The sequence below is a fragment of the Modicisalibacter ilicicola DSM 19980 genome (assembly GCF_900128925.1).
Lineage (GTDB): Bacteria > Pseudomonadota > Gammaproteobacteria > Pseudomonadales > Halomonadaceae > Modicisalibacter > Modicisalibacter ilicicola.
This window is the reverse complement of record NZ_FQUJ01000003.1, coordinates 1-57,671: the sequence shown is the minus strand read 5'-3', so window position 1 is coordinate 57,671 and position 57,671 is coordinate 1. Positions and strand designations below refer to the sequence as shown.

Below are 57,671 nucleotides of genomic sequence, written 5' to 3'. Positions count from 1 at the left end.
GCACAAGGCGGATATTCCGCTGGATTTCGATACCCTGCAGCCCCACGATAGCTTCATCGGCTCGGCGGCGGTGATCGTGCTTTCCGATCAGGACGACTTGCGCGCCGTGGCCACCAACCTGCTGGCCTTCTTCGCCGACGAATCCTGTGGCCAGTGCACCCCCTGCCGGGTGGGCACCGAGAAGATGCTGGCATTGCTCGAGCGCGACACGTGGAACCTGGCCGAGCTTGACCGGCTCTCCCGGGTGATGATGGACGCCTCCATCTGCGGGCTCGGCCAGGCCGCGCCCAATCCGGTGCTGGGGCTGCTCAAGGATTTTCGTGACGTGCTGGCCGATCAGAACGTCATTGTCCGAGGTTAGGGAGAATGATCATGAATACCGCTGTTTCTCCGGAAAACGCCTTGGAGTCCTTCACGCTGACCCTGGACGGTGCCGAGGTGTCGGCCTACCCCGGCGAATCCCTGTGGCAGGTCGCCCAGCGGGACGGCGAGACCATACCTCACCTGTGTTTCAAGGAGGCCCACGGCTATCGCGCCGATGGCAACTGCCGCGTCTGCATGGTCGAGATCGAGGGCGAAAGGGCCCTGGCCGCCAGCTGCCTGCGCGAGGCCAAGCCCGGCATGGTGGTCAAGAGCGCCACCTCCGAGCGCTCGCGAGTCGCCCGGGAAGGGGTCATGGAGCTGCTGATCGCCGATCAACCGACGCGCGAGGAGAGCCCGGATCGCTCGAGTCACTTCTGGGCCATGGCCGAGCAGTTGGCGATCGATGCCACCGCGGTCAAGGCCTGGCTGCCCGCGCATAACCCAGTAGAAGAGGCGCTCGAAAGCGAGGGCGTCGGGCCACGCCGCTCGAATCACGACAGCTCCCACAGCGCCATGAACGTCAATCTGGATGCCTGCATCGAGTGCAACCTCTGCGTGCGCGCCTGTCGCGAGGTGCAGGTCAACGACGTGATCGGCCTGGCCCATCGGGGCGCGTCCTCCAAGATCGTCTTCGACTTCGACGACCCCATGGGCGAGAGCACCTGCGTGGCCTGCGGCGAATGCGTGCAGGCCTGCCCGACCGGCGCATTGATGCCGGCGACGCTGATCGATGCCCAGGGCCGCGGCGACTCCAGGGCCGCCGACCGCACGGTGGATTCCGTCTGCCCCTATTGCGGGGTGGGTTGCCAGTTGACCTATCACATCAAGGACGATGCCATCCTGCATGTCTCGGGTCGCGATGGGCCCTCGAACCACAACCGGCTGTGCGTGAAGGGGCGCTTCGGCTTCGATTACCCGCGCCATGCCTCGCGCTTGAGCGTGCCGCTGATTCGCCGCGACGGCGTGCCCAAGGGGCTCGACCCCGACTTCGATCCGGCCGATCCCACCACGCATTTTCGCGAAGCGAGCTGGGAAGAAGCCCTGGAGCTGGCTGCCGGGGGGCTGGTGGGCCTGAAAGAGGCCCATGGCCCGGATGCCCTGGCCGGCTTCGGCAGCGCCAAATGCTCCAACGAGGAGGCCTGGCTGTTCCAGAAGCTGGTGCGCACCGGCTTCGGCTCCAATCACGTCGATCACTGCACGCGGCTGTGCCATGCCAGCTCGGTGGCGGCGTTGATGGAGTGCATCGGTTCCGGCGCGGTCACGGCGTCGTTCATGCAGGCGCTTGACGCCGACGTGGTCATTCTCACCGGCTGCAATCCCACGGTGAATCACCCGGTGGCGGCGACCTTCTTCAAGCAGGCCGCCAAGCGCGGCACCCGGTTGATCGTCATCGACCCGCGGGGCCAGGCGCTGTGCGCCTATGCCCACAGGACGCTGCGCTTCACGCCGGGCTCGGACGTGGCGCTGTTCAATGCCATGCTCAATGTCATCGTCAGCGAAGGTTTGTACGACGAGACTTACATCAATGAGCATACCGAGGGCTTCGAGGCACTCAAGACCCATGTCGTCGACATGACCCCGGAGGCGATGAGCGGGCTGTGCGGCATCCCCGCCGAGGAGATCCGCGAGGTGGCGCGGCTCTACGCCAATGCGGACAAGGCGATGATCTTCTGGGGCATGGGCATCTCCCAGCACACTCACGGCACCGACAACGCGCGCTGCCTGATTTCCCTGGCCCTGGCCTGCGGCCAGACCGGGCGCCCCGGCACCGGGCTGCATCCGCTGCGCGGCCAGAACAACGTCCAGGGCGCCTCGGACGCCGGGCTGATCCCCATGGTGCTGCCGGATTATCAGCCGGTCGGCGACGCCCAACTGCGCGCCGCCTTCGAGGAGCTATGGAACACGCCGCTCGACGCCAACCCCGGCCTCACAGTTGTCGAGATCATGGATGCCATTGCCGCCGGCCAGATCAAGGGCATGTACATCCTCGGCGAGAACCCGGCGATGTCCGACCCGGACCTGGATCATGCCCGGGCGGCGCTGGCCCGGCTCGAGCATCTGGTGGTGCAGGACCTGTTCGTCACCGAGACCGCGCAGTTCGCCGACGTGATCCTGCCGGCCTCCGCCTGGCCGGAGAAGGACGGTACCGTGACCAACACCAACCGCCAGGTACAGCTGGGCCGTGCGGCGACGCCATTGCCCGGTGAAGCGAAACCCGACTGGTGGATCATCCAGCAGATCGCCCAGCGCTTCGGCCTGCCCTGGGACTACCGGCATCCCCGCGAAGTGTTCGCCGAGATGACCCGAGGCATGGCGTCGCTGGGTCACATCAGCTGGGAGCGTCTGGAACGCGAGGACTCGGTCACCTATCCGTGCCCCGCCGACGATGCCCCGGGAGCCGACGTGGTCTTCTCGGACGCCTTTCCCACGCCGAGCGGTCGGGCCAGGTTCTCGCCGACCCGGCCGTTGCCGCCGGACGAACCGCTCGACGACGTCTACCCGACGGTGCTCACCACCGGGCGCCAGCTCGAGCACTGGCATACCGGCTCGATGACCCGGCGCGCCAAGGTGCTCGACGAACTCGAACCGGAAGCGGTGGCAAGCCTCGCCCCCGGCGAGCTGGCGCGTCTGGGGTTGGCACCGGGCGAGCAGGTCGTCATCACCACCCGGCGCGGGCAGATCACTCTGGCCGCCCGGGTCGATCCGCTGATGCCCGAAGGCATGGTGTTCGTGCCGTTCTGCTACGCCGAGGCGGCGGCGAACCTGTTGACCAACCCGGCACTCGACCCCTACGGCAAGATTCCCGAGTTCAAGTACGCCGCCTGCCGACTGTCGTCGAGTGAACATGCCTGATGTGCAGTGAACCCAGGCCGGAAGAGCAGTGTCTATGCCCGTGTCGATCACTGCGAAAAGGATTCGTCACGATGGCAACGATGCGGCTCAAGGAACTGGGAATATTGGGGATCGTACTTGGACTGACGCTGGAGGCCCCGGTGTTCGCCCAGGAGACCCAGGAGGCTGAGGGTGGCAGCACCCAACAGTCGACACCTGCTAACCCAAACGAGGCCGCGGGCTCCGCCGCCCAGGAGGGCAGGGACGGCGCGGCTCAGGACGATGCGGAGACCGACACCGAGGGCGGCATGGTCAGGGAAGAAAGCGCCGGCTTCGGCTCCGGGGGCGAAGCCATGCCGGGCACCGAGCTGCCTGATCCTCCCCAGGAAACAGAGCAAGACCCCGGGAAGGAATAGTCGCTCTCTCATTACCGATATTACCGACCGGCTCCCGGCTCAGCGAATGCCCAGCGCCAGCCGCAGGCCGTCGTAGATGCCGGCGTGCACGTTGCGGCTGGCCACCGCGTCGCCGATGCGGAAGAGCTGGAAGCGCCCTTGCGGATTGGTCGTCTTGCGCTGCGGCTTGATCGCGATGAACGCCTCGATGTCCAGTTCGCCGAGGTTGCTCGACTGCGACTTGAGTTCGAAGTAGAGCTCGTCCAGGGGGGCGGTGCCGTGTTCGACGATGACCCGGTCGACGCTCAGGGTTTCCCGGGTGTCGCTGCAGTAGGGGCTGGTCAGGGTCGCCTCGAGCCCCTCTGGCGTGCGCTCCACGCCCACCAGGGTGCGGTTGAGCCGTACCTCCACGCCATGGCGGTCCAGCGCGGTGAGAAAGGCGGGGAAGTTGGTGCTGCCGACTTCGATGCCGATCATGCGCTCCGGGGTCGCGAAATGCACGTTCGCGCCGTGGCTGGCCAGATGCTCCGCGGCGGAAAGCCCCGGGTGGCCGCCATGATCGTCGAAGACCAGCACGCGCTCGCCGGGACGTACCGGGTCCGCCAGGGCATCCCAGCTCGAGTTCACCAGCGCTTCGCCGCTTTCCAGTTGCGGATGCACCTGGGGCAGGCCGCCGGTGGCGATGATGACCACGTCCGGGCCGAGGGCCAGCACGTCCTCGGCCTCGGCATAGCAGTTGAAGCGCAGCTCGACCCCGAGACGCTGGCACTCGCTGAGACGCCATTCGGTGATACCCAGCATCTCGCGGCGTCGCTCGAGCAGGCTGGCGATGCGTACCTGGCCGCCGGCCTCGTCGTTGGCCTCGAGCAGGGTGACCCGATGACCGCGCTCGGCGCTGGCCCGAGCCGCCTCGAGGCCGGCCGGACCGCCACCCACCACCACCACATGTCGCGGCGCGTCCACGTCTCGGGCGATGACATGGGGTAGCGTCTCTTCGCGCCCCGTCGCCGGGTTGTGGATGCAGTAGGCGGCACCGTTCTCGTAGATGCCGTCGATGCAGTAGCCGGCGCCGACGCAGGGGCGAATGCGCTCTTCTTCCCCGGCTTCGATCAGCGCGGTGATGTTGGGCTCGGCCATGTGGGCGCGTACCATGCCGACCATGTCGAGCAGGCCTTCGCGCAGGGCATAGCGGGCGGTGGCCACGTCGTTGATGCGCGAGGCGTGCAGGATCGGCAGGTGGGTGGCACGTCGCACCTCGCCGGCGAAGGCGAGATGGGGCGCGGAAGGGGCGCCCATGTTGGGGATCACCTCGGCGAGGCCGGCATCGGAGTCGATGTGGCCGCGAATCACGCTGAAGAAGTCGATGGTGCCGCTCTGTTCGAGCAGCTTGCAGATCTCGAGCCCTTCCTCGCGCTCGATGCCGTGGGGCAGCAGTTCATCCACCACCAGGCGCACGCCGATGATGAAGTCCGGGCCGACCGTGGCGCGGATGGTATCGAGGATCTTCAGCGGAAAGCGCAGGCGCCCCTGGAGGTCGCCGCCCCATTCGTCGTCGCGGCGGTTGGTCCAGGGCGAGAGGAAGCCATCGAACAGATGGCCGTAGCCATTGATCTCGATGCCGTCGAGGCCGGCGGCCTGGCAGCGCGCCGCACCGTCGGCATAGGCCTTGGCGATGCGTTCCAGATCGTGATCCTCCATCGCCTTGGGGAAGGAGCGGTGGGCCGGCTCGCGTACCCCGGAAGGCGCCACCACCGGCAGCCAGTCGCCGGTGTTGTAGCGGGTGCGACGCCCCAGGTGGGTGATCTGGCACATCACCTTGCAATCGTGCTGGTGCACGCCATCCGCCAGTTCGGCGAGCCAGGGGACGATCTCGTCCTTGTAGAGCAGCAGGTTGCCGAAGGCCGGCGGGCTGTCCGGTGCCACCACGGCACTGCCGCCGATCATGGTCATGGCCATGCCACCCCGCGCCTTGGCTTCGTGGTAGAGCCGGTAGCGGGCCTTGGGCATGCCGTCCTCGGAATAGGAGGGCTCGTGGGAGGCGCTGACGATACGGTTCTTGAGGGTCAGGTTGCCAAGAGAAAAAGGCTGCAGCAAAGGATCGCGGGTGTTCATGGAGGACCTCCAGGCAGAAGCAGAATGCCACTCGGGGCTAACCCGGCGACAGGCCGCATCGGAGGCGCTGTAAACCCTTCCTTTGCTGCCTGCCCCCGGCGCCCCCTGTCGTGGCCAGCCGCGCTTGTCCGGTTGTTGAACAAGTGATTGAGCTAGCCTTGCGCCAATTGCAGTGACGGTGTTTCGTCGCTGAGATTCGACAGCATGCGCTCGCTGTACCAGTCGACGAAGTCGATGACGCCGAACTCGAAGGTCTCGGAGTAGGGGCCGGGCTGATAGGCCATGGAGTTGATGCCGCGCTGGTTGTCCTCGGTGATGCGACGATCCTGCAGGTTGGTGGCATCCCACACCTTGCGCAGCTGCTCGGGATCGTAGTCGACGCCTTCCACCGCATCCTTGTGCACCAGCCACTTGGTGGTCACCATCGTCTGCTGCGGGCCCAGCGGCAGGATGCGGAACGTCACGCCGTGATCGGCCATGAAGTGGTTCCAGGAGTTGGGCAGGTGCAGGATACGCAGCGCACCCATCTCGGCGTCCGTCAAATCGCCCATCAGCCGCTTGCAGCCCGGCTGGCCATCCAGGGTCATCGAGCTGGCGCCTTCCTTGAGTGGGGTACGGGTCAGACGGTTCTGCTTGCCGAAAAACTGCAGCTGCCAGGCGGCGTTCAAGCCATCCCACTTGTCGCGCATGCGCGCGACCTGCGCCTTGTAGGCCGGCGTGGCGCGCACGTCTTCCGTGTCGTCGAACTCGAGCAGCGAGTTCATCAGTTCCGGGTGGGAGCCGTTGCAGTGATAGCACTCGCGATTGTTCTCGACCACCAGTTTCCAGTTGGCCTCTTCGATGATGTGCGACTCCGCCGCTACCTTGACGTTGTCCATGCCGTGCGGGGCCAGGTAGTGCTCTAGCTGCGCCAGGAACTCGCTGTTGTCGGCGGGCTGCTCGGCCAGGCTGATGAAGATGTAGCCGCCGGCGGTCGCCACATGGATGGGCTTGAGGCCGTAGTCGCTCGCATTGAAGTCCGGGCCCATGTCGCCGGCGAACAGCAGCCGTCCATCCAGCTCGTAGGTCCACTGGTGGTAAGGGCACACCAGCTTGGCGACCTTGCCTTTCTCCGCGGCGCAAAGACGCGACCCGCGGTGACGGCAGACGTTGTGGAAGCCGTGCACCGTCCCGTCGTTGCCGCGCACGATGAGGATCGGGTTGTCGCCGATCTGCAGGGTCATGAAGTTGCCCTTGGCGGGAATCTCGCAGGTCAGGCCGGCGAACAGCCACTCCTTCTCGAAGATTTCCTGCAGGTCCAGGGCGTATAGCCGTTCATCCGTGTAGAGCGGCTGGGGCAGGGAGAATTTCGGGGTGCGCGTGCTGAGCAGCTCGGCGGCCGCTTCGCGGGTGGCGGCCAGGGAGTCATCCGGGCGGGAACGGGCAATCAGGTTCATGTCAGCGGTCCTCATCCATCACCAGGAGTCGATAAGTTCGGTGACGGGGTCGATATTGTTCTTGGTGTCGTCGAGGGTAGTGAATGCTCCCGTCGAACGCGGTCACATCGTCGCGTTCGAAGTTGCTCGGAGTGTGGAGCAAGTACGGCCAAGGTCATTATCTGCCGACGACATCTGGCGGTCCGGAGACGACCTGGGTCATAAAAATACGCTGTTCGACTGGCTGTTTGAGGCATGCCGATGTCGTTGGGAGACAAGTCGGTTCTTCACGACATACCGCAGAATGCGAGCATGATCATGGCGGGAGGACGTGGCGAGGCGAACGCTACCTCCGGCATTGTCGGGCAGGAACAACAATGACAATGAACTTCTTCAATCCGGTCACCACCCAGACCTGGACCAACGGCCGTCACCAGGTGCGGTGCGTCAAGACGATCCAGGAGACCGCGGATGTTCGCACCTTCTGCTTCATGGCCGAGCAGCCGGTGCTGTTCTTCTTCAAGCCGGGGCAGTTCGTCACCCTGGAGCTGACCATCGGCAGCGAGCCGGTCATGCGCTCCTACACCATCTCCAGCTCGCCCTCGATCCCCTACAGCTTCTCGATCACCGTCAAGCGCATGCCCGGCGGCAAGGTCTCCAACTGGCTGCACGACAACCTCAAGGTCGGGGACGAGCTGGCGGTGCATGGCCCGGTGGGCAACTTCAACATCATGGATTTTCCCGCCGACAGGGTGCTGTTCCTCTCCGGCGGGGTGGGCATCACGCCGCTGATGTCGATGACCCGCTGGCTCTTCGACACCAACGCCAATATCGATGTGGAGTTCGTGCACAGCGCCCGCGCCCCGCGCGACGTCATTTTTCATCGTGAGCTGGTGCACATGTTCTCGCGGCTCCCGGAGTTCAAGCTGCATGTGGTGTGCGAGAACAAGGACGATATCGGCGAAGCCTGGGCCGGCTATCGCGGTTACCTCACCCAGCCGATGCTGGAATTGATGGCGCCGGACTATCTCGAGCGCGAGATCTTCTGCTGTGGCCCCACGCCCTACATGAACGCGATCAAGCGCATCCTCCGGGACAACGGCTTCGACATGGACCACTACCATGAGGAGGTCTTCGGCGCCACGCCGCTGGACGTGCGCGAGGAGGTGCTGGAACTGGCCGAACAGGCCGAGGCCGCCGCCGAGGAGATCGATTACGCCGAGATGCTCAGCATCGAGTTCGCGGGCTCCGGCAAGAGCGTGCGCATCCTGCCCGACGAGACGATCCACGCCGCCGCCGCGAAGCTTGGCCTGCACATCCCCAAGGCTTGCGGCATGGGCATTTGTGGCACCTGTCGGGTGGGCATCAAGTCCGGCGAGGTCGAGATGGAGCACAACGGCGGCATCACCGACGAGGACATCGAGGCGGGTTACATTCTCTCCTGCTGCAGCAAGCCCAAGAGCAACGTGGTGGTGGACTTCTGAGGGTGATCAAACCGCCGGCGGCGCCTCCTGCATTAATGCCCACAGCCGTTCCGCAGCCTCGAAGCTTTGGGTGGTATGTCGGTAGCCGGCCACCGCCAGCATGGGGCCGCCGAGCACGTCGAGCAACGAGACGAGCTTGCCGGACTCCAGCTCGCCTTCGATCAAGCCATGGGGCAACCATCCTATGCCGAGCCCCGATAATGCCAATTCCTTGATGCCAATGGTGAAGGCCGTCTCGCAGACAAGCTCGATATCGAAGCGGCGTTGAATGTCGAACATGAAGGGTGTCGCCAAGGCGCTCCCCAGGAAGCTGTCGCGGTCGTAGCCGATGAGGGGCAGGGGATCGTAAGGGTGCGGCTCGTGCAGGGGCCGCCCGGCATGATCCGTGGCGCTGACGGGAATCAACTGCTCCTGGCCCAGCTCGAGTCGCTCGATGTCGCGCCGCTCCGTCAGCAAGGGCATTCCCTGCAGTTCGCTGCATACCATCAGGTCCGCCTCACCACGTTCGAAGTCATTGATGCAGTCGGCGCGGTTAGACGAGCGAACCTGCAAGCGAGCGTCCGGTGCATGATGACGGAAATAACGCAACAGCCGGGGTAGGTAGCTGACCGTCAAGGTATGTTGCGTGGTCAATACCGCGCGACGGCCGTGGATGGCCTCGGCCCGCATGCGGCTGCGCAATGCATAGAGCCGGGCGAGCCAGTCGCGCAGCTGCGGTTCGTGGAGTCTTCCCTGAGGCGTCAGTCTCAGATGGGTTGCCTGCCTGTCGATCAGTTCGACGCCCAGCCACTCTTCCAATTGACGAATGCGCCGCGAGAAGGCCGGCTGGGTCACATGACGACGCTCGGCGGCATGGGAAAATGTGCCGGCTTCGATCAATGCAAGAAAATCCTCTATCCATTCGATTTTCATTTTGTTCTCGTCCTGCCGTTTCTTGTTCTACAGGGATGATCGAACTGGCTATGCAAAAAAGTAACCGTGAACGAGATTCTTGGCATTGGTCGCGGCTACCGCAAGGCGCCTAGTCTTGGTCGAGATCAGCTATCAAAGGGGCTGAGTTGCTGTTCGCGCCCCGGCTGTCATCAACGAAAGAGTACACCCATGCCAAAAATGTCACGTCTGGAGGCCCGCATGCATCTGTCCCGTTTTCCCCGTGTCCGTCTCGGCCACTTGCCGACCCCGCTGGAACCGATGGACAACCTCAGCCGTCTGCTGGGGGGGCCGCGCCTGTGGGTCAAGCGCGACGACTGTACCGGACTCTCCACCGGCGGGAACAAGACACGCAAGCTGGAATTCCTGATGGCCGATGCCCTGGAAAAGAAGGCCGATACCATCGTCACCCAGGGAGCGACCCAGTCGAACCATGCGCGCCAGACGGTTGCCGCGGCCTGCAAGCTGGGGCTCGAGTGCCACATCCTGCTCGAGGATCGTACCGGAAGCGACGACCCCGACTACAACTACAACGGCAACGTCTTCCTCGACCAGCTGCATGGCGCCACGGTGAGCAAGCGTCCGGGCGGCACCGACATGGCCAACGAAATGGAGGTCCTTGCCGAGCAGCTGCGCGGCGAGGGCAAGACCCCCTACATCATTCCGGGGGGCGGTTCGAATGCCATCGGCGCCCTGGGCTACGTCAATGCCGGGCTCGAGTTGCTGACCCAGGCCAACGACATGGGGTTGCGCATCGATCATCTGGTCCATGCGACCGGCAGCGCCGGCACCCAGGCGGGGCTGGTGGCGGGGCTTGCTGCCTGCAATACCGGCATCCCGGTGCTGGGGATCGGCGTGCGTGCTCCCAGGGACAAGCAGGAAGAGAACGTCTTCGCCCTGGCGCAGAAAACCGAAGCCAAGCTGGGACTCAGCAACGTGGTCCGCCGTGATCACGTGGTCGCCAATTGCGACTATGTGGGCGAGGGCTATGGCATTCCCACACCGGGCATGATCGAGGCGGTCACCCTGCTGGCACGCCATGAAGGCATCCTGCTCGACCCCGTGTACTCCGGAAAAGGCATGGCGGGGTTGATCGATCTGATTCGCAAGGGGCATTTCGGCGCCGACGAGAATGTCGTCTTCCTGCATACCGGTGGCAGCGTGGCGCTGTTCGGCTACCCTCGGACGTTCGATTTTCCCGACTATCAGGCTTGATCCTGGGACGAGGACAAAGGCAATGCAATATCTCAAGAAAGCGGCGGCTTCGGCAGGTGCCGAGGCCGAGGATCAGCGTGTTACGCAAGCGGTGCGTGGCATGCTCGACGACATCCGTCAGCGTGGCGAGCACGCGGTACGCGAATACGCGCAAAAGTTCGACAACTGGACAGGCGACTTCGTGCTCAGCGACGAGAAGCGCCAGGCATTGATCGCGCAGGTGCCGCAGCGGGTCAAGGACGATATCGACTTCGCCCACCGCCAGGTGCGCCGTTTCGCCGAGGCCCAGCGCGACAGCTTGCAGGAGTTCGAGATCGAGACCGAGCCGGGGGTTGTCCTGGGCCAGCGGGTCATACCGGTACAATGCGCCGGTTGCTACATCCCCGGCGGGCGCTATGCCCACGCCGCCTCGGCGCTGATGAGCGTGGCCACCGCGAAGGCCGCCGGGGTACCGTTCGTGGTGGCGTGCTCGCCGCCGCGCGGTGACAGCATCGATCCCGCGGTGACCTATGCGCTCGACGTGGCCGGTGCCGACGTGATTCTCGAGATGGGTGGCGTGCATGCCATGGCCAGCATGGCCTTCGGGCTCTTCACCGGCCGCGAGGCGGACATCCTGGTGGGGCCGGGCAATGCCTATGTCGCCGAGGCCAAGCGATTGCTGTTCGGTCAGGTGGGCATCGATGTGTTCGCGGGGCCCACGGAGTCGGCCATCATCGCCGACGAGAGTGCCGACCCCATGACCATCGCCGTCGATCTGGTGTCCCAGGCCGAGCATGGCCCCAACTCCCCGGTCTGGCTGTTCACGACTTCCGAGCAGGTGGGGCGCGCGGTGCTCGAGCTGCTGCCCAAGGTCGCCGACGACATGCCCAGCGCCGAGGTGATTCACGCCGCCTGGCGGGACTTCGGCGAAGTCATCCTCTGCGACAGCCGCGAAGAGGTCGTCGAGGTCAGCGATCGCTACGCCTGCGAGCACCTGCAGGTGCTCTGCGAGGACCTGGACTGGTGGAAGCAGCACCTGGGCAACTACGGCTCGCTGTTCCTTGGCGAAGGCAGCACCGTGACCCACGGGGACAAGTGCTCCGGCACCAATCATATCCTGCCGACCAAGCGCGCCGGGCGTTACAGCGGTGGCCTCAACGTCCACAAGTTCATGAAGGTGCTGACCACTCAGCAATTGAGCGCCGAGGCCAACCGGGTCTTCAGCGCCACCGGCTCGCGTATCTCGCGCACCGAGGGGATGGAAGGGCACGCCCGGGCCTGCGACTGGCGGCTGCGCAAGTACTTTCCCGAGCAAGCCTGGGACTTCCCCGTTCACGACCAGCAGCGTTACTAGCCGGGAGTCGCCATGCAGACCTTCTCGAAATCCTTCACCCAGCAGGAGCCGCTGCCCGAGGCAGCCATCGAGGCAGCGGTGGCGATCATGCGCAGCGGGCGTCTGCATCGCTACAACCTGGCCGAGGGTGAACGTGGGGAAGCGGCCCTGCTGGAGCAGGAGTTCGCCGACAGTCTCGGCGTGGCCTATTGCCTGGCCTGCGCGTCGGGGGGATACGCCATGCAGATCGCGTTGCGCGCCAGCGGGCTGGCGCCCGGCGACAAGGTGTTGTGCAACGCCTTCACCCTGTCGCCGGTGCCGGGCAGCATCCATGGCGCCGGCGGGGTGCCGGTGCTGGTGGATATACAGGACGACACCACGGTCGATCTCGACGACCTGCGTCGGGCCGCCGAGGAAAGTGGCGCCCGCTTCTTCCTGCTGTCTCACATGCGGGGTCATATCGGTGACATGGAGGCCATCGTCGAACTCTGCGACGAGCTCGGCATCCTGCTGATCGAAGATTGCGCCCACACCATGGGCGCCACCTGGCGGGGACGACCGAGCGGCAGCTTCGGCCAGGTCGGCTGTTTCAGCACCCAGACCTACAAGCACCTCAACTCCGGGGAAGGCGGGCTGCTGACAACCGACGACCCGGAGGTCATGCGCCGCGCGGTCATCCTCTCCGGCTCCTACATGCTGTTCGATCGCCATCTGGCAGCCCCGGAGGCCGAGAGCTTTGGTGACGTGCGCCTGCAGACCCCCAATTGCAGCGGGCGCATGGACAATCTGCGCGCGGCCGTGCTGCGCCCACAATTGGCGCAACTCGACGATCGGCGCGAGCGCTGGAATCGGCTCTACCGCGTATTGGAGGAGGGGCTCGGCCGGCAGGCGCCGGTTACCCTGATCCCAAGACCGCCGGAGGAAGGCTTCGTCGGCAGCTCCATTCAGTTTCGGCTGCCCGGGTTGTCGCGTGAACGCATCGCCGCCTTCGTTGCCGGTTGCGAGCGGCGCGGCATACCGCTCAAGTGGTACGGCCGTGAAGAGCCCGAGGATTACACCAGCCGTTACGACAGCTGGCGCTACCTGGACGGTATGCGCCCGGTGCCGAATACGGAGAAGGTGCTGGCCACGCTCTGTGACCTGCGCATTCCCCTGACCTTCGATGCACAGGATTGTGCGGAGATCGTCCAGCTCGTCGGCGAGGCGTTGCAAGAAAGCGAATGAGCCGATCACCATCCAGGATGGACGTCGTCAATTCACCAATCCGAAGGGCAATGTAATGACCGATTCTCGTGTTTCGAGCCCAGAGGGCGATGCCTGCCCGATGGTCGGTGTCATCGGCGGGATGGGGCCCGATGCCACCGTCGAGTTCATGCAGCGCGTGATCGATGCCACACCCGCCGACGATGATTCGGACCATATCCATCTGCTGGTCGACAACAATCCCAAGGTGCCTTCGCGGATCAAGGCCTTGATCGAAGGCGATGGAGAGAACCCGGGACCCACGATTGCCGCCATGGCACAGCGGCTCGAAAAGGCCGGCGCCCGCTTCCTGGTCATGCCTTGCAATACGGCCCATTACTATTGGGAGTACGCCCAGGAGTCGGTCGGCATACCCGTCTTCAACATGATTCGGTTGACGCTAGAGGCGGTACACCAGGCGGCTCCAGGCGCCAGGGTTGGCATGCTGGCCTCGCCGGCACTGCGCAAGATCGGCCTCTATGAACGCTACGCGGACGATCTCGGACTGAAGCTCGTGTACCCGCACAACGAGAATGCGCTTCTCGAGGTCATTCGTGCCGTCAAGCGCGGCGAGAGACGCCATGGGACTACCCTGGAGGCCTTCAACCGTGCTGCCGAGGACCTGGGCAGACAAGGTGCCGATGTGCTTGTCCTGGCCTGCACCGAGTTGTCGGTCATACAGGAAAGCCTGACCACCGCAGTCCCTGTCTACGACTCCCTGCAGATCCTTGCCGATGAAGTGGTGAGGTCTGTCGAGGGCTGAGGGCTTAGTGGATATCTTGACACGAGCCACATCGGCCGGCACGTACTAAGATGGACAAGAATGGCAGAAAACCCAACAAGAACCGACTGCATGCTCAACCGAGCAAAGGGGCTGAAAATGAAAATAAAACGTCTCGGAACATTGCTGACCGCCGCGGTGATCGGCCTTTCCTCCATCGGCACCGTCGGTGCCCAGGAATTGGGCCCCACGCTCGGCAAGATCAAGGAAAGCGGTGTCATCACGATCGGCCACCGCGAGACCTCGGTTCCGTTCTCCTATATCGGCGATGACCAGCAACCGATCGGCTACACAATAGATATCTGCATGCAGATCGTGGACGAGATCAAGAGCGAAATCGGTGTCGAGGAGTTGAACATCAGGTGGGTGCCGGTGACGCCCCAGACCCGCATACCGCTGATGGCCAACGGCACGCTCAATCTGGAGTGCGGCTCGACCACCAACAACCTGACCCGCCAGCAGCAGGTAGATTATGCCGCTATCACCTATATCACCGGCACAAAGCTGCTGACCAAGAAGGGTAGCGGCATCGCCACGGTGGAGGACCTGGCCGGCAAGCCCATCGCGCTGGCCCAGGGCACCACCAACGAGCGTGCGGTCAAGACCGCCATCGAGGAACGCGACATCCAGGACGTGAACGTCGTGTCCGTGAGGGATCACGCGGAAGGATTCCTGGCGTTGCAGACCGACCGCGTGGATGCCTATTCGACCGACGACATCCTGCTCTACGGCCTGATCGCGAAGGCCAGGAATCCTGACACCTACGAGGTGGTGGGCGATTTCCTGTCCTACGACCCCTACGCCATCATGCTCCCCCAGAACGACAGCAAGTTCCGGCTGGTGGTGAACCGTCGGCTGGCCGAGCTGTTCCGCACCGGTGAGATCGAGGAGATCTACAGCAAGTGGTTCGAGCCGCTGGGCGTGCCCATGTCCGACCTCCTGCGCGCCAACTTCAAGATCCACGCCCTGCCGAAGTAAGAAATCCTTTCAGCACTCTCTTCGGGTTGCTCGAAGCAAGGCCCGTGAGCAACCCAAAAAGGTGAGGGCACAGCGAATGCAGTCATGGCTTTCGGGGTCGCTGGCGTGACCCCGATCATGACTGGCCGCTAACCAAGGAATACTCATGGACTACAACTGGAATTGGGCGGTCCTGTTCCAGGAACCCTACCTGGGCTGGCTTTTATCCGGCTTGCAGTGGACCCTGCTGGTAGCGATCGCCGCCTGGGTCATCGCCTTCGTGGTGGGCTCCGCGGTCGGCATCCTGCGCACGGTCCCCAACCGCCTGGTACGCACCCTGGCGGCAGCTTATGTCGAGTTGTTCCGCAACATCCCGCTGCTGGTGCAGCTGTTCGTGTGGTACTTCGTCGTGCCCGAGCTGCTGCCCGAGGACCTGGGCCTCTGGGTCAAGCGCGACATGCCCAATCCCGAGTACGTGACGGCCGTCGTGGCGCTGGGCGCCTACACGGCGGCCCGCGTGGCCGAGCAGGTCCGCTCCGGTATCCAGACCATCGGCAAGGATCTGGTGAACGCAGGTCTTGCGATCGGCCTCACCCCCCTGCAGAACTATCTGTACATCAGGCTTCCGATCTCCTATCGGATCATCGTGCCGCCGCTGACCTCCGAATTCCTGACGATCTTCAAGAATTCATCACTGGCGTTGACCATCGGTGTGCTGGAACTGACCGCCCAGGCGCGGCAGATCGAGAACTACACCTTCCAGGGCTTCGAGGCGTTCACCGCCGCGACGGTGCTTTATCTGGTCATCACGCTGCTGGTGGTGCTGCTGATGCGCCTGATCGACCAGAAGACGCGCATCCCGGGCTCGGTGGGGGCAAACTAGATGGGTGATTTCGATTTCCAGGTCATTATTGAATCGCTTCCGTTCCTGTTTGACGGGTTGCTCATCAGCTTCCAGTTGACCTTCCTGGCGCTGATTGCGGGACTCGCCTGGGGTACGATCCTGGCGGTGATGCGCATCTGGGGGCCGGCGCCGCTACGCTGGTTCAGCGCAGTCTACGTCAACATCTTCCGCTCGATCCCGCTCATCCTGGTCATCTTCTGGTTCTACTTCCTGGTGCCGCTGCTGATCGGTCGCCCGGTGGGCAACTTCACCAGCGCGCTGATCGCCTTCTCGCTGTTCGAGGCGGCCTACTATGCCGAGATCATGCGTGCCGGGCTCAATTCGGTCTCGCGTGGCCAGGTCTATGCCGGCCTGGCCATCGGGCTGTCGCCGCGCCAGAACCTCCAGTACGTGATCCTTCCCCAGGCATTCCGCAACATGATCCCGGTCCTGCTGACCCAGGCGATCATCCTGTTCCAGGACACCTCCCTGGTCTACGTCGTGGCCCTGAGCGATTTCATGACCTCGGCCAGCGTGGTGGCCAAGGTGGAAGGGCGGCTGGCAGAGATGTACCTCTTCGCGGCGCTGGTTTATTTCGTCATCTGCTTCTCCGGCTCTTTGCTGGTGAAGCACCTGCAGAAAAAGAAGGTCGCATGATAAAAATCGACAACATCGACAAGTGGTACGATGACTTCCACGTCCTGAAAGGCTGCTCGCTCGAGGTCGAGCGTGGCGAGGTGATCGTCATCTGCGGACCGTCCGGCTCGGGCAAGAGCACGCTGATCAAGTGCGTCAACGCGCTGGAGCCGGTCGACAGCGGGCGCATCGTGGTCGAAGAGACCGACGTGACCGCCAGGGGCACCAAGCTGCCCCTGGTGCGCGCGCGTATCGGCATGGTGTTCCAGCATTTCGAGCTGTTCCCGCACAAGACGGTGATCGAGAACCTGATGATGGGCCAGATCAAGGTGCTGAAACGCTCGCGCGAAGCCGCGCGCGAAAAGGCCGAGAGCCTGCTGAAGCGCGTCGGCCTGGCCGATCAGGCACAGAAGTACCCCTCTGCCTTGTCCGGCGGACAGCAACAGCGGGTGGCGATCGCTCGGGCCCTGGCCATGGACCCCATCGCCATGTGCTTCGACGAGCCGACCTCGGCGCTCGATCCGGAGATGATCAGCGAGGTGCTGGACGTCATGGTGGAGCTTGCCAAGGAGGGCATGACGATGATGGTGGTCACCCATGAAATGGGCTTCGCCCGCAGGGTGGCGCGCCGGGTGGTGTTCATGGACCAGGGGGAGGTGAAGGAGATCGCCGATACCGACACGTTCTTCAGGAATCCCGAAACCGACCGTGCCAAGGAGTTCCTGTCGAAGATCCTGGCGCACTAGCACTACAGTCTTAACTGAATAAGCCATGCCGCATGTATTTGATATGGAAGCGAAGCGAATTTGGCGTGAAGTAATGACGAGGTATATACTTTGTATGTCAGTTTGTGCTGGGGATCGACATGGCTAAACAAGCGGTATTCACGATGAAGCTGGAGTCCGAGCTACGGGATGAGTTCATGGCCGAGGCAGAGGCTGCTCATCGACCCGCCTCGCAAGTGCTTCGAGAGTTGATGCGCGAATTCATTCGGCACCAGCGTGAGGCACGGGAATACGATGAGTACCTTGGCCGTAAGGTAGCGCTTGCACGCGGCTCCATGCGCAATGGCGTAGGGCGATCCAATGACGATGTCGAAGCTGAGTTTGCCGCACGTCGTGCCAATATCGAGAACCAGGAATGAGGGTTGTCTGGACTCCAGAAGCAGAGCAGGACCGCCTCGACATATGGGACTACATAGCAGCCCACAATCTTGATGCAGCCGCTCGACTGGATAATGTATTCAGTGATGCAGCCAGACGGTTGAGCGACTTCCCTCAGCAAGGAAAGACCGGCAAGATCCCTGGCACCCGCGAATTGATACCCCACGAGCACTATCGGCTCGTATACGAGATCGAAGGGGACATCGTCTGGTTATTAGCCCTGGTGCACACCGCCAGGCAGTGGCCGCCCGTCGAAGAGTGAATTCCTCGCCTACGAAGATCATGATCGCCAGCAGGAGCAGGACACCAGGGCGGCGTCCCCCTACGAGAATAGCCTTCGAGAGATGCTTCTTATTCTGCTGATATATTCATCATTGGTCGAGTTCCGGCATGCAGTGGTTGAAGCCGGGCGCCGGCTGCTCTAGCTTACGTTAACGTAAACTACTGCTCCGCAGTGCCGCCAGCGACAACTCCCGGCATCTGCAGAGAGGTGACAACAACAACAAGACGACCGCCTCGCGGTCGCCAGAGGACTGCTCTATGCCCCGGGAGTTCGTGCTCGAAACCCATGGCCTGACCAAGACGTTTCGAGGTTTCACCGCGGTCGACCAGGTTGACCTGCAGATCACCGAAGGGCACATCCACGCCCTGATCGGCCCCAATGGCGCCGGCAAGACCACCGTCTTCAACCTGTTGACCAAGTTCCTTCCCCCGACCCGCGGCGAGATCCTCTACCGGGGCAAGCCGATCACCCACATGAAGGCCAACCAGATCGCTCGTCTCGGGCTGGTGCGCTCCTTCCAGATATCCGCGGTATTCGCCCACATGACGGTGCTGGAAAACGTGCGCGTCGCCCTGCAGCGCAAGCTGGGCACCTCCTTTCATTTCTGGAAGTCCGAGCGCAGCCTGGCCGCTCTCGACGAGCGAGCCCGGGAACTGCTCGCCCAGGTCGGCCTGGAAAGGGACGCCGACAGCCTGACGGTGGAACTGCCCTACGGACGCAAGCGGGCCCTGGAACTGGCCACCACCCTGGCCCTGGAGCCGACGGTGATGCTGCTCGACGAGCCCACCCAAGGGATGGGCGCCGAGGATGTCGATCGGGTCGTGGCGCTGATCCGCGAGGCCGCCAAGGGGCGCACGGTACTGATGGTCGAGCACAACCTCAGCGTGGTCAGCCGCCTGTGCGATCGCATCACCGTGCTGGCCCGGGGCGCGGTGCTGGCGGAAGGCGACTACGCCAGCGTCTCCGCCGACCCCCGGGTGCGCGAGGCCTACATGGGCAGCGAGGCGACAGAGGAGGAGGAGGCATGACCATCGCACAGCCCCGGGACGCGGGCATGGCAAGCACGGCTCCGGAACAGCTGCGGGTCACCGACCTGCATGCCTTCTACGGCGAGTCGCACATCCTGCACGGCGTCGATTTCGAGGTGCGCAAGGGCGAACTGGTGACCCTGCTGGGGCGCAACGGCGCCGGGCGCACCACGACCCTGCGGGCGATCATGAACATGGTCGATCGGCGCTCCGGCTCGATCGTCATCGATGGACGCGAAACCCTGAATACCCCCGCCCATCATATCGCCCGGCTGGGAGTCGGTTACTGCCCCGAGGAACGCGGCATCTTCGCCAGTCTCAACGTCGAGGAGAACCTGCTGCTGCCGCCGACGGTGCGCTCCGGGGGCATGAGCCTCGACGACATCTACGCGATGTTCCCCAACCTCTACGAGCGTCGCCACAGCCCGGGCACCCGCCTCTCCGGGGGCGAACAGCAGATGCTGGCCATGGCGCGCATCCTGCGCACCGGCGCCGATCTGCTGCTGCTCGACGAGATCACCGAAGGCCTGGCGCCGGTCATCGTGCAGGCGCTGGGCGAGGTGCTGGTCAAGCTCAAGGCGCGTGGCATGACGGTGGTGCTGGTGGAACAGAACTTTCGCTTCGCCGCACCGCTGGCCGATCGCCACTACGTCATGGAGCACGGTCGCATCATCGACGAGATCAGTGCCGCCGAACTGCCCGAGCGTCGCGAGCACCTGCATGCCGTGCTCGGCGTCTGACCGGGTGCCATACCTTGAATCAACAACAACAAGCCGCCCGCTGGGCATGGAGAAAGAGATGAATGTCACCAAGCACGCACTCACCGCCACCGCCGCGCTGCTGCTGGCCCCGAGCCTGGCCCAGGCCGAGATCAGCGGCGACGTGGTCAAGATCGGCTACCTGGCCGACATGTCGGGCACCTACCGTGACCTGGCCGGTCAGGGCGGTCTGGAAGCATTGAAGATGGCCGTCGAAGATTTCGGTGGCGAGGTCAACGGCGCCCCCATCGAGGTGCTCAGCGCCGACGATCGCAACAGTGCCGATGTCGGTGCCAATACCGTGCGTGGCTGGATCGATCAGGACAACATCGACCTGGTCGCCGGCATGGTGGCGTCGTCGGTCACCATCGCGGTGACCAAGATCCTCGATCAGCAGGGCAAGCTGGGCATCGTCTCCGGGTCGGCGGCCTCGAGCATCACCAACGAACACTGCACGCCCAATCACATCCACTGGGTCTACGACACCTACCCGATGGCCCATGGTACCGCCAAGGCGATCGTCGACGAGGGGGGCGATACCTGGTTCCTGCTCACTGCCGACTACGCCTTCGGTCACGCCCTGGAAAACGACGTCGAGACGGTGGTCGAGGAGAACGGCGGCGAGATCGTCGGCAAGGTGCGCCACCCGTTCCCCACCAGCGACTTCTCCTCCTACATCCTGCAGGCCCAGGGGTCCGGCGCCAAGATCGTCGGCCTGGCCAATGCCGGTTCCGATACCGTCAATGCCCTGACCACCGCCAGCCAGTTCGGCCTGGTGCAGTCCGGCCAGACCCTGGCGGGCCTGCTGATCTTCCTCAACGACGTGCATGCCCTGGGGCTCGATGTCACCCAGGGGTTGCAGCTGACCACCGGCTGGTACTGGGACATGAACGATGAGACCCGGGAATGGGCCAATCGCTACTACGAGCGTACCCAGCGCATGCCGACCATGGTCCAGGCGGGGGTCTACTCGAGCACGCTGCATTACCTGAACGCGGTGGCGGAAACCGGCAGCGACGATGCCGCGACCGTGCGTGCCCAGATGGCCGAGACCCCCGTCGACGACATGTTCGCCAGCGATGGGCGCATCCGCGAGGATGGCCGCATGGTCCACGACATGTACCTGGTCGAGGTGAAGTCGCCGAGCGAATCCGAGGGCGAGTGGGACCTCTACGAGATCCTGCGTACCATCCCCGCCGAGGAAGCCTTCCGCCCCCTGTCCGAGAGCCAGTGCCCGCTGGTCAAGGGATGAGGACTCCACGGCCGCTGAGGGTGTGACGCCATGACGACGATTTTCGGCATACCGCTGATGGTGCTGTTCGGCCAGTTGCTGCTGGGGCTGATCAACGGCGCCTTCTATGCCCTGTTGAGCCTCGGGCTGGCGGTGATCTTCGGCCTGCTCAAGGTCATCAACTTCGCCCACGGTGCCCAGTACATGCTGGGCGCCTTCGCCGCGCTGCTGGGGCTCGAGTACCTGGGGCTGGATTACTGGCTGGCACTGCTGGTGGTGCCGCTGGTGGTCGGCGCCCTGGGCATCCTGATCGAGCGGGTGCTGCTGCGGCGTATCCAGCACATCGACCATCTCTATGGCCTGCTGCTCACCTTCGGGCTGGCGTTGATCTTCGAGGGCACGCTGGTCAACCTGTTCGGCGTCTCGGGCAGCAGCTATCCGGTGCCCGAGGCGCTTGCCGGCGGCTTCAACCTGGGCTTCATGTTCCTGCCCACCTACCGGGCCTGGGTGCTGGTGGCGGCGCTGGCGGTGTGCCTGTTCACCTGGTTCATGATCGAGCGCACCCGGCTCGGCGCCTATCTGCGTGCGGGCACGGAGAACCCCAGGCTGATGCAGGCCTTCGGCGTCAACGTGCCCCTGCTGGTGACCCTGACCTATGGCTTCGGGGTGGCGCTGGCGGCCTTCGCGGGGGTGCTGGCCGCGCCGATCTATCCGGTCTCGCCGACCATGGGTTCGAGCCTCTTGATCGTGGTCTTTGCCGTGGTGGTGATCGGCGGCATGGGCTCGATTCTCGGCGCGATCCTCACCGGGCTGGCCATGGGGCTGATCGAGGGGTTGACCAAGGTGTTCTACCCCGAGGCCGCCAACACCGTGATCTTCCTGGTGATGATCATGGTACTGATGCTGCGCCCCGCGGGGCTGTTCGGCAAGGAGGCATGACCATGGCGATGAGCGACACTTCCACCGTGACCGCGGCCCGTCAGCGTTCGGCCCGGCGTCGGCACGGGCTTCTGTACCTGGGCCTGATCCTGCTGGGCCTGGTGGCGCCCTTCGTGGCCTACCCCGTGTTCCTGATGAAGATCCTCTGCTTCGCGCTGTTCGCGAGTGCCTTCAACCTGCTGCTCGGCTTTGCCGGCCTGCTCTCCTTCGGTCATGCGGCGTTCCTGGCCACCGGCGCCTACATCACCGGTTTCCTGCTCTCGACCTATCCGGGACTGACCCCGGAACTGGGCATCCTGGCGGGTACCCTGGGATCGGTGGTGCTGGGCCTGCTGTTCGGCCTCCTGGCGATTCGTCGCCAGGGCATCTACTTCGCCATGATCACCCTGGCCCTGGCGCAGATGATGTTCTTCCTGTTCATCCAGTCGCCGTTCACCGGGGGCGAGGATGGTCTGCACGGCGTGCCGCGGGGCGAGCTCTTCGGGCTGTTCAGCCTGCAGAGCAACCTGGCGCTGTACTACTTCGTGTTCGCCGTCTTCGTGCTGGGCTTCGCGCTGATCCAGCGTACCGTGCACTCTCCCTTCGGCCAGGTGCTCAAGGCGATTCGCGAGAACGAGCCGCGGGCCGTCTCGCTGGGCTACGACACCGACACCTACAAGCTGGTGGCCTTCGTCATCTCGGCCGGGCTCGCCGGGCTGGCCGGCGCGACCAAGACCCTGGTCTTCCAGCTGGCATCCCTGGGCGACGCGCACTGGCACATGTCCGGCGAGGTGATCCTGATGACCCTGCTGGGCGGTGTCGGCACGCTGCTCGGCCCGCTGGTGGGGTCCAGCCTGGTGATCGGCCTGCAGCATCAGCTGTCGCAGTCTCCGCTGGGCGATTGGGTCAGCGTGATTCTCGGGTCGATCTTCGTGCTCTGCGTGCTGAGCTTTCGCAGCGGCATCATCGGTGAACTGCAGAAGCTGGTGAAACGCAACTTCAAGTGACGAAGGCTACTCTCACGCCAAGGGCCTGCGATGAGCAGGCCCTTGGCGTTTCGAGAGGGGACAGGAGGCGCTTCTTGCCGTCCTATTCCTGTTCTTCCTCGAGCATCATGCGAACCAGTGCTTCCAGTTCCTGTACCTGCTTTTCCAGCGCCTCGACCCGCGACTCGGATTGAGCGGTTTCCTCGGTCTGCTGGCGTATTTCGGCCATCTTCTGTTCGACGGCATCGGAATCCATGGCCAGGGCCGAACCGGCCAGCAGGAGCGAGGCCAGCAGCGACGCGGTGAATGTAGCGATCTTCATGGGGCACCTCATGGGTAAGGGATTTCTTGTTGTGCGCCAGCCGACATGCCTGTGCGTTGCCGGCTGCGCGGGGGCCCTTGCGGGGGTCCTGAGGCTTTGTGAGGCCAGGGAAGGAAACCTTACAGGCGGGCGTTGTCGTCCTCGCCGTTCAGGCGACGAAACGACAGCCGTGCCGAGGCACTCGAGGCATTGATCTGCTCGATCCACTTGCGCACCTTGTGACGCTGCCACCGCGAGGCCAGGCGACGCGTGTCCGCCGAGGCCGGCCTGAGGGCACAATAGTGGTACTTGTGGGTGAGCTTGAAGCGGCGCTCGGCGCCGATGGGCAGGCTCTCGGGGCCGTAGATGCCGATGAGGCGAATGGTCAGGCTGCGAAAATGCAGATCCCCCGCGGGGCGATGGCCCTCCATCTCGATGCCTGCTTCCCGGGCGAGGCGACGGATCACGCGATCGAAGGTGCCGATATGAATGAAGTCGTCGACATCGAGCGGGCCTTGATGATCGTTATTGGGGTCCAGATCCGCGGGTTCTCGTCGATCGGCGCCCGCGGCATACCCTTGGTCCTCGTCGCCCGGCGTGTAGGACTGATCGTAATCCGTCACGTCCATGCGGATGACGCCTCGCGAGGTGTCGAGCTCGGCGATGATGTATTCGATGAAGACCGGCTCGTCGCTCATGTTGCTGATGATGCACAGCGCGCTGGTGTCCTTCTTCTTGCCACTGTTGATGAGCAGGCGGGGGTGGCGGCGCCGGCGCATCTCCATGTACAAGGCCTGGGAAAAGCCCAGCCAGACGATGATCGACGCTGTGTTGGTGAAGATCGTCAGTAGATCCGAATGCCGGGACAGCCAGTCGAACATGAGCCTTCCTGGTCGAGTGAGGATGCCGAGTGACACGTCCATGCTACACCCGGCGTCGTTTTGCCGATTTAGCCTGGGGCAAGTCCCGGGCATCGAAGCGGCGCGCGGCTCGTTCGACGACAGGGTAATTCGCCACTATCTTGAAACGGCGCGTGCCCAAGAGACCGCCTGCACCCGCGTGCCTTTTTGCCAGGCGCCTCGGCGGTTTGTTAGGGTGCCACGATTCTGGGTAAACGGAACATCAGACAAGGAGTTTGGTTGCTATGTCCAGTCCCGAACATAAGCAAAAGATATGGAACATGATCAAGGACATCAAGGTGGGCATGCTGGTCACCGTGGATGGCGACACGCCCAGGGCTCGGCCCATGCACCTGGTGCAGGACGAGTACGATGGCACGCTGTGGTTCTTCACCCGGCGTAGTGCCGAGAAGGTCTTCGAGGCCCAGCAGGACAGCCAAGTCTGCCTGAGCTTCTCCGACCAGGAGGAGGGCGTCTACGTGTCGCTTTCGGGAACGGCCAACCTGACCAAGAACCAGGAACTGATCGACAAGTACTGGAATTCCTTCGTGGGCGCCTGGTTCCCCGAGGGCAAGGAAGACCCGGACGTGGTGCTGCTGGAGATCAAGATCCAGCAGGGCGAGCACTGGAAGGCCAAGGAGAGCAAGGCGTTCCAGCTCTACGAGATTGCCAAGGCCAACATGACCGACAAGACGCCGAACATGGGCGAGAACGAGAAGTTTGGCTGATCCGAACCGCAATCATTTCAGGCCCATCGCACTTTGCCGTGCATGCTTGTTGGGTGTAGGAGCAGCCGGATTTATCCGGCGATGGTAACAACGCCAATCGCTCGCTGAAGCGAGCTCCTACAGGCAATTGATATCAAAGGGTTTTGTAGGAGCCAGATTTATCGGGCGAACGCCGCGTAGCGGCGCTTGCTCGACGAACCTCATTTCAACCGCAGCGGCGGCTCGGCCAGTCCCGGTACGTCGAGTTCGGCTATGAACAGGTCGCCGGCGGTTGGCTCCCGTGCCCGCTGGTCGGCGTCCATGCCTTCCCGAGCGGTGGTGACATAGAGCCGGTCCAGATGCTCGCCGCCGAAGGCGGGGCAGGAGGGCTGCGCGGTGGGCAAGACGATCTCGTCGGTGATGTTGGCCTCCCCGTCCAGGCGCAGGACCTTGCCGGCGCCCCAGAGCGCCAGCCACATCGCCCCTTCGCGGTCGATCACCGCGCCATCCGGGTTGCCGGAACGGGTCGAGAAATCGGCCCAGGCTACCGGCTCGCCTTGCGGCCAGCCCTCGCCATCGAGCGCCCAGCGGTAGACGACGCCCAGGGCCGTATCGGCGAAGTGGGCATACTCGCCCCCGGCCGAGAAGCAGATCGCGTTGGGAATGGTCAGGTTGCCGCGCAGCTTGACCAGTTCGCCGCGATGAAGGCGATACAGGCTGCCGGCACCCTGCTCGGCGGCCTTGCCCATGCTGGAGAGCCACAGGCTGCCGTGACGGTCGACGCGCCCGTCGTTGGAGCGGGTGACCGGATCGTCCGCCTCGAAGTCGAGCAGATGCTCGCGCTGCCCCGAGGCGGGGTCGAAACGCTCGAGTGCCGACTCGCCCACCACCAGCACGCCCCCGTGCGCCAGTGGCACGGCAAGCGAGATGCAGTGACCGAAATCGGCATGGCCGGTTTCACCGCTTGCCGGCACCAGCCAGTGCAGACGCCCCTCGAGGATGTCGCACCAGTAGAGCCGTCCGGCCGCGGCGTGCCATTGCGGCCCCTCGCCGAGTTCGCAGCCGCAGGCCAGAACCTGTTGGGCGTTGTGCCGACTCACACGCGCCCCCCATCGACGACCAGCTCCTGACCGGTCATCATCCGCGACGCCTCGGAGGCCAGGAACAGGCAGGGGCCGATCATGTCCTCCACCGGGATCGCCTCCTTGAGGCACTGCTGGTCCAGGCATTCCTGGAGATCCTTGTCGTTGACCCACAGCTCGCGCTGGCGCTCGGTCATCACCCAGCCGGGGATCAGGCAGTTGACGCGGATGTTGTCGGGCCCGAGTTCCCGGGCCAGGGCCTTGGTCATGCCCATGATGCCGGCCTTGGCGGTGACGTAGGTCGGATAGCCGGCCAGTCCCAGCAGGTAGGAATTCGACGACAGGTTGATGATGGCGCCGCCGCCTTGCTCGCGCATGTCCGCGGCCACCGCCTGGGCGGTGAAGAACTGCGGGCGCAGGTTGGTGGCGATGGAATCGTCCCAGTCGGCGACGCTCCACTCGGCCAGCGAGTGGCGGGTGTCCCGGGCGGCGTTGTTGACCAGTACCTTGATGGGGCCATGGGCGTCCCGGGCGTCGGCGATGGCCGAGCGCAAGGCCTCGATGTCGCGGATATCGCAGCGGATGAACAATGGGCGGATTCCGTACCGGGTCTCCATCTCGTCGCAGAAGGGCGTGGCATCCGAGAGACCGACGAAGGCCACCCGCGCCCCCTGGGAGAGGAAGCCTTCGGTGAGAGCGGCGCCGATGCCCGACCCGCCGCCGGTGATGAACACGCTCGAGTCCTTCAGGTCCGGAAACTGCAGGTCCTGAAAAGAAAATGCCATGGTTGATTACCTCTGTTGTAGGGAGCGCTGAATAAATCAGCGAGCGGTATCAAGCACAAGGCGCACGGAGCACAGGAACCGGAGCATATATGCAATATGTGAGGATTCCGAGCACCGCGCAACGCAGTGCTTGAGCCGCGCAGCCATTTATTCGGTGTTTCCCTTACCATTCGGCGATGGAGCCGTCTTCATGCGCCCACACCGGATTGCGCCAGCGATGCCCGACCTTGGCGCGCTCCTCGACGAAGGCCTCGTCGATCTCCACGCCCAGCCCCGGCCCCTGGGGGATGGCGCAGAAGCCGTTCTCGATGGCCAGCGCCGACTTGTCGACCAGGTAGTCGAGCACGTCGTTGTCCTGATTGTAGTGAATGCCCATGCTCTGCTCCTGGATGAAGGCGTTGTGGCATACCGCATCCAGCTGCAGCGACGCGGCCAGGGTCAGCGGGCCGAGCGGGCAGTGGGGCGCCAGGGCCACATCGTAGGCCGAGGCCAGGGTGGCGATCTTCAGCCCCTCGCTGATGCCGCCGCAGTGGGAGAGATCGGGCTGGATCACGTCGACCATGCCCTCGGCGAGCAGGTCGCGGAACTCGAAGCGTGTGTGCAGGCGTTCGCCGGTGGCGATGGGATAGCCCAGGCCACCGGCGATCTGCGTGAGGCAGGGCAGGTGCTCCGGGGCCACCGGTTCCTCGACGAACATCGGGTGGAAGGGCTCGAGTTCGCGCAGCAGCGCCTTGGCCATGGGGCGATGCACCCGGCCATGGAAGTCGATGCCGATGCCGACATCCGGCCCCACCGCCTCGCGGGCCTCGGCGACCCGGGCCACGGCCTCGTCGACCTTCTTGTGGGAATCGACGATCTGCAGCTCCGGGGTGCCATTCATCTTGAAGGCGGTGAAGCCCTGCTCGACCAGGGCCTTGGCCCCGGCGCCCACGTCAGTTGGCCGGTCGCCGCCGGTCCAGGCGTACATGCGCATCCTGTCGCGTACCGCACCGCCCAGCAGCTGATGCACGGGCACGCCGAGATCGCGCCCCTTGAGATCCCACAGGGCCTGGTCGATGCCGGCGATGGCCGACATCAGGATCGGCCCGCCGCGATAGAAGCCGGCCCGGTAGAGGGTGTTCCACAGGTGCTCGATGCGGTGCGGGTCCTGGCCGACCAGGTAGTCGGCCAGCTCGTGCACGGCGGCCTCGACGGTGGCGGCCCGGCCCTCGACGACCGGCTCGCCCCAGCCGTAGCAGCCGCTGTCGGTCTCGATCTTCAGGAACAGCCAGCGTGGCGGTACCTGCCAGGTCTTGAGTCGGGTGATCTTCATGGACGCCCTCCGATGACGGTGGATGAAAGGGTGATTAGCTTACAGGAGCCATCGCCGGGCTGTCGTGTTGGGTGACGTGACGGTTTCCGCTATCCTTGAGGGCCTTCCGACACGGGGCCTTGCCGATGCCCACTACCAGTTTCCAGGCCCTGGGGCGTCTTCTGCGCTACGCCCGGGGCTATCGCCGCCGCATCGTCGCGGCGACGATCTGCTCGATCATCAACAAGCTGTTCGACATCGCCCCGGAAATTCTCATCGGGGTGGCCATCGACGTGGTGGTCAACCAGGAAGAGAGTTTCGTGGCGGCGCTGGGGTTCGCCTCGGCCCGGGAGCAGATCCTGGCCCTGGGGGTGCTGACCTTCTTCATCTGGGCCGGCGAGTCGCTGTTCGAGTATCTCTACCAGGTCCTGTGGCGCAACCTGGCCCAGCGGCTGCAGGCCGATCTGCGCCAGGACGCCTACGAGCACGTGCAGCGCCTGGACATGAGCTTCTTCGAGTCGCGCAGTTCCGGGCAGCTGGTGGCGACCATGAACGACGACGTCAACCAGCTCGAGCGTTTCCTGGACGGCGGCGCCAACTCGATGATCCAGGTCGGCGTGACCGTGGTCGCCGTGGGCGCGGTGTTCTTCGTCATCTCGCCGCTGATCGCCTTGCTGGCCTTCACCCCGATTCCGCTGATCATCTGGGGCGCCTTCTATTTCCAGCGCAAGGCCGGACCGCTCTACAACACGGTACGCGAGCGCGTGGGCGAGCTTTCCAGCCGGCTTTCCAACAACCTGAGCGGCATCGCCACCATCAAGAGCTTCACCGCGGAGTCCCGCGAGGCCGCGCGGCTGCGCCGGGCCAGCGAGGAGTATGTCGAGGCCAATCGCCAGGCGATCCGCGTCAGTTCGGCCTTCATCCCGGTGATCCGCATGGCCATCCTGGCCGGTTTCCTGGCGACCTTCACGGTGGGCGGCCTGCTGGCCTTGAGGGGTGAGCTGAACGTGGGGGCCTATGGGGTACTGGTGTTCCTGACCCAACGGCTGTTGTGGCCGTTGACCGGCCTGGCCCAGGTCATCGACCTGTTCGAGCGCGCCATGGCCAGCACGCGACGTATCCTCGATCTGCTGGGCGTGCCCATTCGGGTGAAGGACGAGAGCGAAACGCCCCTGGCCGAGCCGGTGCGCGGCGAGGTCACCTTCGAAGGCGTGAGCTTTCACTACGCCGAGACCGGGGGTGGTGTCGAATCGATCGATCTGCAGGTGCCTGCCGGGCATACCCTGGCCCTGGTGGGCGCGACGGGGTCGGGCAAGTCGACCCTGATCAAGCTGCTGCTGCGTTTCTACGATCCCGATGCGGGTGCGGTGCGCATCGATGGCCAAGCGATCGATGCGATCAGCCTCGAGTCCCTGCGCGGCGCTATCGGCCTGGTCAGCCAGGACGTCTATCTGTTCGAGGGCACGATACGCGACAACATTGCCTACGCCCGGCCCGAAGCAACCCGGGACGAGGTCGTCGAGGCGGCGCGCACCGCCGAGGCGTGGGAGTTCATTCGGACGCTGCCGCTGGGGCTCGACACGCCGGTGGGCGAGCGCGGGGTGAGGCTCTCCGGTGGCCAGCGACAGCGGCTGTCCCTGGCCCGGGCGCTGCTCAAGGATTCTCCCATCCTGGTGCTGGACGAGGCGACCAGTGCCGTGGACAACGAGACCGAGGCGGCCATCCAGCGCTCGCTCTCGCGCATTTCCCATGATCGTACCGTGATCATGATCGCTCACCGGCTTTCCACCATCGTGCATGCCGACCAGATCGCCGTGATCCACGACGGACGGGTCGTGGAGCGGGGGACGCATGCCCGGTTGCTCGCTGTCCAGGGCCACTATGCCCAGCAGTGGCAGGTGCAGACCGGGCAGGTCGACCGTTCGACAGTGACGAAAACGCCCGGTCGGGAACCGGGCGTATCGCTCTAGCACTGTTGTCGATGGCGATCGATCAGTTGTTGGTCTCCTGATCGATCTCTTCACCCGCCTGCTCGGCCTGGTTGCCGGCGGCCTCGGTGGCCTGCTGAGTTTCATTGGCTGCCTCGTCGGCGGCCTGCTCGGTTTCCTGGGCGGCGTTTTCCGCGGCCTGCTCGGTTTCGTTGCCTGCCTCGTCCAGGGCTTCACCGGCACTGCTGAGGGCGCTGGCGGTGGCCGCCTTGGTGCTCTGCCAGGCGCTTTCGGCGGTCTGCTTGGTTTCTTGCCAGGCATTCGCGGCCTGCTTCTTGGTCTCGGCCCACCAGTCGTCGGTGTATTCCGGCTGCTGAGCGATTTGCTCTTCCGTCATGTCGACGGTGACCTTGTATTCAACGTCGTCCTTGTCTTTGCCGTTCACGGTCTCGACGGTGAACTTGCCGGTCTCGACGACATGCTGCTTCTGGCCAAAATCGAGGAATTCGCTGGTATCGATGACCAGGGAATGCACCTGCATGTTCTCGTCGAGAAGGACGTCTTCCACCTCGCCGACCACATCGGAGCTCTGGTTGGTGTAAACCTCTGCATCGGTCAGTTCGTCGGCGGAATAGAGCCCCTGGGGTTGGGCGAGGGCACTTCCTCCGAATGCCAGGCCTCCGGCGACAAGGGCAGTGCAGATCGCATGATTGAGCGGTGTGCGCAAGGTCATGATGTCGCTCCTTCTAAAAATCCATTTTAGTTCCGGGCGTCTCGGCATGAGCGGCATGCCGAACGGGCATGCCGCGTCATTCCTCTATCAACTATTGAGGGGTATCGGCGTAATTTCAACCGTCAAAGCAGAAAGTCGTTGATCTGCAAGGTTTCGACACCGGCCAGTTGAATCGCCAGGTCGGCGATGCCATCGCCGTTGACGTCCCCGGCGAGCCTTCCGTCCGAGAATCGCAGCTCACCGGCGTTTCCACTGAACCCAAGGGCGTGCCGCCAGGCAAAGGCCTGGTTGCCGGCCACACCGAGGTCGGCATCGATGGCCGCAAGGTCGATCAAGTCGCCCTGGCTGGAGCTGAAGTCGAGTAGCGTGTCGGCCGCCGGCGGGTTGGAGTCGAAGGTCGTCGCGAAGGCGAACACGTCCGCCCCGGCTCCGCCCTCGAGGGCATCGGCACCCAGGCCGCCCGCCAGGTAGTCGTCGCCGCCTCGGCCATGGAGCCGGTCGTCTCCACTCAAGCCGTAGAGATTCTCGTCGTTGTCGCCACCCAGCAGCAGGTCATCGTCGGGCTTCGTCTGCAAGAGGATATCGCTGCCCGGCATCACCGTTGCCTCGACGACCGAACCGTCGGCGACGATGTTGTCGGGCAACGTCGGTTCATCATGATAGGTCTTGTAGCTGAAGCGCCAGGTCTCGCCCGGCGCCAGGGACGGGGGAGTGTCGCCGTCGTCGCTGAGGGTGTAACGACCGTCGTCGTGCTGACCCTCGGCGTTCCACAGGGTATCGATCCGGCTGGGGAGGTCGAAGGCAATGACCAGATCGTCGATCCGCTCCTCCGAGACATTCTTCACGAGGACCTCGGCGATATGACCGCCTTGCCAGGCATTCACCACGTTGCTCTCGACGCTGATCAGCGAACCGGCCTCCGGGGCGCTGCCGGCATGGAGCGACGAGTGATCCACATCCACGTCCTGGCCGCCGAGGGTCAGCCCTTCGGGCAGGAGGCTTTCCGGCGCGTAGGCCTTGAAGGAGAAGCGCTGGGTCGCCTCCGGCGTGACTTCGGCGCTGTCGTCGAGCGCCACGCGGTAGAGATCGCCCCGGCGTTCCACCAGGGCGGCGCCATAGAACCGGGTGATATCGGCGGCAAGGGTGAATTCGACAAGGGGGTGTTCAAGGGTGTCGTCGAGGTGGTTGGTGATCTCGACGGCCATGACGTAACCGCTGCTCCAGCGACTGACGACTTCCAGGGAGGCGGTGCAGCGTGGGACGGGAATGTCCACCAGCTCGGCAAAGGCGCTTCGGGGGTCGAGTTCCACCTCCTCGGCGGCAGGGAACTCGAGGGGTTCGCCCTGCACCGCGACACGCGTGGCGATGTCCAGGGTGATGCCATCGCTGAAGATGGCCCTTTCCACGTCGATCAGGGTGTCGTGACCCGCGCCCTCGACACTCAGGCTGCCATCGTCGTGGTAACGAATGCGGCTGTCGAAGAAGGCCTGGTCGAACAGCACGGTATCGAAACCGTCGCCGCCATCGATGAGGTCGTTGCCCCAGCCCGCGCCGCCCCGCAGCAGGTCGTTGCCCGCACCGCCGTAGAGGCTGTCGTGGCCTTCCGCGCCGTCCAGGTAGACACCGCTGTCCGTGCCTTGGACCGTGTCGTCGCGCCGCGAGCCGACCACGTAATCGAACCTGACCTCGTTGGCCTCGGCATCGGTGGGCGCGCCGAAGAACTCGCCCCCGCTGTTGATCCACAAGGTGGGCGACTTGACGTCGGTCGCCGCATCACGGATCGACTGCTCGACATGCACGCTGTTGCGATGATCCCGGCCACCATGGAAGTTGATGTCCCGGTCGGTGTAATCGATGTTGACGGTGTTGCCGACCGAAGAGTGCCAGGAGGCGAACACCAGGCTGTGGCGCATGCCGGAATCGCTCAGGTCGGTAAAGGTGCCATCGAAACTCTCGCGCAGTTCATAGGCATAGCCATTGCCGCCGCCACCCTTGTTGAAGGCGCCTTGGGCGACGAGTCGCTCGGCCGTCACGTCTAGCGACCGGGCGATCTCGAAGGCGAGGGAAGGGGTGTTCACCACCTGGATGTCGAACAGGTGGCTAGCCACCGTGCCGCTGAATTCGACCGCGTGGTAGCTATCCAGCGCGGGGAGGTGATTGCTGAAGTCGCCGCTGTCCGGGATGCCGAGAGGAAAATCGATCGAGAATCCGCCGAGGGTCACGTTCTCCAGCACATCGAGGCGTTCGACCCGGGTGGCGCCGGCGTCGAAGTCGAAATGCACCCCACGATCGAGCGTGATGCTGTCGCCCTCGACGCCCGCTACCCTGGCCATGCTGGTGCGCAGCGGAACATCCATGTTGCGCCAGGCGGTATCGCCGATGGCATCGAGATATTCCGCGGTGTTGTCCTGCCAGAGGCGAATCGTATCGCCGACGGCTAGGCCGTGGCCTTCGCCGAGGGTCAGCACCTTGCCATGCTCGTCGACATCGGCGCGCAGATAGCCGGCCGGCGTGGCGCCGGTGCCTTCGGCGATGAAGCCGTGGGCCGGATTCTCGATCAGCGCCTGCTCGCTGAAGGTGACGTGGGTATTGTCGGCGCCGGCACCAATCAGGGACACATCCGAACGGGTGATGCGGATGGCGTCGTCGAAATGGTAGTCGCCGGCTGCCAGGTGGATGGTGGCATTCTCCGGTGCCAGGAGGATCAAGGCGTTGAGTATGTCGGCATCGATTTCCGGGCCCACGGTGATGGCGTTGTCGACGATGGGGTAGTCGTCGCCCAGCAGGGCCTTCTCGGGCATCTGCGCCTGCCGGAGGGCCTCCGCCTCCGGGGTGAGTTCGGCGTGTTCGCCATTGACCGTGAAGGCGAAGGGCAGCTCGCCGCTTTCGCTCAACACCTTGAACTTGAAGCGTACCGTCTCGCCGGGGGCAAGGTCGTTCTTGTCGTCGTCATCGGCGACCACGTAACCGCTCGCCGTTCGGGAGACGACGCTGGCGTTCCAGATATCGGCAATGACGCCATCCACGGCGAAGGCAATTTGATAATCGTAGAAGGTGTACAGGCTGCTGTTGGTGACAAAGAGTTCCAGGACGAAGCCGCCATTCCACTGGCTGGTGAGGGTGTAATCGATCAAGGAGGACATCGGCACTACCTGAATGCAAAGGCTGACAAGGCCGGCACCACAGGCAAAGAGGGCGGCGCCAGAACACCGGGGTTATCGGCGGGATCGGACGACGCTGAAGTAATACTTGGTAGTTTTTAGTGCCTGTTTGTGTCTCTGGCGGGAATGGCCAGCATGCTCAGCAGGTACCCGTCCTGGCGAGCGTATTGGCCCTGCAGCCGGGTGCCGGCGGGCCAGGCGGGAGAAAGCGTCTTGAGCAACCCAAGGCTTGCCCGTTGCGATTCATCGCTCCAGTCGATCAATTCGGCGTCCTGGAAATAGAACCGAACGCCCACCAGCGGGAACAGGGCCTTGAACAGGCTCTCCTTGAGGGAAAACACCTGGGTGACGAACGCGCCGCGCTGCTCGGTGGGAAGCGAGGCCAGCCAGTCGCGTTCATTGGGGGTGAGTATCTGCGGGGCCAGGCGTTCCCCGCGCTGAAGACTCATCAGGGCTTCCGCATCCAGCCCGATGCCCTGGTAATGGCTGGCCGAGGCCACCAGCGCGGCGGCCAAGGTGCCGCTGTGAGTGATCGAGCCGACGATATTCGACGGCCAGAGCGGCGCCCTGCTCGGTGCGATGTCAGGTACGCAGGGTGCTCCGGTCAATCGCCGGGACGCCTCTCGCACGCACAGCCGCCCGGCGAGGAACTCTGCCCGGCGTTTGGCAGCGGCCTGCCGAACACTGGCAGGCGCATCGATGCCATGGGTGGCAAGATCCTCCTTCGCCAGGTGCTGTCGATCGAAGCGCAGTGCCAGCCACTGGGCCTTTGTCAGCGGCTCGCGCCAGGGCCAGCGATCATCCAGCGCACTGCAGCCGTCGGGGAGCGACGCCATGGCCTCAGCGATCGACGAGGGTGGCATCGAGTTCCACCGGCACCTCGTCGCCGATCTCCTCGTAGCCGAGCAGCAGCAGGATCGAGCGCACGGTCTGGTTGTTCATCAGCTCGCGCCCATCCAGGGCGACGCGCTGGGCATTGTGCACACGGATGGTGTCGTCGCTTTCCCGGGTGAAGCGCACCTCCAGCGGCTCCCGGCGATTCTGGCCGTCCGCCTGCACGCCGAGCATCAGGGTCTCGGTCATGGATTCCCCCACGGCCAGCGCATCGAGCCGCTCCGGCGGCAACTGGGTGACCACCGTGGCAAGCGTCGTATCCGCTACCCCCGACAACCAGGGTGGCAGCTGGCCCAGGCGGTCCATGATGTCGGTCTGGCGCAGGCGCAACGGCAGGCGCAAGGTGCCATCCGGGCTCACATTACCCTGCAGCTGGCGCACCTCATGATGGTGCGGCACCGGGCCGTTGGGGGTGATTTCGACGATCGTCGCCTGCACGCGTGACTGCTCCGGCGCGAGTTGCCACTCGGCCTGGGCGGGCAGCGCCGCGAACAGCGCCAGGCCCGCGATCAAGGCTGAAGCCCTGTAGGTTCGGCGCTCTGAAACGGGGTGAAAACGCATCGTTGCTGGCCCTCCGTGGTCGTCGGTAACGGGTGCTTGGACAATAGAAAACGCCTCTGGTCTCATCCATTGCCATTCGCTATCATACGCCACCATCATAAGGGCCTATAGCTCAGTTGGTTAGAGCAGGGGACTCATAATCCCTTGGTCGCAGGTTCGAGTCCTGCTGGGCCCACCAATGAAGTCAGCGTCTTACGAATTTTGCCTGGTGAGTCCCATAGTCCAAGGGTACAGTTTCGGTACAGTGCCGATCCTTCAGCCCCCTGGAGACTTTCATGGCCACCATCGTCAAGACCCCCGCCGGTAGTTGGAAAGCTGTCATCCGCAAGACTGGCTGGCCCACCACCGCCAAGACCTTCCGCACCAAGCGTGACGCCCAGGACTGGGCACGCCGCACCGAAGACGAAATGGTGCGCGGCGTCTATATCCAGCGCAGCGCCTCGGAGCGCATGACGCTCGAAGCGGCACTCAAGCGCTACCTCGCGGACGTTACCCCTACCAAGAAGCCCAGCACCCAAAAGAGCGAACGCCACAAGGCCAACACGCTCATCGAGCACTTGGGCAAGTACTCCCTAGCGGCCCTAACGCCGGAGCTGATCGCCAACTTCCGTGACACCCGCCTAAACAGCATTGGGCATCGTGGTCAGCCTATCAGCGCCAATACCGTGCGCCTGGAGCTCGCATTGCTTGGCCATCTCTACACCGTGGCCATTCAGGAATGGGGGCTCGGCTTGACCTACAACCCCGTCCAGAACATCCGTAAGCCCAGCCCCGGAGAGGGACGCGACCGGCGTCTGAGCGACGACGAAGAAAAGCGGCTGTTCGCCGTGCTGCGGCAGCACAGCAACCCGATGCTTGCCTGGATCGCCAGAATCGCCCTGGAGACGGGCATGCGCTCGTCGGAAATCCTGACCCTCACTCGCTCCCAGGTCGACGTAAAACGCCGTGTGGTGCGCCTCACCGACACCAAGAACAACGAAGCCCGCCTGGTACCGCTGACCCAGGCCGCCACCGAAGTGTTCAAGCAGGCGCTGAATAACCCGGTGCGCCCGCTTGACTGCAACCTGGTGTTCTTCGGTGAGCCTGGCAGGGACGGAAGGCGCGGTCCCTATGCCTACACCAAGCTCTGGAACCAGGCGAAGAAGAGGGCCGGACTCGACGACTTTCGCTTTCATGATCTACGCCATGAGGCCGTCAGCCGACTGGTAGAGGCCGGACTATCTGACCAGGAAGTCGCCGCGATCAGCGGGCATAAGTCTATGCAGATGCTGAGGCGGTATACACATTTGAGAGCGGAGGATTTGGTCGCGAAGCTAGACCGAATTCAAAGTCGCTAGCCAAAGTTCTCGGATGTTTGGTTGCGGTAGTAATAGTAATATTATTGCCGCTATATCGCCTATCAACTCTTCCTATCCTGCCCAGAGCCAACTCATTCTTATCCCAGCGATGAGTGACAAGAATCTTTGTATCATATTCTGTATCGTATTTTGTATTGTACAGAATATTAAATATGAAATAAGTGGCTGGGTGTGCTCATAAGATTAAGCAGGTAACGAGTCTATCTAGAAAATAGTTGAGCGAGATTCAGGTCCATAGCTTGAGTCATAATAATAAGAATAATAAGGATATTATTATTCTTATGACCCGATGATGCGGGCTGAATTTAGTGGCGATAAAAGGATAGTGTGTCGTTTTATTTATTTTTGTTAACTGTATGATTTTTTTAGCGATACATGAGAATTTTCGGTGAAGATTAGTGGTCAAAATATTATATATTGAAAATCAATATATATCGTTTTGATTGTTTTTGTAATTTTTCTCGTTTGAGCTTTTTCTTGAATTGGTTAGCATCAATTTCGTCGATGTTCGATTGATGAGTGCTAGCTATGACTGTAGATGATTACCTTATTGAGCGGTTCGGCCTTCTGATGAGTATATCTGACCTGGCAGATCTTCTTGGTCGCTCTCCAGATGGCGTACGTGTCTCCCTATATAGCGATACTGAGATGTCCAGAAAGCTAAAGCCGACGATGGTGAAAGTGGGACGTCGAGTCTATTTTCGGACGCTCCAAGTAAAAGACGCCCTGGGTTTGGAGTGTTCTTGATATGTCGCGTTTTAGTCCATCGGTAGTGCAGGAGATTCTGGGCAGGGTGATTGCCTATTATACTGCATTTACGCTTCTTCCTGGTGTTTCGGTTCCAGGTGCAGTTTTCCTTAGTCAAGCTTTTTACTGGAGTAAAAATTCTAAGACGAAAGCACGTAATGGATGGTTTTATAAAAATCAGCGAGGCGAAGATAGCTGGGAGTCAGAAACTGGATTAACACCGAAACAGCAGGCCAATGCTAGAAAATCGCTAGTGGACATTGGCGTTCTTGAGGAAGAGAGGAGAGATGTTCCTGCAAAGATTTGGTACCGAGTGAACTGTGAACGCTTGCTTGAGCTCTTGACGGACCAACTCGACGAAGGTTCTTCTGGAGGTGGTTGTAATTCCCAGTTTTTCCCTTTGGTCGATTCTACTATCCCTTCTGGCCGATCTGGTGGTCAGGATGGTCAAACCTTGATTCGACCAAAGGGCAAATCTATTACAGAGAATACAACACAGAGTACATCAAGAAATAAAAGCGAGGCGGGCAAGGTCGAAAATCATCCTGGATCCGAATCAAAATTAACGCGGGCCGAGATGGCAGAGTTGCTGGGCCAGCAAAGAGCAGACCTCATAGCGAGAAATTACGGCAGCGATAAGGTTGGAGCTCCTGCAGTAGATGAAATGCGCAGAGCCCTCCGCACATAGAATTCGAGCGGCGCGGAACGGGGATGATGGCCCCGACCGCGCCTAACCACGACTGCCTGCATAGGAGGCACCCATGGCTAACAAGCAGGGTATCACACCCGCCTTCACCGACAGTGGCCTGTCACGGCTGTGCCGATCACACGCGGTCGAACAGCACGCCATCCAGAGTGAGATTCGAACTCTGGTGATCATTGCCGGTTACGCTTGCGATTTTCTCACCGAAGGGTTGGAAGCCCTTCCCGAAGACTTCTTCACCTGCATCGAAGAGATGAAAGAGGTGATGGAATCCATCGACCTGAAAAGCCTGGATTTTGAAAAACGGTCGCTCACGCTCCAGAGGACGAAACGGCGTCTGGAGGCCAAGGCGACCCGGCAGTACCCTCAAAAGGAGACGTGATCATGAGCAACAAAATTTCGTGCGCACGAAAAATGGCCGGTGTCGCCTTCGTGGCTACCATTGGGCTATCTCAGCCAGCTATGGCAGGCGGGATTCCCGTTATCGACGTGTCGAGCCTGACCCAGCAGATTTTGCAGGTCCAGCACATGCTTAACCAAATTGAGCAACTGAAAAGCCAGCTCGAAACAGCCAACAAGGAGCTGGACAGCATGAGCGGCGTTCGTGGCCTGGGTAATGTTATCGACTCGGCCTATGACACCGCCGTGAACGTCGATCCTAACCAGGTGCTAAGCAACGCTGGCATCAGGAGCGCTAGCGAACACGGTCTGTCTGGCGATGTGGCGGACCTGTACGACAGCGGCAACCAAAACACGGCGACCTGGCTTGGCCAGTCTGAAAAGTCCCTGGAGCAAGCTCAGGATCGTTTCAGCGAGCTAACCGGATTGGTGGCCGAGGTCAACAACAGCCCCGACCAGAAAGACGTTCTGGACCTTCAGGCCCGTATCGGCGCCGAGCAAGTCATGCTGCAAAACGAGATGGCCAAGCTGTCCATGCTCCGTTCGCAGGCCGAGGCTAGCCAAGCCATGCACAACCAGCGCGTACAGCAAATGACCGTCGAGTCATCCGGCAAGCCCCGCGATATCTGGTAAGGAGGCCCCATGAGTGTCAGGAAATTTTCGTGCGCACGAAATTTTGTGATCGTCGCTCTGGCCAGCGTCGTGCTGACCGGTTGCCTTGACGACACCCCGGAAACCGGGCCGGTGCAGACTGTGGATTGGTATCAGGCCCACGATGACGAACGCCAGGTGATCCTGGGTATGTGCGCCAATAACCCCGGCGAGTTGAAAGACGACTCGAATTGCATCAATGCCAGGGAAGCTGAACGACTGCTGTCCAGTGGCGAACCTCGCGATATCTGGTAAGGAGGCCTTATGGATCTTTTTCAAGGGGCCTTCGAGCTCGTCGAAAATGCCCTGGACACCTATATATCCAGCACTGTTGGGGATGTGGTCGCATACATCGCACCGATCTTTACCAGCATGATGATCCTTTGGATAGCCGTCTGGGGTTACATGATGATGTTTGGAAAGGTCAGTGAGCCCTTGCAGGAAGGTGCTTTTCGCATCATCCGCATCGGCTTCATCATGACCCTGGGCCTGACAGTCGGCACCTATATGGATATTGTCGTTGATGTGTTGGCTCACGGCCCGGAGAAAATCGCAGCTGTTGTAACCGGCACACCTGCCGGCAGCATGGCCAGCATTATGGACGAACTCTTTTCTCGGGTATTCGAGATAGCAGACCGGGCCTGGAACAAGGCTGGCGTGATGAACGGTAATTTTGGGTTGTACCTGATTGCCCTAGCCATCCTTGCCGCAGGTGGCGCCGTGGCCTTTATCGTGGCGTTCCTTATCTTGCTGAGCAAGATCATGACTACGCTGCTGCTGGGCATCGGCCCACTGTTCATCATTGGCCTTCTATTCAACACCACGCAGCGGTGGTTCGAGAGTTGGTTGGGTCAAGTGATGAATTTCGGAATGATCCTGGTGCTGGCCGCCGCTGGTGGACGACTGGTTCTCGAATTCTGTGATTTATTCCTGGTCAGGATGATGGCAGGCGGCGGTGACCTGACCACCATGTGGGACGCTGCTGTCTTTGTGGTGTTCTTCGGACTGTGTTTCTTGTTCCTCAAGCAGGTGCCAGCCATGGCATCGGCTCTGGGAGGCGGTATCGCGCTGGCAACGCAAGGTGCCCTCGGCTCAGCCATGAATGCCATGCGGCCTTCAACGATCCGGCGTCAATATCGCGGCGTCCAACGTGACGCTCGCCTTGCTGGTGCGGCAGCGGCGGCTCCAGCAAAAGGCGTTTACAAGGCCGGTAGGGCTGCCCAGCGGGCCTATCAGAAGCGCTTCAGCGCCAACACGATTACAGGAGGCTGAAAAGATGGGAACTAGATGGATTAGCACCTGGCGTGCCCGCTGGATGCGAGTAAAGCGAGGCGGTGAGCTGGGATTCTCGGGCCTGCTACTGGTGGTGGGTATCCTGCTGTCCTTGGCGTTGCTCCCTGAACTGCCTGGCTTGGTCAGGGGCACTCTTGCTGGCGATGGCGAGGCTGCTCGTACTCTTTTTGTCTGTGCGGCAGGTATTGCCGTGTGCATGCTCCAGTGGCGATGGCGCGCAGCGATATATCCGCAGCTCCGGCGTGATACATCTCAGGAGGAGACCCCATGAGCTACCGCCGTTTGACACCCGAGGAGATCGAGGACCTACGAGCCGAGATGCGCGCCTCTGGGCAGTGGATGAAAGCTGAGCTGGCCAAGCGTCGCCGGGAGCATGGAGAGACGGATGCGGTTGAGACAAGTGCCTCCCCTATTACTAATGGCGAAGCCTCCCGATCAGCCCCAGGCGACGAGCAGGTTTGAGACAGGTCCGTGCGTATTACTAATGGTGAAGCCTAGCGCGCACTTCTGTGACCGATAACGACAGTCATTTTTCGTGCGTACGAAAAGAATGAATGGGTTTAGAGCTAGGGCAGGATTCGGCAAATGCTGGCGTATGCCGGCAAGCTTGCCTAGCCCACCTCCCAGCGGTGGAGAAAACTGGACTATGCCGAGAGTTGAAGCACGCCTGACAGAAATTGAGAAGAACGCCTGGGCGCAATTTTGTAAGGCCAACGGTCTGCGCGAGTCGGAAATGCTGCGGCGGATGATTCAGCGTGTTGCCGGTAGAGTTGAGATGGCGGAAGACCAGGAGGTCGAAACGAGGTCACGCAAGATCACAATCCGGCTATCGCCTACTCAGGAACGATGGCTAGTACAACGAGCCCGAAAGGAGGGCTATCCCAGCCGGACCAGTTGGCTCACGGCAATGGTGCTAGCTGAATTGCATAGGGAACCCGTGCTGGCCGATGACGAGATTTCCGCCTTGCGGGAATCCAACCGAGAGTTGACGGCCATCGGGCGCAACCTCAACCAGGTGGCTAGGGCAATAAATATCGAGTTTCGAGAGAGTGAGAAGCTCAAGCAAGATGCTATCGAGAAACTGATTGAGCGGATCGAGCAGCACAAGGAACATGTGACCGGCCTGTTGTCACGCAACATGAACCGCTGGGGGGATAATGATTAGCTCGACGAACCAGGTAATAGTGCGGGTTGATGGCCATGCTTACAACGCGCATCAAATTCAGCAAGATTTAATGGATATCAGCAAAAATGGCACTGTAGAGCTTGAAGACGAACGCGGCTTTATAACCCTGGGCGAAGACGAGGTTTGTGACTTGGCTAGGGACTGGTCGCAGGATCGGGGCAAGCGCAGGAAGAACACTCGTGACACCACCAATATCATCATGTCCATACAGGCCATTATTGATCCGAGCGACGTGAAGAATACCGTCCGGGAATTTGCCAAGCAGCAGTTTGGTCAGAATCATCAGTATGCCATGGCGCTCCACACTGATACGGACAGCCCACAAGTTCACCTTACGGTTAAGAGCCTGGGCTATGACGGCCATCGCCTGCATGTGAAAAAGGGCGACCCCAAGAAGTGGCGGGAGTCACTCGCCGCCGAGCTGGGGCGTCTGGGAATTAAAGCGAAAGCGACACTAAGAGTGCACCGAAGGGGGGAGGATGGGTAGTCTGGCTGACGACACTATTGCTGACCTGCTGGAAGGCCCGGTCACGAGTAAGGGTGGACGATCCGGCAACCGTGCGCGTGCCCGGCGAGTGGTGAACTATGTGCCCGAGGTCATGGTGAAGATCACCGGTAATGCCAAGGGAGCCGATCATGTCCAATCTCACCTGGACTACATCAGCCGCAATGGCAAACTGGAACTCGAGGATGAGCGTGGTGATGTGATCAAGGGGAAGGACGAGGTTCGCGCCCTGGCCAAGGATTGGTCGCTGGACCAAGGCAAGCGCCGGAAGAACACCCGTGATACGACCAATATCATCATGTCCATGCCCGCTGGAACTGAGCCGCGCGATGTGAAGAATGCCGTTCGGGCGTTTGCCAAGCGTCAATTTGGCCAGAACCATCAGTATGTCATGGCGCTTCACACCGACACGGACAGCCCCCATGTTCATCTCACGGTGAAGAACCTGGGCTATGACGGCTACCGGCTGAATGTGAAGAAGGGCGACCCCCAGAAGTGGCGGGAGGCCTTCGCCACTGAGCTGGAGCGCCGAGGGGTAGAGGCCGAGGCCACACCGCGTGCCACCCGTGGCGTGATCAAGAAAGGCGTCAGTCAAGTGGTGCGCCATATCCGCGAGAAAGACCAGAGGCCACAGGTGGACCAGGCGAAGGTCCGGGAGGTCCTTGAGGACTTCCGCGCCCAGCGGGCCGGAAAAGCCCCAAAGCCGCGGCCCTGGGAGGATCGCATCAAGGAGCGCCAGACCTACGTCCGCAAGGCTTGGCTGACGGCGGCCAAGAACTTGGCACAGAGCCGCGATCCCGACGACCAGGAGCTGGCCAAGCGCATCGTGGCTTTTGTGGGCTCCATGCCGCCGATGAAGGCTGAACGCCACGAGCTCGAGAAGAAGGTCGCTGGGCGGCTGCAAGGGAGTACTCAAACGCGCCAGGGGGGAGAAAACAGGAGGTTGAAGGATCAACAAGACGAAAGGTAGGTGAGCTCTGGGTAGAAGCTCAACCTAAACATGAGCCTGGCCTGGCGGAGCCGTCAGCACCTGAGAAGGATGAGGCCCAACTGGGCCTCATTTTGAGCCTGGACGATCGTGAGTGATGACGCTTGCACCCTCGATCGTAACGCGGGCAGCAGCACAGAGGGCTCTAGCCGAACGCCTCCTTGTTGAGCGATCAGACCATCAGGTAGGCGTCGGCTCAGATTGCCGTCTCCCCCGCAGTTACCGTAACCTACGGTAAATTATTATAACTGCGTCAAAATTACTAATTGGACTGTTAATGCGGGGATGAGGCTTGGAGATCATCGATAACGTCAGCCGGCTGCTCGGTGACGACCTGAAGGATACCCTGCGGCCCGGTGCTCGTCTCAAGATCGCGGCCTCCTGCTTCTCGATCTATGCCTTTGAAGCGCTCAAGGATGAGCTGGAGGCGCTTGACTCGGTCGAGTTCATTTTTACCTCACCTACCTTCGTCCCTGACCAGGCGAGTGACAAGTTCCGCAAGGAGCATCGCGAGTTCCACATCCCCAAGGCGGAGCGTGAGCGCAGCGTCCACGGCAGTGAGTTCGAGATCCAGCTCAAGAACAAGCTGACCCAGCGGGCCATTGCTCGTGAGTGTGCGGACTGGATGCGCCGCAAGGCCCGGTTCCGCTCCAACCGCGGACAGGCCGCCATGCAGCCTTTTGCCGGCGTTGCGGCCCCAGGCGGCGATACGGTCTATATGCCGCTGCAGGGCTTCACGGCGGTGGATCTGGGCTACCAGCAGGGTAACGCGATCTCCAACTTCGTCACCCGCTTCAGTGAGCCGGATCACACGTCCCGGTTCATGGCCCTCTTCGACCAGCTATGGCAGGACAAGGAGAAGCTCGAGGACGTCACCGAGCGGCTGCGCGAGCACATCGCCTCGGTCTATCGGGAGAACCCGCCGGAGCGCATCTACTTCCTGATGCTCTACCACATCTTCCATGAATTCCTGGAAGACATCAGCGAGGACGTGCTGCCCAACGACCGCACCGGCTACCAGGACAGCGCCGTCTGGCGGAAGCTGTTCAACTTCCAGCGCGACGCGGCCACCGGCGTCATCAACAAGCTGGAGACCTACAATGGCTGTATCCTGGCCGACAGCGTGGGCCTTGGGAAGACCTTCACCGCCCTGGCGGTCATCAAGTACTACGAGCTGCGCAACCGCTCCGTGTTGGTGCTGTGCCCCAAGAAGCTCGCCGACAACTGGTTAACCTACAACCGCAACCTGACCACCAACGTGTTGGCCCAGGATCGCCTGAACTACGACGTGCTCTGCCATACCGACCTGCAGCGCACCCGTGGCGAATCCTTCGGTATGCCGCTCGATCGCGTCAACTGGGGCAACTATGACCTGGTGGTGATCGACGAGTCGCACAACTTCCGCAACAACGACGTCTACAAGGATCGCGAGACTCGCTACCAGAAGCTGATGAATCAGGTGATCCGAGCTGGGGTGAAGACCAAGGTGCTGATGCTCTCGGCCACGCCGGTCAACAACCGCTTCACCGATCTGAAGAATCAGCTGGCGTTGGCCTACGAGGGCGAAGCCGAGAACCTGACACGCCATCTCAGCGGTGCCAAGGACATCGAGGGCATCTTCCGGCGCGCCCAGTCCACCTTCAACGAGTGGTCGGCGCTCCCGCCGGAGAAGCGCACCACGGGTGCCATCTTGCAGGCGCTGGACTTCGACTTCTTCGAGCTGCTGGATAGCGTCACCATCGCTCGCTCACGCCGGCATATCGAAACCTTCTACGACACCAGCGATATCGGCAGCTTCCCGGAGCGCCGCAAGCCGCTCTCGTTTCACTGTCCGCTCACCCATCGAACCGACGTGATCGGCTTCAACGAGATCTTCCAGCAGCTCTCCCAGCTCAAGCTCTCCGTCTACGCCCCGATCAGCTATATCCTGCCCAGCCGCCTCAAGAAGTACGAGGCAATGTACGACACCGAGGTGTCCAGTGGGGGAGGGCGCTTCAGGCAGGTGGACCGGGAGAAGAGCCTGCAGGCGCTGATGACCACCAACCTGCTCAAGCGCCTGGAGAGCTCGGTGGCGGCGTTTCGCCTGACCCTGGAAGGGCTGCAGGATAGCTACCAGACCATCCTGGATAAGATTGCGGCCTTCAAGCAGACCGGCCGTTCGGAGAGCTTCGCGGATATCACCGCGTCCTTCGAAGATGCCGACCCCGACGACGACAGCATTCCCATGCCGGGCGATACCACGGTGGGCAAGAAGGTCCAGATCAGCCTGGAGGACATGGATCTGCCGTCCTGGGAGCATGACCTGAGCACTGACCTGGTGTGGATCGAACTGCTGCTGGAGGAAATGGCCAAGGTCACCTCGGCCGACGATGCCAAGCTGCAGCACCTGAATACGCAGATCGCCAGCAAGCTGGCCTCGCCGATCAACCCCGGCAACCGCAAGGTAATGATCTTCACCGCCTTCGCGGACACCGCCAAGTATCTCTACGACAACCTGGCACCTGGCCTGCTGGAGAGCCAAGGCGTGCACACCGGCCTGGTGACCGGCAGCAACGCGCCGAAGTCCACCATCGGGGCCATGCCCAACAGTCGCCAGCACTACGACTTCCAGGGCCTGCTGACGCTGTTCGCCCCACAGGCCAAGAGCAAGGCCGTGGTGTACCCCGGCGAGCCCCGCGAGTTGGACATCCTGATCGGGACCGATTGCATATCGGAAGGCCAGAACCTGCAGGACTGCGACACCCTGATCAACTACGATATCCACTGGAACCCGGTGCGCATCATCCAGCGCTTCGGGCGCATCGACCGCATCGGCTCGCCCAACGCCAGCATCCAGCTAGTCAACTACTGGCCGGACATCAGCCTGGACGAGTACATCAACCTCAAGGAGCGCGTCGAGAACCGCATGGTGATCGCTGACGTCACCGCCACCGGCGACGATAACGTGCTCAATGCCCAGTCCAACGACGTCGCCTACCGCCGCGAGCAGCTGCGTCGGCTGCAGGATGAAGTGGTGGAGATGGAAGACCTCAAGTCCGGCGTGTCGATTACCGATCTGGGTCTGAACGAGTTCCGCATGGACCTGCTGGGCTACATGAAGGAGAACGGCGATTTAAGCAGTGTTCCCAACGGCTTGCATACCGTGGTGCCGACCCGCCCAGAGAAGGGCTTGGAGCCCGGGGTCATCTTCACCCTGCGCAATCTCAATCAGCGGGTAGGTCACCAAGGCAGTGGCCTGCAGCAGCAGAACCGCCTGCACCCGTTCTACCTGGTCTACATCAGCCACACCGGCGAGGTGATCAGCGACTACACCGAGGTCAAACGCCTGCTCGACCTGGCACGCACCGCCTGCAAGGGGCTGAGCGCCCCCGTCGAAGCCGTCTATCGCCCCTTCAACGAGGAAACCCACGATGGCCGGGAGATGCACGCCTACTCAAAGCTGCTGGATCAGGCTATCCGCTCGATGATAGAGGTGAAGGAGGATAGGGACATCGACAGCCTGTTCAGCGGTGGCGAGACCACGGCGTTGGTCGATACCATCGGAGGGCTCGACGACTTCGAGCTGATTACCTTCATCGTCATTCGTGAGGCGGGCTCAAACATGGGCACGGAGCGCCATGCGGCCAGCTGGGAACGCAAGAAAGAATCATGACGGCACCGCTCTATCTGTACCCTGCCAAGTCCGTGCTCGACCGCGTGGTCGCCAAGCAGCGCATCCTGGCGCATGTGCGGGCCACCGCCAAGCTCAGGGGACGCCTGCGGGATGAGGTCGCCCAGATCACTTGGCATGCCAAGCTCGCTTATAACACGATCAACCTGCCTGGCTCCTTTGAGGTGCCGGAGCTGCAGGTCTTCGTGATCACGCTCAAAGGCGAGGACTTGCACCGAGACGTGCTGCGGGCCATCGACCGTGCCATTCCTTTTCCGATTCTTTTCGAGCTACACGGCACCCGCGGCATCCGTGTCACCGCCGCCTACAAGCGGCCCAGCCAGGCCGACCCCAGCAAATGGGTGCTGGATGACCACTACGCCAGTAGCGACTGGCTGCCAGCTGAGATGCCCCGGCAACCGCTGCCTACGGCCATCGACCTGAAGCAGCTCTACCAGCAACTGCTGCGCAGCCTGCTCCCCGCCCCGCCGCATCAGGGCGAAGCCCTGCCGGATCAGCTGGAGCGGCTCAAGGCCGTGGAATCCCTCAAGAAAGACGCGGCGACCCTCGAGAAGCGCCTACGCAACGAGAAACAGTTCAACCGCAAGGTTGAGATCAACGCCAAGTTACGCGAAATTGAAAACCAAATACAAGCGATGATGAAAGGAGTAACCACATGAATGTTAGCTTTTTTAATCAAGCAAGTGATGTCTTTCTTGAGGTAGAGGTGAATCCGGATACTGCCGACACTTTTGAGAGTGAATATCTTGATATTACAGGTCAAAGGCCGGTGCTAGGCAGTGGTTATCAGCACCAGCGTAACAAGTGGGGACGTGAAGTGCGTGTGTACTTTAATGGCGAGGCGGAGCTTTTGGATGACCTAGCCTCGGCTGACGTGCATGTCGAGCAAGGAGAGCGTCCTTATCGATCTCGTTGGTCTTACAGAATCAATGATCGCGATTTTTTCTGGTCATTGATTCGCGCCGGTTATCGGTTAGGTGAAAATTGAAACCGATTATTTTTTCACTACTAAAATAGGCTGTGGGTGAAGATGGCAATCGAAAAGCTGGATATGTCAACGAAAGATGTTTCTCTTGAACTTGTGGACGCTATTGCTAAATTTTTGCCAGAAGCACTTACAGAGATCAGAGACGAGACGGGAGCACTGAAACGCGGTATCGACCTCTCTCTATTAAGGCAAGCGCTCCATGGGGTTATGATCGACGATGCGCAGGAGCGCTATCATCTCGATTGGCCTGGAAAACGTTCCGCATTAGTTGAGTCCAATTCAGCTATTCAGAAAACCCTTCGCCCATGTACTCAGGAGAGTGTGTCATTTTCTGAAACCCAAAATCTCTTTATTGAAGGTGATAATCTCGAAGCGATGAAGCTCGTTCGAGAGGGGTACCTGGGGAAAGTGGACGTCATCTACATCGACCCACCCTATAATACGGGGACGGACTTGATCTATGAGGACGATTTTTCATCAGATGCGTCTTCGCAGTTAAGTGTTACAAATCAAAAAGATGCGGAAGGCAACAGACTTGTAACGAACCTGAATAGCAATGGGCGATTTCATTCCGATTGGCTGACCATGATGTACTCGCGGTTGCGTGTTGCCAGGCAGTTACTGAGAGAAAGTGGCATCATTTTTATATCGATAGACGATAATGAAAAGGCCAACCTCCAAAAACTTTGTGAAGAGGTCTTTGGTGGATCGAATTTCCTCGGATGCTTTGTCTGGAAGCGTCGCAGCGGTGCCATGGATGCCGTTGCAAATCTTAGTGAAGACCATGAATACGTTCTGGTTTACACGAAAGCTGTCGCTTCCCTAAAAGGTGTGGAGCGCACCTTCGAGAAGTACTGCAATCCAGACAGTGACCCAAGAGGCGCCTGGATATCTGATAATCTCAGCGCGGGAAAGCCGGGGGGAGACACGTACTATTCCATTCGTGATCCTGACACCGGAAACGAGTTCTGGCCGCCGAAGGGGCGATACTGGCCCTATAGTCGCCAGACTATGGCCAAAAAAATATCAGAAGGGAGAGTGATTTTTCCAAAATCTTCAGAGGGAACGCCAATGTTGAAACGGTTTGCCTCGGAAGCCATGAAGCCAACCATTCCGGTTTCATCATGGATAGAGAGGCCTGGCTCCTCTGCGGGTCAAAGTACAATAGTTTCGCCAATGAATAGCTTTGCCACTAGAGAGATGAAAAATCTTTTTGGCGAAAAGCTGTTTTCGTTTCCCAAGCCGGTGGAGTTGATCCAGGCTATTATCGAACAGGGAGCGCCGGAAGATGCGCTGGTAATGGATTTTTTTGCTGGGTCTGCGACAACAGCTCATGCGGTTTTTACATGCAACGCTAAAGACGGTGGAAATCGCAGGTTCATTCTGGTGCAGCTGCCTGAAGAAATCGAAAAAACATCTGCTGCATATAGCCAGGGGTTCAAGACGATTGCCGACCTTGCCAAAGAGCGCATCAGAATTGCCGGGAAGAAAATCCTCGGAGGCGAATGCCACATTGGGTGGAAAAAAGATGTTGGCTTTCGCGTTCTCAAGGTAAGCACTACCAATATGAAGGATACTTACTACCGGCCAGACAGCCTGTCGCAGCAGGGGCTGCTCGACTCTGCGGAGAACGTCAAAGAAGGCCGCACTCCTGAGGATCTTCTGTTTCAAGTATTGGTTGATTGGGGAGTGGATCTTTCTCTTCCCATTTCTCGCCAGGAGGTTGCTGGAAAAACCATCTTCTTCGTCGATGGGGACGAAAAGCATATGGCCCTGGCCGCCTGTTTCGACCTGGATATCGACGAGGCCTTCGTCAAGCAGCTCGCCGAGTACGAGCCGCTGCGCGTGGTGTTCCGCGATGCCGGCTTTGCCAGTGACAGCGTCAAGATCAACGTCGAGCAGATCTTCGCCCAGAAGTCGCCCAATACAGAGGTGAAGGTGATATGACCAAGGGCAAAAATAGCCAGGGCAGCCAACTGATTCGCAACAGCACGGCGGAGTTTCTGATTTTCACCGGGCAAAATGGTGAGCAGAGCATCGAAGCTCGCTACGAAGATGGCACCATCTGGCTCTCGCAGAAGCTCATCGCCGAGCTGTTCGGTGTCACCAAGCCCACCATCAATGAGCACCTCAAGAATGTTTACGTCGAGGGCGAGCTGGACCGTGAGGCAACTGTTAGGAAATTCCGAACGGTTCAACAGGAGGGGCAGCGAGAAGTCTCCCGCTCGGTGGAACACTACAACCTGGATGCCATTATTTCGGTAGGCTACCGGGTCAACTCGATCCGTGCGACCCAGTTCCGGCAGTGGGCGACTCAGGTACTCAAGCAATTCGCCATCAAGGGCTATGTCATCGACAAGAAACGGATGGAGAACGGCAGTTTTCTGGGGGAAGACTACTTCGAGCACTTGCTGGCCGAGATTCGCGAGATCCGGCTCAGCGAACGCCGTTTCTATCAAAAGATCACCGATATCTATGCGACCAGCGTGGATTACAATCCCGCAGCGCCTACCACCAAGGAGTTCTTCGCCAAGGTGCAGAACAAGCTCCACTTCGCCATCCACGGCCATACCGCTGCCGAGCTGATCAAGGCCAGGGCGGATAGTCGCAAGCCGCACATGGGCCTCACCTCATGGGATAACGCTCCGGATGGCAAGGTGGTCAAGACGGATGTGGCTATTGCCAAGAACTACCTGACCCAGCAGGAACTGGAGTCGCTGGGGCGAATCGTCAACGCCTACCTGGATCTTGCCGAGGAGCGCGCTCGCCGCAATATCCCCATGACCATGGAGGATTGGGCCAAGCGGCTGGATATGTTCCTGGAATTCGATGATCGCGAGGTGCTACAGGATAGCGGGAAGGTAACCGCCAAGTTGGCCAAGGCGTTCGCGGAAAGCGAGTTCGAGAAGTTTCGTATTGTCCAGGATCGCCTGTTCGAGAGTGATTTTGACCGCATTCTCAAGGACGGTGATACGGAACAAGGCGGGGAGAGCGAAACGCCATGAAGCTCAAGTTCAAGACTCAGGAATACCAGACGCGGGCCGTCGAGGCGCTGGTGGACTGCTTTGCTGGCCAGCCCTTCAGTAGCGGCATCCGCTACCGCATCGACCCGGGTGAGACCGCTTATCTGGCGCAACCGATGCAGCGAGATATGTATGCCTCGCCAGACCTCGACGACGCCGGCTTCAAGAACGCTGCGCTGGAACTTTCCGAGGTCGAGCTTCTAAGCAATATCAAGGCGGTGCAGCGCCGCCAGAACCTGCCGCTCTCCGATGGCCTAAAGAAGGATGACAAGACCGGCTGCCCCATCAATCTAGACGTGGAGATGGAGACCGGCACTGGCAAGACCTACGTCTATCTGAAGAGCATGTTCGAGCTGAAGCAGCGCTACGGCTGGAGCAAGTTCATCGTGGTGGTGCCCAGCATCGCCATCCGCGAGGGGGTCTACAAGTCGCTGCAGATCACCGCCGACCACTTCCTGGAGAGCTACGGGGAGAAGGCGCGCTTCTTCATCTACGGCTCGAAGCAGTTGCACAACCTGGAGAGCTTCTCCTCGGATGCCGGCATCAGCGTGATGGTCATCAACGTGCAGGCCTTCAACTCCCGTGGCGCCGACAACCGTCGCATCTACGACGAACTGGACGACTTCCAGTCGCGGCGTCCCATCGATGTCATCAAGGCCAACCGGCCGATCCTGTTCCTCGATGAGCCGCAGAAGATGGAAGGAGGCAAGACGCTCAGTTCTCTGAGCGAGTTCAATCCTCTGTTCATCGTGCGCTACTCGGCCACCCACAAGACAACCTACAACAAGATCCACCGCCTGGACGCTCTGGACGCCTACAACCAGAAGCTGGTGAAGAAGATCTCGGTACGTGGTGTCACCACCAAGGGTCTCACCGGTACCGATGCCTATCTTTACCTGGAAAACATCGAGACGGCCAAGAACAAGCCACCCATAGCCTGGGTCGAATATGAACAAAAGACGGCCAGTGGCCCGAAGCGCAAGCGCCGCAAGCTGGGCAAGGGCGACAACCTTCATGAGATGTCAGGCGGGCTGGATCAGTACAAGGGGTTCGTCGTTTCGGACATTGACGCCCGGGTGGACCAGCTAAGCTTCACCAACGGCGTCGAGCTCACCGCCGGGGAGGTGACCGTCGATGTCACCGAAAAGGCGCTACGCCAGATTCAGATCCGCGAGGCGGTCAAGGCGCATTTCAAGAAGGAGCAGCTGCTTTTCTCCCAAGGGGTCAAGGTGCTCACGCTGTTCTTCATCGATGAGGTGGCCAAGTACCGCCAGTACGATGCGAGCGGCGAAGCGCTGGGCGAATACGCCGAAATGTTCGAGGAGGAATATGATCGTCAGCTCAACCAGGTACTGACCCTGGAGGATAGTGCGTACAACCGATACCTGAAGGGCATCAGCGCATCAAACACCCACAACGGCTATTTCTCCATCGACAAGAAGTCCAAGCGCCTCGTCGACCCCAAGACCAAGGCGCGCTCCACCGAGACGGACGATGTCGATGCCTACGACCTGATCCTCAAGGACAAGGAGCGTCTGCTCTCCTTCGAGGAGCCCACCCGGTTCATCTTCTCCCACTCCGCACTACGGGAGGGCTGGGACAACCCCAACGTCTTCGTCATCTGCACGCTTAAGCATAGCGATAACACCATCTCTCGGCGCCAAGAGGTGGGGCGCGGCCTGCGTCTGGCGGTCAACCAGCTGGGGGACCGCATGGACGACCCGCTGACGGTGCACGACATCAACGAGCTGACAGTGGTCGCCAGCGAGAGCTACAAGAACTTTGTCGACGCGTTGCAGCGCGATATCAGCAACGACCTCTCCGAGCGCCCGCGGGTCGCCGATGAGGCCTACTTTACCGGCAAGCTACTCGTGTCGGATGAGGGCGAGGTAGAGGTCACGCCCGCCATGGCCAAGGAGATCTACCGCTATCTGCTCAAGCACGACTACACGGATAGCGCCGATCATATTACCGAGGCGTACCACCAGGCCAAGGAAGACGGCACCTTGGCCGAGCTGCCGGAGTCGCTGCAGCCCCATGCACAGCAGGTCTTCCAGCTTATTGACAGCGTCTTCAGCAACGCCCAGCTGCCGCATATCGAGGACGGCCGCAAGGCCAAGCTGAACCCACTCAACGACAACTTCCACAAGAAGGAATTTCAGGAGCTCTGGGAGCGTATCAACCGCAAGGCGGCCTACTCCGTCAGCTTCGACTCCAACGAGCTGATCGAGAAATGCGTGGGCTACCTGGACCTGAAGCTCAACGTGAAGCGCCTGGAGTATCAGGTGGAGCGCGGCACCCAGAAGGCGGAAGCCAGCTACCAGGACATGACCAGCGGGCAGGCCTTCACCGTCAACGAGAGCGAGCGGGTTAAGCATGATGGCTCGCTTCACTCGGCGGTTCAGTACGACCTGATCGGCCGCCTGGCCGAGGCCACGCAACTGACACGGCGCACCGTCGCGGCGATTCTCTCCAAGACCCAGCCGAAGACCTTCAAGCAGTACCAGATGAACCCTGAGGACTTCATGGCCCAGGCCGCGAAGCTGATCAACGAGCAGAAAGCCAGCATGGTGGTCGAGCATATCAGCTACGATCCCATCAACGGGCAGCACAGCCGGGAAATCTTCACCATCGAGAAGCCGGAGAACCAGCTGGATCACGCCTACAAGGCCAACCGCCACGTCTACGACTACGTGGTGACCGATTCCAAGATTGAGCGGGACTTTGTCAAAGAGCTCGACACCGGCAAGGAGGTGGTGGTCTACGCTAAGCTGCCGAAAAGCTTCTTCATCCCGACGCCGGTGGGCAACTACAGCCCCGACTGGGCCATCGCCTTCAACGAGAACGACGTCAAGCACGTCTACTTCGTGGCCGAGACTAAGGGCAGCATGTCATCACTGGAACTGCGTGAGATCGAGCAGGCCAAGATCAAGTGTGCCAATGAATTTTTCGACACCATCGCGACAGCGAAGGTGAAGTATGATGTCGTAGATTCCTATGACAAGCTGATAGATTTAGTTCGCTGACAAAAAATAAAGTTATTAAATAATTTGCAAACTACAACTATGAGGCAGGGATATGTCAAGTGGAGAAAACAGGATTATAGAGAGGGAGCGTGGAAGCGTAAAGCTGTGTTTTTCATCTAGTAGGGGGGATCTATTAGAGAGAAGCTTTGAGGAAGTTTCAGAAGCTGTCAAAGAATCTTGGAGAACTTCTCTAAAAGTTACTCCTATCAACGCACTTGACCCATGTTCTGAAATTAAAAGTTTGCGGCAGCCTCAGGTTTCAGCACTATATTCTATTTTGTCTCACTTGACTGGGCATGAAAGAAAAGATGTTACTGTTGTGATGCCGACAGGAACTGGAAAAACTGAGACAATGTTGGCTTCCATATGTGGGCTGCCTGTTGATAAAGCATTAATAGTGGTGCCGACAGATAGCTTGCGCGAACAAACTTTTAATAAGTTCATTGGCTTGGGAAAGTTGAGGGAGTTAAATGCGATACATAATGAAACTCTTAATCCAGTAGTTGCGTTAATCTCAGGGGGGGTTGAAAGTGATGAAGAGCTTAGTTTTCTTCTGTCCGCTAATGTGATTGTGACCACGCCGCATTCTTTGAATCTTGCAGGCCCACAGATCAAGAAAAAGCTTTTTCAAGCTTGCAGCCACTTGTTTGTAGATGAAGCCCATCACGTTAAAGCTAAAATCTGGAGATCTGTGAAAGAGGCATTTTCTGGAAAGGATGTTGTTCAGTTTACAGCTACTCCATTTAGGGAAGATAGGGAGAAAGTGGGGGGTAAGATAATTTACAACTACCCGATCTCCCTGGCGCAAAAAAGTGGTTATTTTAGGAATATTACATTTAAGTCTGTATATGAAGTTAGCGATATTGTTGGCGATGAGAAAGTCGCTGAAACAGCAGTAGCTCAATTGCGAGAAGATTTATCGAATGGCTACGATCACATCCTTATGGCAAGGTGTGAGACAAAGCAAAGAGCAAACGACGTGGGGGAGATATACAAGGAGAAATGTGGTGACTTAAATCCAGTGGTTATTTATAGCGGTATGGCTGGTCAGAGAAGAAAGTTGAAAGCAGTTGTTGATAAAGAACACCGTGTTGTTGTTTGTGTTAACATGTTAGGGGAAGGCTTTGATTTGCCAGAGCTAAAAGTTTGTGCCTTGCATGATATACATAAAAGCCTGCCTATAACCCTGCAGTTTGCTGGGCGATTTGTGCGAGATCGTCCTGATTTAGGAAACCCTACCTTTGTAGCGAATATCTGTGACCAGAGGGTCGAAGATACTTTAAAGAGCCTGTATGAAGAAGATCCTGATTGGAATAGATCTCTCCAAAGGATCAGTGAGGCAAGCATTAAGAGAGAGGTGGAGTTTCAGGAGTTTATTGAGAACTCAATAACAACAGGAAATGAAATTCCGCTGGAAAATATAAAACCTGCGCTAAGTGCAATTGTGTACAAGGTTGATTCTGCAAGCTTTGATGTTGATACATCTAAAGTGCCTTTGGAAAGAGGTGAGAAGCTAGTAGCTTCAATAAAGATATCAAGCCCTAATATTCTGGTGCTAGTGACAAAAATAGATGTTTCTACAAAATGGGCTCCGTTGTCTGAGTTGTCTCAAGTCGAGTGGCGTCTTGTTATAGCTTTCTATGATGAAGAGGAAGGCCTGCTATTTATACATGATTCTTCTAAAACTGGAGCTAGATTTCGTTTGGTGAAATGTCTGGCAAAGAATCCAGACCTCCTTAAAGGTGATCATGTTTTCAAAAGTTTTGGTAACATCGAAAGGCTGGTTTTACAGAACGCGGGGCTTAATAAAGGTAGGCGTGGCCCTTTGCGCTATGTAATGTATACAGGTATAGATATCGAAACTGCAATCAATGACTTGGCTCAGGGTAGCTCTTATAAATCAAACTTATTTGGAAAAGGCTTTGAGAGTGGGTCGAAAGTTAGCATAGGCTGCTCTTATAAGGGCCGAGTATGGTCTATGAGTAGCGCGCCTGTTATTGATTGGATAGATTGGTGTCGAGAAATAGGAAGTAAGCTTAATGATGATCATATAAACCCAAATGCGATACTGGATAAGGTTATGAGGACAAGAGAGGTCAGTCATATCCCTGACTTGGTTCCAATATGCCTGGATTGGCCTGACTATTTGTTCGAGTATGGATTTTCATCAGTAAGTCTAGAGGTGGTGGGGAGGTCCTATAACCTTGAGGATGCCTGTTTCTCAATTTTTGACTTCCAGCCGGGGAAGGTTAATTTTGATGTTTCTGTTGGTGGTTTTTCAGAAAAATATAGCTATACGATTTCTCAGAATGGGTATCAAATTAAAAGGCTAGGCGGGGATTTTTTGTATTTAAATAATAAAGATGGAAAAAGGCTGTTGGAGGAATTTTTTAATAATGAAGAATCTCCTTCGGTATTCTTTGAGGACGGTTCTAAGCTATTTGAGAACTTGCATATTGTTCGTCCGGATGATTTTACAATCCCTCATTATAGAGTTGGTTTATTGAAACAGTGGTCCTGGGATGTCAACGTGAGGAGAGAGTCCCAAGGAGAGGAAAAAAATAAAGATACTGTTCAATATGCCGTGATTTCGAAAATTGTACAACAGCATGAAAGCTGGATTGTGTTTGATGACGATGGAGCTAATGAGGTAGCAGACATAGTCTCATTTAGGGATGAAGGTGAAGTGTTGGTGATAGAGTTTTTTCATCTTAAGTATTCCCATGGTGCTTCCCCAGGGTCGCGCATTATTGATTTTTATGAAGTCTGTGGGCAGATCGTTAAGTGCTGCAAATGGGTTGGCGAATTTGATAAGCTGATAGATCAGTTGAAGAAAAGGGAGCGTTCACGTGTTAATGCTAGTAAATCTAGTCGGTTAGAAAAAGGAGAGTTCCGTGACTTTGAGTTGCTAAGACAACATGGTGGGCGCCTTAGGAAAGAATATAAGTTTTATGTTGTTCAGGCCGGCTTGGATACCAAGAATGTTAGTGCTGACGTTTTGTCACTTCTTGGCTCTATTGATTTATACGTAAAAGAGACAACTGGAAATAATTTAGTTGTTATAGGGAGTTGACGTCTTATAAAAAATAAATGTTAAGGTTTGTGACCCGACGGCCTGTTAAATTAAGTTATGTTGATTTGCATTTTTGTTTCGAGGTAGAGGTAGAGGTAGACCTCCACCTACACACTGGAATTGGGTCGCTCTAGGTGTGTAAACCCACCAGGTTGTTCACGGAAAGCCCCAACCGGCTGACGGGAGGTTGGTAGTCCAGACTGGCATGCGGACGATGCCAGTTGTACTGGTGCAACCAAGCTGGCAGATGCTGGCCTCGCTGCTCTGAGCTCTCATAGGACCGCGAATAGGCCCACTCGCGCAGGGCGCTTTGAATGAACCGCTCGGCTTTGCCATTGGTGCGAGGCGTATAGGGGCGAGTGCGCTTGCGCTTCAGCCCCAGACGCCGGCACAGGCGGTGAAATGCCCCGGCCCGGTAGCAGGCGCCGTTGTCGGTCAGCACCCGCGTGAAGCGGATCCCCAGCCCCCGGTAATACCGCACGGCCTCCAATAGCGCGTAACACGCGCTCCAGCCGGTTTCATCAGGGTAGCGGGTGCCGAAGGCCACACGAGAGTGATCATCGATCGCGATGTGGACATACTCCCACCCAGCGCCACGGGTGTTCTGCTGGCGATCACCGGTCACGCGGTGTCCCGGGCGCGCGAAACGGCCGAGCTTCTTGATGTCCAGATGCAGGAGATCTCCCGGCGCGTCATGTTCGTAAGCGGTCCACAAAACCCATCTTCTACGGCTGAATAGCGCCCGTCAGACTGGTGTCACCCGATAACAAGGAGGACACCATGAACGAGCTGACC

At 60.4% G+C, this 57,671-nt stretch carries 49 protein-coding genes, 1 tRNA gene and 1 pseudogene (1 of these 51 running past the window's edge); 38 read left to right on the top strand and 13 right to left on the bottom strand.

The genetic code is table 11. From position 1 onward, the window contains the following. The 3 genes from BUA41_RS02810 to BUA41_RS02800 form a co-directional block, all read left to right on the top strand. On the top strand, positions 1-361 hold the final stretch of the coding sequence (locus BUA41_RS02810) for an NADH-ubiquinone oxidoreductase-F iron-sulfur binding region domain-containing protein (RefSeq protein ID WP_072819556.1). It extends 1,364 nt beyond the left edge of the window; the window shows 361 of its 1,725 coding nt (coding positions 1,365-1,725); its start codon lies beyond the left edge, outside the window; it ends in the stop codon at positions 359-361. An 11-nt stretch (positions 362-372) separates the two neighbouring features. Next, positions 373-3,216, top strand: a complete 2,844-nt coding sequence (gene fdhF / locus BUA41_RS02805; RefSeq protein WP_072819553.1) for a formate dehydrogenase subunit alpha — start codon at positions 373-375, stop codon at positions 3,214-3,216. Between the two features lie 71 nt (positions 3,217-3,287). Then, on the top strand, positions 3,288-3,611 hold the full coding sequence (locus BUA41_RS02800; RefSeq protein WP_072819550.1) for a hypothetical protein: 324 nt from the start codon (positions 3,288-3,290) through the stop codon (positions 3,609-3,611). A 39-nt stretch (positions 3,612-3,650) separates the two neighbouring features. Here the strand turns inward: BUA41_RS02800 and BUA41_RS02795 are convergent, their stop codons facing one another. Both BUA41_RS02795 and gbca read right to left on the bottom strand, forming a co-directional pair. Beyond that, a complete protein-coding gene (locus BUA41_RS02795) occupies positions 3,651-5,702 on the bottom strand; it encodes an oxidoreductase (RefSeq protein ID WP_072819548.1) in 2,052 nt (683 codons plus the stop codon). 152 nt (positions 5,703-5,854) lie between these two features. Further along, complete coding sequence (gbca, locus tag BUA41_RS02790) at positions 5,855-7,138, bottom strand: glycine betaine monooxygenase oxygenase subunit (RefSeq protein WP_072819544.1); 1,284 nt, start codon at positions 7,136-7,138, stop codon at positions 5,855-5,857. Between the two features lie 356 nt (positions 7,139-7,494). On the opposite strand from gbca, the gene gbcB reads away from it, so the two are divergent. Beyond that, the gene (gene gbcB / locus BUA41_RS02785) at positions 7,495-8,601 is read left to right on the top strand and encodes a glycine betaine monooxygenase reductase subunit (RefSeq protein WP_072819542.1); all 1,107 of its coding nucleotides are present in this window, start codon (positions 7,495-7,497) and stop codon (positions 8,599-8,601) included. 6 nt (positions 8,602-8,607) lie between these two features. Here the strand turns inward: gbcB and BUA41_RS02780 are convergent, their stop codons facing one another. Beyond that, on the bottom strand, positions 8,608-9,513 hold the full coding sequence (locus BUA41_RS02780) for a LysR substrate-binding domain-containing protein (protein ID WP_072819540.1): 906 nt from the start codon (positions 9,511-9,513) through the stop codon (positions 8,608-8,610). A gap of 219 nt (positions 9,514-9,732) precedes the next feature. On the opposite strand from BUA41_RS02780, the gene cuyA reads away from it, so the two are divergent. The 15 genes from cuyA to BUA41_RS02705 all read left to right on the top strand — a co-directional run bounded on the left by cuyA (position 9,733) and on the right by BUA41_RS02705 (position 22,945). Further along, entirely contained in the window at positions 9,733-10,746 is a 1,014-nt protein-coding gene (cuyA, locus tag BUA41_RS02775; RefSeq protein ID WP_072820147.1) for a D-cysteate sulfo-lyase, read from the top strand. Positions 10,747-10,768: 22 nt separating this feature from the next. Then, complete coding sequence (gene hisD / locus BUA41_RS02770; protein ID WP_072819538.1) at positions 10,769-12,079, top strand: histidinol dehydrogenase; 1,311 nt, start codon at positions 10,769-10,771, stop codon at positions 12,077-12,079. Positions 12,080-12,091: 12 nt separating this feature from the next. Continuing rightward, complete coding sequence (locus BUA41_RS02765; protein ID WP_072819536.1) at positions 12,092-13,282, top strand: DegT/DnrJ/EryC1/StrS family aminotransferase; 1,191 nt, start codon at positions 12,092-12,094, stop codon at positions 13,280-13,282. Positions 13,283-13,337: 55 nt separating this feature from the next. Beyond that, entirely contained in the window at positions 13,338-14,063 is a 726-nt protein-coding gene (cuyB, locus tag BUA41_RS02760) for a cysteate racemase (RefSeq protein ID WP_217652765.1), read from the top strand. 117 nt (positions 14,064-14,180) lie between these two features. Further along, positions 14,181-15,059, top strand: coding sequence for an amino acid ABC transporter substrate-binding protein (locus BUA41_RS02755; protein WP_072819533.1), 879 nt, complete (start codon positions 14,181-14,183; stop codon positions 15,057-15,059). A 145-nt stretch (positions 15,060-15,204) separates the two neighbouring features. Next, on the top strand, positions 15,205-15,921 hold the full coding sequence (locus tag BUA41_RS02750) for an amino acid ABC transporter permease (RefSeq protein WP_072819531.1): 717 nt from the start codon (positions 15,205-15,207) through the stop codon (positions 15,919-15,921). Further along, positions 15,922-16,578 (top strand): amino acid ABC transporter permease, encoded by a 657-nt coding sequence (locus BUA41_RS02745; RefSeq protein ID WP_072819529.1) that lies wholly within the window; start codon positions 15,922-15,924, stop codon positions 16,576-16,578. Next, entirely contained in the window at positions 16,575-17,303 is a 729-nt protein-coding gene (locus tag BUA41_RS02740) for an amino acid ABC transporter ATP-binding protein (RefSeq protein WP_072819527.1), read from the top strand. Before BUA41_RS02745 ends, BUA41_RS02740 begins: the two co-directional genes overlap by 4 nt. Before the next feature lie 119 nt (positions 17,304-17,422). Then, positions 17,423-17,701, top strand: coding sequence for an antitoxin of toxin-antitoxin stability system (locus BUA41_RS02735; protein WP_072820143.1), 279 nt, complete (start codon positions 17,423-17,425; stop codon positions 17,699-17,701). Further along, positions 17,698-17,982, top strand: a complete 285-nt coding sequence (locus BUA41_RS02730) for a type II toxin-antitoxin system RelE/ParE family toxin (protein WP_072819525.1) — start codon at positions 17,698-17,700, stop codon at positions 17,980-17,982. Before BUA41_RS02735 ends, BUA41_RS02730 begins: the two co-directional genes overlap by 4 nt. Before the next feature lie 278 nt (positions 17,983-18,260). Further along, the gene (locus BUA41_RS02725; protein ID WP_072819522.1) at positions 18,261-19,031 is read left to right on the top strand and encodes an ABC transporter ATP-binding protein; all 771 of its coding nucleotides are present in this window, start codon (positions 18,261-18,263) and stop codon (positions 19,029-19,031) included. Further along, positions 19,028-19,771, top strand: coding sequence for an ABC transporter ATP-binding protein (locus tag BUA41_RS02720; RefSeq protein ID WP_072819520.1), 744 nt, complete (start codon positions 19,028-19,030; stop codon positions 19,769-19,771). The genes BUA41_RS02725 and BUA41_RS02720 overlap by 4 nt, the downstream gene beginning before the upstream one ends. Positions 19,772-19,829: 58 nt before the next feature. After that, the gene (locus tag BUA41_RS02715; protein WP_072819518.1) at positions 19,830-21,041 is read left to right on the top strand and encodes an ABC transporter substrate-binding protein; all 1,212 of its coding nucleotides are present in this window, start codon (positions 19,830-19,832) and stop codon (positions 21,039-21,041) included. A 30-nt stretch (positions 21,042-21,071) separates the two neighbouring features. Beyond that, a complete protein-coding gene (locus BUA41_RS02710; protein WP_072819517.1) occupies positions 21,072-21,959 on the top strand; it encodes a branched-chain amino acid ABC transporter permease in 888 nt (295 codons plus the stop codon). Between the two features lie 8 nt (positions 21,960-21,967). After that, on the top strand, positions 21,968-22,945 hold the full coding sequence (locus BUA41_RS02705) for a branched-chain amino acid ABC transporter permease (protein ID WP_072820141.1): 978 nt from the start codon (positions 21,968-21,970) through the stop codon (positions 22,943-22,945). 82 nt (positions 22,946-23,027) lie between these two features. Here BUA41_RS02705 and BUA41_RS02700 read toward each other — a convergent pair whose 3' ends face one another. After that, positions 23,028-23,246, bottom strand: a complete 219-nt coding sequence (locus BUA41_RS02700; protein WP_072819516.1) for a hypothetical protein — start codon at positions 23,244-23,246, stop codon at positions 23,028-23,030. A 119-nt stretch (positions 23,247-23,365) separates the two neighbouring features. Beyond that, complete coding sequence (locus tag BUA41_RS02695; RefSeq protein ID WP_072819515.1) at positions 23,366-24,106, bottom strand: hypothetical protein; 741 nt, start codon at positions 24,104-24,106, stop codon at positions 23,366-23,368. 263 nt (positions 24,107-24,369) lie between these two features. Here BUA41_RS02695 and BUA41_RS02690 point away from each other — a divergent pair, with 263 nt between their 5' ends. Beyond that, complete coding sequence (locus tag BUA41_RS02690; protein ID WP_072819514.1) at positions 24,370-24,852, top strand: pyridoxamine 5'-phosphate oxidase family protein; 483 nt, start codon at positions 24,370-24,372, stop codon at positions 24,850-24,852. A gap of 200 nt (positions 24,853-25,052) precedes the next feature. Here the strand turns inward: BUA41_RS02690 and BUA41_RS02685 are convergent, their stop codons facing one another. The 3 genes from BUA41_RS02685 to dgoD form a co-directional block, all read right to left on the bottom strand. After that, complete coding sequence (locus tag BUA41_RS02685; protein ID WP_072819513.1) at positions 25,053-25,931, bottom strand: SMP-30/gluconolactonase/LRE family protein; 879 nt, start codon at positions 25,929-25,931, stop codon at positions 25,053-25,055. Next, complete coding sequence (locus tag BUA41_RS02680) at positions 25,928-26,698, bottom strand: SDR family NAD(P)-dependent oxidoreductase (RefSeq protein WP_072819512.1); 771 nt, start codon at positions 26,696-26,698, stop codon at positions 25,928-25,930. The genes BUA41_RS02685 and BUA41_RS02680 overlap by 4 nt, the downstream gene beginning before the upstream one ends. 163 nt (positions 26,699-26,861) lie before the next feature. After that, on the bottom strand, positions 26,862-28,010 hold the full coding sequence (dgoD, locus tag BUA41_RS02675; RefSeq protein WP_072819511.1) for a galactonate dehydratase: 1,149 nt from the start codon (positions 28,008-28,010) through the stop codon (positions 26,862-26,864). A gap of 125 nt (positions 28,011-28,135) precedes the next feature. On the opposite strand from dgoD, the gene BUA41_RS02670 reads away from it, so the two are divergent. Further along, complete coding sequence (locus tag BUA41_RS02670) at positions 28,136-29,959, top strand: ABC transporter ATP-binding protein (RefSeq protein WP_072819510.1); 1,824 nt, start codon at positions 28,136-28,138, stop codon at positions 29,957-29,959. 22 nt (positions 29,960-29,981) lie between these two features. Here BUA41_RS02670 and BUA41_RS02665 read toward each other — a convergent pair whose 3' ends face one another. From BUA41_RS02665 to BUA41_RS02650, 4 genes are all read right to left on the bottom strand, one after another. Beyond that, positions 29,982-30,650, bottom strand: coding sequence for a PRC-barrel domain-containing protein (locus tag BUA41_RS02665; protein WP_072819509.1), 669 nt, complete (start codon positions 30,648-30,650; stop codon positions 29,982-29,984). A gap of 122 nt (positions 30,651-30,772) precedes the next feature. After that, complete coding sequence (locus tag BUA41_RS02660; protein WP_072819507.1) at positions 30,773-33,793, bottom strand: cellulose binding domain-containing protein; 3,021 nt, start codon at positions 33,791-33,793, stop codon at positions 30,773-30,775. Positions 33,794-33,909: 116 nt separating this feature from the next. Further along, positions 33,910-34,674: a 4'-phosphopantetheinyl transferase family protein gene (locus BUA41_RS02655; RefSeq protein ID WP_217652764.1), complete on the bottom strand. Its 765-nt coding sequence runs from the start codon at positions 34,672-34,674 to the stop codon at positions 33,910-33,912. Then, positions 34,652-35,266, bottom strand: a complete 615-nt coding sequence (locus tag BUA41_RS02650; protein WP_072819505.1) for a hypothetical protein — start codon at positions 35,264-35,266, stop codon at positions 34,652-34,654. Before BUA41_RS02650 ends, BUA41_RS02655 begins: the two co-directional genes overlap by 23 nt. Positions 35,267-35,367: 101 nt before the next feature. On the opposite strand from BUA41_RS02650, the gene BUA41_RS02645 reads away from it, so the two are divergent. The 17 genes from BUA41_RS02645 to BUA41_RS02560 all read left to right on the top strand — a co-directional run bounded on the left by BUA41_RS02645 (position 35,368) and on the right by BUA41_RS02560 (position 56,876). Further along, positions 35,368-35,444: transfer RNA gene (locus BUA41_RS02645), tRNA-Ile, on the top strand. Positions 35,445-35,541: 97 nt separating this feature from the next. Next, positions 35,542-36,603, top strand: a complete 1,062-nt coding sequence (locus tag BUA41_RS02640; protein ID WP_072819502.1) for a tyrosine-type recombinase/integrase — start codon at positions 35,542-35,544, stop codon at positions 36,601-36,603. Positions 36,604-37,372: 769 nt separating this feature from the next. Then, positions 37,373-38,059 carry a hypothetical protein gene (locus BUA41_RS18850; RefSeq protein WP_139249042.1) on the top strand — a complete coding sequence of 229 codons (687 nt, stop codon included), beginning with the start codon at positions 37,373-37,375 and terminating at the stop codon, positions 38,057-38,059. 73 nt (positions 38,060-38,132) lie between these two features. Continuing rightward, positions 38,133-38,456 carry a hypothetical protein gene (locus BUA41_RS02630; RefSeq protein ID WP_072819497.1) on the top strand — a complete coding sequence of 108 codons (324 nt, stop codon included), beginning with the start codon at positions 38,133-38,135 and terminating at the stop codon, positions 38,454-38,456. Between the two features lie 2 nt (positions 38,457-38,458). Beyond that, positions 38,459-39,106, top strand: a complete 648-nt coding sequence (locus tag BUA41_RS02625) for a TrbJ/VirB5 family protein (protein ID WP_072819495.1) — start codon at positions 38,459-38,461, stop codon at positions 39,104-39,106. A 45-nt stretch (positions 39,107-39,151) separates the two neighbouring features. After that, the gene (locus BUA41_RS02620) at positions 39,152-39,379 is read left to right on the top strand and encodes an EexN family lipoprotein (RefSeq protein ID WP_072819482.1); all 228 of its coding nucleotides are present in this window, start codon (positions 39,152-39,154) and stop codon (positions 39,377-39,379) included. A 9-nt stretch (positions 39,380-39,388) separates the two neighbouring features. Further along, positions 39,389-40,396: a TrbL/VirB6 family protein gene (locus tag BUA41_RS02615; RefSeq protein WP_072819481.1), complete on the top strand. Its 1,008-nt coding sequence runs from the start codon at positions 39,389-39,391 to the stop codon at positions 40,394-40,396. A 667-nt stretch (positions 40,397-41,063) separates the two neighbouring features. Continuing rightward, positions 41,064-41,582, top strand: coding sequence for a plasmid mobilization protein (locus BUA41_RS02600; RefSeq protein ID WP_072819478.1), 519 nt, complete (start codon positions 41,064-41,066; stop codon positions 41,580-41,582). Next, entirely contained in the window at positions 41,575-42,090 is a 516-nt protein-coding gene (locus BUA41_RS02595; protein ID WP_072819477.1) for a relaxase/mobilization nuclease domain-containing protein, read from the top strand. Before BUA41_RS02600 ends, BUA41_RS02595 begins: the two co-directional genes overlap by 8 nt. Continuing rightward, positions 42,083-43,078 carry a relaxase/mobilization nuclease domain-containing protein gene (locus tag BUA41_RS02590; RefSeq protein ID WP_072819476.1) on the top strand — a complete coding sequence of 332 codons (996 nt, stop codon included), beginning with the start codon at positions 42,083-42,085 and terminating at the stop codon, positions 43,076-43,078. The genes BUA41_RS02595 and BUA41_RS02590 overlap by 8 nt, the downstream gene beginning before the upstream one ends. Positions 43,079-43,388: 310 nt before the next feature. After that, the gene (locus BUA41_RS02585) at positions 43,389-46,748 is read left to right on the top strand and encodes a helicase-related protein (RefSeq protein WP_072819475.1); all 3,360 of its coding nucleotides are present in this window, start codon (positions 43,389-43,391) and stop codon (positions 46,746-46,748) included. Next, positions 46,745-47,425, top strand: a complete 681-nt coding sequence (locus BUA41_RS02580; protein WP_072819474.1) for a DUF4391 domain-containing protein — start codon at positions 46,745-46,747, stop codon at positions 47,423-47,425. The genes BUA41_RS02585 and BUA41_RS02580 overlap by 4 nt, the downstream gene beginning before the upstream one ends. Then, positions 47,422-47,754: a hypothetical protein gene (locus BUA41_RS18845; RefSeq protein ID WP_139249040.1), complete on the top strand. Its 333-nt coding sequence runs from the start codon at positions 47,422-47,424 to the stop codon at positions 47,752-47,754. The genes BUA41_RS02580 and BUA41_RS18845 overlap by 4 nt, the downstream gene beginning before the upstream one ends. Positions 47,755-47,796: 42 nt before the next feature. Next, positions 47,797-49,701, top strand: a complete 1,905-nt coding sequence (locus BUA41_RS02575) for a site-specific DNA-methyltransferase (protein WP_084671090.1) — start codon at positions 47,797-47,799, stop codon at positions 49,699-49,701. After that, complete coding sequence (locus BUA41_RS02570; RefSeq protein ID WP_072819473.1) at positions 49,698-50,759, top strand: virulence RhuM family protein; 1,062 nt, start codon at positions 49,698-49,700, stop codon at positions 50,757-50,759. Before BUA41_RS02575 ends, BUA41_RS02570 begins: the two co-directional genes overlap by 4 nt. Continuing rightward, complete coding sequence (locus tag BUA41_RS02565; RefSeq protein ID WP_072819471.1) at positions 50,756-53,803, top strand: type III restriction-modification system endonuclease; 3,048 nt, start codon at positions 50,756-50,758, stop codon at positions 53,801-53,803. Before BUA41_RS02570 ends, BUA41_RS02565 begins: the two co-directional genes overlap by 4 nt. A gap of 52 nt (positions 53,804-53,855) precedes the next feature. After that, positions 53,856-56,876 carry a DEAD/DEAH box helicase gene (locus tag BUA41_RS02560; RefSeq protein WP_084671087.1) on the top strand — a complete coding sequence of 1,007 codons (3,021 nt, stop codon included), beginning with the start codon at positions 53,856-53,858 and terminating at the stop codon, positions 56,874-56,876. A gap of 130 nt (positions 56,877-57,006) precedes the next feature. Here BUA41_RS02560 and BUA41_RS02555 read toward each other — a convergent pair. Next, positions 57,007-57,579: pseudogene (locus BUA41_RS02555) on the bottom strand (integrase core domain-containing protein); the annotation flags it as partial. Between the last annotated feature and the right edge of the window lie 92 nt (positions 57,580-57,671).

Excerpts from the sequence above, each read along its gene's own strand:
- BUA41_RS02750 (WP_072819531.1), top strand. The coding sequence starts at position 15,205 with ATGGACTACAACTGGAATTGGGCGGTCCTGTTCCAGGAACCCTACCTG.
- BUA41_RS02615 (WP_072819481.1), top strand. The coding sequence starts at position 39,389 with ATGGATCTTTTTCAAGGGGCCTTCGAGCTCGTCGAAAATGCCCTGGAC.
- BUA41_RS02695 (WP_072819515.1), bottom strand. The coding sequence starts at position 24,106 with ATGTTCGACTGGCTGTCCCGGCATTCGGATCTACTGACGATCTTCACC.
- gbcB (WP_072819542.1), top strand. The coding sequence starts at position 7,495 with ATGACAATGAACTTCTTCAATCCGGTCACCACCCAGACCTGGACCAAC.
- BUA41_RS02740 (WP_072819527.1), top strand. The coding sequence starts at position 16,575 with ATGATAAAAATCGACAACATCGACAAGTGGTACGATGACTTCCACGTC.
- BUA41_RS02560 (WP_084671087.1), top strand. The coding sequence starts at position 53,856 with ATGTCAAGTGGAGAAAACAGGATTATAGAGAGGGAGCGTGGAAGCGTA.
- BUA41_RS02725 (WP_072819522.1), top strand. The coding sequence starts at position 18,261 with ATGCCCCGGGAGTTCGTGCTCGAAACCCATGGCCTGACCAAGACGTTT.
- BUA41_RS02735 (WP_072820143.1), top strand. The coding sequence starts at position 17,423 with ATGGCTAAACAAGCGGTATTCACGATGAAGCTGGAGTCCGAGCTACGG.
- BUA41_RS02600 (WP_072819478.1), top strand. The coding sequence starts at position 41,064 with ATGCCGAGAGTTGAAGCACGCCTGACAGAAATTGAGAAGAACGCCTGG.
- cuyB (WP_217652765.1), top strand. The coding sequence starts at position 13,338 with ATGACCGATTCTCGTGTTTCGAGCCCAGAGGGCGATGCCTGCCCGATG.
- BUA41_RS18845 (WP_139249040.1), top strand. The coding sequence starts at position 47,422 with ATGAATGTTAGCTTTTTTAATCAAGCAAGTGATGTCTTTCTTGAGGTA.
- BUA41_RS02665 (WP_072819509.1), bottom strand. The coding sequence starts at position 30,650 with ATGACCTTGCGCACACCGCTCAATCATGCGATCTGCACTGCCCTTGTC.
- BUA41_RS02580 (WP_072819474.1), top strand. The coding sequence starts at position 46,745 with ATGACGGCACCGCTCTATCTGTACCCTGCCAAGTCCGTGCTCGACCGC.
- BUA41_RS02800 (WP_072819550.1), top strand. The coding sequence starts at position 3,288 with ATGGCAACGATGCGGCTCAAGGAACTGGGAATATTGGGGATCGTACTT.
- BUA41_RS02570 (WP_072819473.1), top strand. The coding sequence starts at position 49,698 with ATGACCAAGGGCAAAAATAGCCAGGGCAGCCAACTGATTCGCAACAGC.
- cuyA (WP_072820147.1), top strand. The coding sequence starts at position 9,733 with ATGCATCTGTCCCGTTTTCCCCGTGTCCGTCTCGGCCACTTGCCGACC.
- BUA41_RS02575 (WP_084671090.1), top strand. The coding sequence starts at position 47,797 with ATGGCAATCGAAAAGCTGGATATGTCAACGAAAGATGTTTCTCTTGAA.
- BUA41_RS02630 (WP_072819497.1), top strand. The coding sequence starts at position 38,133 with ATGGCTAACAAGCAGGGTATCACACCCGCCTTCACCGACAGTGGCCTG.
- BUA41_RS02700 (WP_072819516.1), bottom strand. The coding sequence starts at position 23,246 with ATGAAGATCGCTACATTCACCGCGTCGCTGCTGGCCTCGCTCCTGCTG.
- BUA41_RS02625 (WP_072819495.1), top strand. The coding sequence starts at position 38,459 with ATGAGCAACAAAATTTCGTGCGCACGAAAAATGGCCGGTGTCGCCTTC.
- BUA41_RS02715 (WP_072819518.1), top strand. The coding sequence starts at position 19,830 with ATGAATGTCACCAAGCACGCACTCACCGCCACCGCCGCGCTGCTGCTG.
- BUA41_RS02660 (WP_072819507.1), bottom strand. The coding sequence starts at position 33,793 with ATGTCCTCCTTGATCGATTACACCCTCACCAGCCAGTGGAATGGCGGC.
- hisD (WP_072819538.1), top strand. The coding sequence starts at position 10,769 with ATGCAATATCTCAAGAAAGCGGCGGCTTCGGCAGGTGCCGAGGCCGAG.
- dgoD (WP_072819511.1), bottom strand. The coding sequence starts at position 28,010 with ATGAAGATCACCCGACTCAAGACCTGGCAGGTACCGCCACGCTGGCTG.
- BUA41_RS02640 (WP_072819502.1), top strand. The coding sequence starts at position 35,542 with ATGGCCACCATCGTCAAGACCCCCGCCGGTAGTTGGAAAGCTGTCATC.
- BUA41_RS02795 (WP_072819548.1), bottom strand. The coding sequence starts at position 5,702 with ATGAACACCCGCGATCCTTTGCTGCAGCCTTTTTCTCTTGGCAACCTG.
- BUA41_RS02780 (WP_072819540.1), bottom strand. The coding sequence starts at position 9,513 with ATGAAAATCGAATGGATAGAGGATTTTCTTGCATTGATCGAAGCCGGC.
- fdhF (WP_072819553.1), top strand. The coding sequence starts at position 373 with ATGAATACCGCTGTTTCTCCGGAAAACGCCTTGGAGTCCTTCACGCTG.
- BUA41_RS02705 (WP_072820141.1), top strand. The coding sequence starts at position 21,968 with ATGAGCGACACTTCCACCGTGACCGCGGCCCGTCAGCGTTCGGCCCGG.
- BUA41_RS02670 (WP_072819510.1), top strand. The coding sequence starts at position 28,136 with ATGCCCACTACCAGTTTCCAGGCCCTGGGGCGTCTTCTGCGCTACGCC.
- BUA41_RS02745 (WP_072819529.1), top strand. The coding sequence starts at position 15,922 with ATGGGTGATTTCGATTTCCAGGTCATTATTGAATCGCTTCCGTTCCTG.
- BUA41_RS02595 (WP_072819477.1), top strand. The coding sequence starts at position 41,575 with ATGATTAGCTCGACGAACCAGGTAATAGTGCGGGTTGATGGCCATGCT.
- BUA41_RS02650 (WP_072819505.1), bottom strand. The coding sequence starts at position 35,266 with ATGCGTTTTCACCCCGTTTCAGAGCGCCGAACCTACAGGGCTTCAGCC.
- BUA41_RS02690 (WP_072819514.1), top strand. The coding sequence starts at position 24,370 with ATGTCCAGTCCCGAACATAAGCAAAAGATATGGAACATGATCAAGGAC.
- gbca (WP_072819544.1), bottom strand. The coding sequence starts at position 7,138 with ATGAACCTGATTGCCCGTTCCCGCCCGGATGACTCCCTGGCCGCCACC.
- BUA41_RS02720 (WP_072819520.1), top strand. The coding sequence starts at position 19,028 with ATGACCATCGCACAGCCCCGGGACGCGGGCATGGCAAGCACGGCTCCG.
- BUA41_RS02765 (WP_072819536.1), top strand. The coding sequence starts at position 12,092 with ATGCAGACCTTCTCGAAATCCTTCACCCAGCAGGAGCCGCTGCCCGAG.
- BUA41_RS02730 (WP_072819525.1), top strand. The coding sequence starts at position 17,698 with ATGAGGGTTGTCTGGACTCCAGAAGCAGAGCAGGACCGCCTCGACATA.
- BUA41_RS02565 (WP_072819471.1), top strand. The coding sequence starts at position 50,756 with ATGAAGCTCAAGTTCAAGACTCAGGAATACCAGACGCGGGCCGTCGAG.
- BUA41_RS02590 (WP_072819476.1), top strand. The coding sequence starts at position 42,083 with ATGGGTAGTCTGGCTGACGACACTATTGCTGACCTGCTGGAAGGCCCG.
- BUA41_RS02680 (WP_072819512.1), bottom strand. The coding sequence starts at position 26,698 with ATGGCATTTTCTTTTCAGGACCTGCAGTTTCCGGACCTGAAGGACTCG.
- BUA41_RS02655 (WP_217652764.1), bottom strand. The coding sequence starts at position 34,674 with ATGCCACCCTCGTCGATCGCTGAGGCCATGGCGTCGCTCCCCGACGGC.
- BUA41_RS02755 (WP_072819533.1), top strand. The coding sequence starts at position 14,181 with ATGAAAATAAAACGTCTCGGAACATTGCTGACCGCCGCGGTGATCGGC.
- BUA41_RS18850 (WP_139249042.1), top strand. The coding sequence starts at position 37,373 with ATGTCGCGTTTTAGTCCATCGGTAGTGCAGGAGATTCTGGGCAGGGTG.
- BUA41_RS02710 (WP_072819517.1), top strand. The coding sequence starts at position 21,072 with ATGACGACGATTTTCGGCATACCGCTGATGGTGCTGTTCGGCCAGTTG.